At 48.2% G+C, this 57671-nt stretch carries 54 protein-coding genes, 2 tRNA genes and 1 riboswitch (1 of these 57 running past the window's edge); of the genes, 19 read left to right on the forward strand and 37 right to left on the reverse strand.

Annotation, left to right across the window (positions count from 1 at the left end; translation table 11 throughout):
- Positions 1-193 (forward strand): hypothetical protein (locus tag DXC51_RS29800; protein WP_207660862.1); only part of this gene is annotated, 193 nt, incomplete at its 5' end.
- Here DXC51_RS29800 and DXC51_RS15120 read toward each other — a convergent pair.
- The 13 genes from DXC51_RS15120 to DXC51_RS15180 form a co-directional block, all read right to left on the reverse strand.
- Positions 175-263: transfer RNA gene (locus tag DXC51_RS15120), tRNA-Ser, on the reverse strand. The two genes, DXC51_RS29800 and DXC51_RS15120, sit on opposite strands and share 19 nt — an antisense overlap.
- 87 nt (positions 264-350) lie before the next feature.
- Positions 351-436, reverse strand: a tRNA-Ser gene (locus tag DXC51_RS15125).
- A 258-nt stretch (positions 437-694) separates the two neighbouring features.
- Positions 695-1420: a 2-C-methyl-D-erythritol 4-phosphate cytidylyltransferase gene (gene ispD, locus DXC51_RS15130; protein WP_117531253.1), complete on the reverse strand. Its 726-nt coding sequence runs from the start codon at positions 1418-1420 to the stop codon at positions 695-697.
- A 14-nt stretch (positions 1421-1434) separates the two neighbouring features.
- Entirely contained in the window at positions 1435-2466 is a 1032-nt protein-coding gene (gene tsaD / locus DXC51_RS15135) for a tRNA (adenosine(37)-N6)-threonylcarbamoyltransferase complex transferase subunit TsaD (protein WP_044915693.1), read from the reverse strand.
- Positions 2467-2520: 54 nt separating this feature from the next.
- Positions 2521-3438, reverse strand: coding sequence for a ribonuclease Z (locus DXC51_RS15140; protein ID WP_025490369.1), 918 nt, complete (start codon positions 3436-3438; stop codon positions 2521-2523).
- Positions 3439-3460: 22 nt separating this feature from the next.
- Positions 3461-3709, reverse strand: a complete 249-nt coding sequence (locus DXC51_RS15145; RefSeq protein WP_025490368.1) for a hypothetical protein — start codon at positions 3707-3709, stop codon at positions 3461-3463.
- Between the two features lie 92 nt (positions 3710-3801).
- Positions 3802-4236 (reverse strand): ribosomal protein S18-alanine N-acetyltransferase, encoded by a 435-nt coding sequence (rimI, locus tag DXC51_RS15150; RefSeq protein ID WP_025490367.1) that lies wholly within the window; start codon positions 4234-4236, stop codon positions 3802-3804.
- Entirely contained in the window at positions 4236-5072 is an 837-nt protein-coding gene (gene tsaB, locus DXC51_RS15155) for a tRNA (adenosine(37)-N6)-threonylcarbamoyltransferase complex dimerization subunit type 1 TsaB (RefSeq protein ID WP_102289944.1), read from the reverse strand. The genes rimI and tsaB overlap by 1 nt, the downstream gene beginning before the upstream one ends.
- Complete coding sequence (gene tsaE, locus DXC51_RS15160) at positions 5069-5524, reverse strand: tRNA (adenosine(37)-N6)-threonylcarbamoyltransferase complex ATPase subunit type 1 TsaE (RefSeq protein ID WP_021638933.1); 456 nt, start codon at positions 5522-5524, stop codon at positions 5069-5071. The genes tsaB and tsaE overlap by 4 nt, the downstream gene beginning before the upstream one ends.
- Positions 5525-5575: 51 nt before the next feature.
- Positions 5576-6055, reverse strand: coding sequence for a YcxB family protein (locus DXC51_RS15165; RefSeq protein WP_021638934.1), 480 nt, complete (start codon positions 6053-6055; stop codon positions 5576-5578).
- A gap of 155 nt (positions 6056-6210) precedes the next feature.
- Positions 6211-7422 carry an ABC transporter permease gene (locus DXC51_RS15170; RefSeq protein WP_021638935.1) on the reverse strand — a complete coding sequence of 404 codons (1212 nt, stop codon included), beginning with the start codon at positions 7420-7422 and terminating at the stop codon, positions 6211-6213.
- Between the two features lie 42 nt (positions 7423-7464).
- Positions 7465-9282 (reverse strand): permuted SH3 domain-containing protein, encoded by a 1818-nt coding sequence (locus tag DXC51_RS15175; RefSeq protein ID WP_162162479.1) that lies wholly within the window; start codon positions 9280-9282, stop codon positions 7465-7467.
- 126 nt (positions 9283-9408) lie between these two features.
- Positions 9409-10113, reverse strand: coding sequence for an ABC transporter ATP-binding protein (locus DXC51_RS15180; RefSeq protein WP_025490364.1), 705 nt, complete (start codon positions 10111-10113; stop codon positions 9409-9411).
- Positions 10114-10485: 372 nt separating this feature from the next.
- Between DXC51_RS15180 and DXC51_RS15185 the strand changes: the two genes are divergently transcribed.
- Positions 10486-10695, forward strand: coding sequence for a hypothetical protein (locus DXC51_RS15185; protein ID WP_025490363.1), 210 nt, complete (start codon positions 10486-10488; stop codon positions 10693-10695).
- Positions 10696-10899: 204 nt separating this feature from the next.
- Here DXC51_RS15185 and DXC51_RS15190 read toward each other — a convergent pair whose 3' ends face one another.
- Positions 10900-11625, reverse strand: coding sequence for an ECF transporter S component (locus tag DXC51_RS15190; RefSeq protein ID WP_021638940.1), 726 nt, complete (start codon positions 11623-11625; stop codon positions 10900-10902).
- A 193-nt stretch (positions 11626-11818) separates the two neighbouring features.
- Positions 11819-11968, reverse strand: a riboswitch (FMN riboswitch).
- 273 nt (positions 11969-12241) lie between these two features.
- Here DXC51_RS15190 and DXC51_RS15195 point away from each other — a divergent pair.
- From DXC51_RS15195 to DXC51_RS15205, 3 genes are read left to right on the forward strand one after another with little or no spacing between them, the layout of a single operon-like run.
- Positions 12242-12862, forward strand: coding sequence for a TetR/AcrR family transcriptional regulator (locus DXC51_RS15195; protein WP_025490362.1), 621 nt, complete (start codon positions 12242-12244; stop codon positions 12860-12862).
- Positions 12859-13746: an ABC transporter ATP-binding protein gene (locus tag DXC51_RS15200; protein ID WP_025490361.1), complete on the forward strand. Its 888-nt coding sequence runs from the start codon at positions 12859-12861 to the stop codon at positions 13744-13746. The genes DXC51_RS15195 and DXC51_RS15200 overlap by 4 nt, the downstream gene beginning before the upstream one ends.
- Entirely contained in the window at positions 13743-14543 is an 801-nt protein-coding gene (locus DXC51_RS15205; RefSeq protein WP_117531252.1) for an ABC transporter permease subunit, read from the forward strand. Before DXC51_RS15200 ends, DXC51_RS15205 begins: the two co-directional genes overlap by 4 nt.
- 109 nt (positions 14544-14652) lie before the next feature.
- On the opposite strand, the gene DXC51_RS15210 is transcribed toward DXC51_RS15205, so the two are convergent.
- From DXC51_RS15210 to DXC51_RS15220, 3 genes are all read right to left on the reverse strand, one after another.
- Positions 14653-14853, reverse strand: coding sequence for a hypothetical protein (locus tag DXC51_RS15210; protein WP_025490359.1), 201 nt, complete (start codon positions 14851-14853; stop codon positions 14653-14655).
- 6 nt (positions 14854-14859) lie between these two features.
- Positions 14860-15762, reverse strand: coding sequence for a ribokinase (locus tag DXC51_RS15215; protein ID WP_025490358.1), 903 nt, complete (start codon positions 15760-15762; stop codon positions 14860-14862).
- Between the two features lie 62 nt (positions 15763-15824).
- On the reverse strand, positions 15825-16739 hold the full coding sequence (locus DXC51_RS15220; RefSeq protein WP_021635670.1) for a nucleoside hydrolase: 915 nt from the start codon (positions 16737-16739) through the stop codon (positions 15825-15827).
- 350 nt (positions 16740-17089) lie between these two features.
- Here DXC51_RS15220 and DXC51_RS15225 point away from each other — a divergent pair, with 350 nt between their 5' ends.
- Entirely contained in the window at positions 17090-17875 is a 786-nt protein-coding gene (locus DXC51_RS15225) for a M15 family metallopeptidase (protein ID WP_117531251.1), read from the forward strand.
- A 53-nt stretch (positions 17876-17928) separates the two neighbouring features.
- Positions 17929-18636: an alpha/beta fold hydrolase gene (locus DXC51_RS15230; RefSeq protein ID WP_025490356.1), complete on the forward strand. Its 708-nt coding sequence runs from the start codon at positions 17929-17931 to the stop codon at positions 18634-18636.
- Positions 18637-18715: 79 nt separating this feature from the next.
- Here DXC51_RS15230 and DXC51_RS15235 read toward each other — a convergent pair whose 3' ends face one another.
- The gene (locus DXC51_RS15235) at positions 18716-21136 is read right to left on the reverse strand and encodes a Tex family protein (protein ID WP_117531250.1); all 2421 of its coding nucleotides are present in this window, start codon (positions 21134-21136) and stop codon (positions 18716-18718) included.
- Positions 21137-21557: 421 nt separating this feature from the next.
- Between DXC51_RS15235 and DXC51_RS15240 the strand changes: the two genes are divergently transcribed.
- From DXC51_RS15240 to DXC51_RS15250, 4 genes are read left to right on the forward strand one after another with little or no spacing between them, the layout of a single operon-like run.
- On the forward strand, positions 21558-22001 hold the full coding sequence (locus tag DXC51_RS15240) for a hypothetical protein (RefSeq protein ID WP_025490355.1): 444 nt from the start codon (positions 21558-21560) through the stop codon (positions 21999-22001).
- A complete protein-coding gene (locus DXC51_RS29550; RefSeq protein ID WP_021633959.1) occupies positions 21985-22146 on the forward strand; it encodes a hypothetical protein in 162 nt (53 codons plus the stop codon). The genes DXC51_RS15240 and DXC51_RS29550 overlap by 17 nt, the downstream gene beginning before the upstream one ends.
- 27 nt (positions 22147-22173) lie before the next feature.
- Positions 22174-22908 carry a DUF975 family protein gene (locus tag DXC51_RS15245; protein ID WP_021633960.1) on the forward strand — a complete coding sequence of 245 codons (735 nt, stop codon included), beginning with the start codon at positions 22174-22176 and terminating at the stop codon, positions 22906-22908.
- Between the two features lie 42 nt (positions 22909-22950).
- Entirely contained in the window at positions 22951-23865 is a 915-nt protein-coding gene (locus DXC51_RS15250) for a helix-turn-helix domain-containing protein (protein ID WP_025490354.1), read from the forward strand.
- Here the strand turns inward: DXC51_RS15250 and DXC51_RS15255 are convergent.
- From DXC51_RS15255 to DXC51_RS15275, 5 genes are all read right to left on the reverse strand, one after another.
- Positions 23850-24842, reverse strand: a complete 993-nt coding sequence (locus DXC51_RS15255; RefSeq protein ID WP_025490353.1) for a uroporphyrinogen decarboxylase family protein — start codon at positions 24840-24842, stop codon at positions 23850-23852. The two genes, DXC51_RS15250 and DXC51_RS15255, sit on opposite strands and share 16 nt — an antisense overlap.
- Positions 24839-25711, reverse strand: coding sequence for a carbohydrate ABC transporter permease (locus DXC51_RS15260; RefSeq protein ID WP_025490352.1), 873 nt, complete (start codon positions 25709-25711; stop codon positions 24839-24841). Before DXC51_RS15260 ends, DXC51_RS15255 begins: the two co-directional genes overlap by 4 nt.
- 28 nt (positions 25712-25739) lie before the next feature.
- Entirely contained in the window at positions 25740-26684 is a 945-nt protein-coding gene (locus DXC51_RS15265; protein ID WP_021633965.1) for an ABC transporter permease, read from the reverse strand.
- Between the two features lie 196 nt (positions 26685-26880).
- Positions 26881-28587, reverse strand: a complete 1707-nt coding sequence (locus tag DXC51_RS15270; protein WP_021633966.1) for an extracellular solute-binding protein — start codon at positions 28585-28587, stop codon at positions 26881-26883.
- Between the two features lie 94 nt (positions 28588-28681).
- The gene (locus DXC51_RS15275) at positions 28682-30130 is read right to left on the reverse strand and encodes a Sapep family Mn(2+)-dependent dipeptidase (protein ID WP_181970117.1); all 1449 of its coding nucleotides are present in this window, start codon (positions 30128-30130) and stop codon (positions 28682-28684) included.
- Positions 30131-30371: 241 nt separating this feature from the next.
- On the opposite strand from DXC51_RS15275, the gene DXC51_RS15280 reads away from it, so the two are divergent.
- Positions 30372-31322, forward strand: coding sequence for an AraC family transcriptional regulator (locus DXC51_RS15280; RefSeq protein WP_025490350.1), 951 nt, complete (start codon positions 30372-30374; stop codon positions 31320-31322).
- Positions 31323-31930: 608 nt separating this feature from the next.
- Here the strand turns inward: DXC51_RS15280 and prfB are convergent.
- From prfB to DXC51_RS15315, 7 genes are all read right to left on the reverse strand, one after another.
- Positions 31931-33056, reverse strand: a protein-coding gene (gene prfB, locus DXC51_RS15285) for a peptide chain release factor 2 (RefSeq protein ID WP_390578887.1) whose coding sequence is annotated in 2 segments (ribosomal slippage) — positions 31931-32992 and positions 32994-33056 — 1125 coding nt in all. Because the reading frame shifts where the segments join, the coding sequence is not laid out codon by codon here.
- A gap of 292 nt (positions 33057-33348) precedes the next feature.
- Complete coding sequence (gene secA / locus DXC51_RS15290) at positions 33349-35916, reverse strand: preprotein translocase subunit SecA (protein WP_021633972.1); 2568 nt, start codon at positions 35914-35916, stop codon at positions 33349-33351.
- Between the two features lie 350 nt (positions 35917-36266).
- On the reverse strand, positions 36267-37757 hold the full coding sequence (locus DXC51_RS15295) for a sulfatase family protein (RefSeq protein WP_025490349.1): 1491 nt from the start codon (positions 37755-37757) through the stop codon (positions 36267-36269).
- Positions 37758-37812: 55 nt separating this feature from the next.
- Positions 37813-39273, reverse strand: a complete 1461-nt coding sequence (locus DXC51_RS15300; RefSeq protein WP_025490348.1) for a sulfatase family protein — start codon at positions 39271-39273, stop codon at positions 37813-37815.
- 33 nt (positions 39274-39306) lie between these two features.
- A complete protein-coding gene (locus DXC51_RS15305; RefSeq protein WP_102289959.1) occupies positions 39307-40959 on the reverse strand; it encodes an extracellular solute-binding protein in 1653 nt (550 codons plus the stop codon).
- 59 nt (positions 40960-41018) lie between these two features.
- The gene (locus DXC51_RS15310) at positions 41019-41927 is read right to left on the reverse strand and encodes a carbohydrate ABC transporter permease (RefSeq protein WP_021633978.1); all 909 of its coding nucleotides are present in this window, start codon (positions 41925-41927) and stop codon (positions 41019-41021) included.
- 10 nt (positions 41928-41937) lie between these two features.
- Positions 41938-42840 (reverse strand): ABC transporter permease, encoded by a 903-nt coding sequence (locus DXC51_RS15315; RefSeq protein ID WP_021633979.1) that lies wholly within the window; start codon positions 42838-42840, stop codon positions 41938-41940.
- 304 nt (positions 42841-43144) lie between these two features.
- On the opposite strand from DXC51_RS15315, the gene DXC51_RS15320 reads away from it, so the two are divergent.
- From DXC51_RS15320 to DXC51_RS15335, 4 genes are all read left to right on the forward strand, one after another.
- Positions 43145-45292 (forward strand): helix-turn-helix domain-containing protein, encoded by a 2148-nt coding sequence (locus DXC51_RS15320; RefSeq protein WP_117544848.1) that lies wholly within the window; start codon positions 43145-43147, stop codon positions 45290-45292.
- A gap of 169 nt (positions 45293-45461) precedes the next feature.
- The gene (locus DXC51_RS15325; RefSeq protein WP_102289961.1) at positions 45462-45974 is read left to right on the forward strand and encodes a GNAT family N-acetyltransferase; all 513 of its coding nucleotides are present in this window, start codon (positions 45462-45464) and stop codon (positions 45972-45974) included.
- Positions 45975-46062: 88 nt separating this feature from the next.
- Positions 46063-46539, forward strand: coding sequence for an RNA polymerase sigma factor (locus tag DXC51_RS15330; protein ID WP_021633983.1), 477 nt, complete (start codon positions 46063-46065; stop codon positions 46537-46539).
- Positions 46536-47510 (forward strand): zf-HC2 domain-containing protein, encoded by a 975-nt coding sequence (locus tag DXC51_RS15335; RefSeq protein WP_117544849.1) that lies wholly within the window; start codon positions 46536-46538, stop codon positions 47508-47510. Before DXC51_RS15330 ends, DXC51_RS15335 begins: the two co-directional genes overlap by 4 nt.
- A 72-nt stretch (positions 47511-47582) precedes the next feature.
- Here DXC51_RS15335 and DXC51_RS15340 read toward each other — a convergent pair whose 3' ends face one another.
- The 6 genes from DXC51_RS15340 to DXC51_RS15365 form a co-directional block, all read right to left on the reverse strand.
- Positions 47583-48464, reverse strand: coding sequence for an ABC transporter ATP-binding protein (locus DXC51_RS15340; protein WP_117544850.1), 882 nt, complete (start codon positions 48462-48464; stop codon positions 47583-47585).
- Between the two features lie 140 nt (positions 48465-48604).
- Positions 48605-49258, reverse strand: a complete 654-nt coding sequence (locus DXC51_RS15345; RefSeq protein ID WP_117544851.1) for an ABC transporter permease — start codon at positions 49256-49258, stop codon at positions 48605-48607.
- The gene (locus DXC51_RS15350; RefSeq protein ID WP_117544852.1) at positions 49255-50337 is read right to left on the reverse strand and encodes an ABC transporter permease; all 1083 of its coding nucleotides are present in this window, start codon (positions 50335-50337) and stop codon (positions 49255-49257) included. The genes DXC51_RS15345 and DXC51_RS15350 overlap by 4 nt, the downstream gene beginning before the upstream one ends.
- A 188-nt stretch (positions 50338-50525) precedes the next feature.
- A complete protein-coding gene (locus tag DXC51_RS15355) occupies positions 50526-51719 on the reverse strand; it encodes a HAMP domain-containing sensor histidine kinase (protein ID WP_117544853.1) in 1194 nt (397 codons plus the stop codon).
- Positions 51707-52381, reverse strand: a complete 675-nt coding sequence (locus tag DXC51_RS15360; RefSeq protein ID WP_025490339.1) for a response regulator transcription factor — start codon at positions 52379-52381, stop codon at positions 51707-51709. Before DXC51_RS15360 ends, DXC51_RS15355 begins: the two co-directional genes overlap by 13 nt.
- 157 nt (positions 52382-52538) lie before the next feature.
- Positions 52539-54191, reverse strand: coding sequence for a putative polysaccharide biosynthesis protein (locus DXC51_RS15365; RefSeq protein ID WP_117544854.1), 1653 nt, complete (start codon positions 54189-54191; stop codon positions 52539-52541).
- A gap of 525 nt (positions 54192-54716) precedes the next feature.
- On the opposite strand from DXC51_RS15365, the gene ptb reads away from it, so the two are divergent.
- The 3 genes from ptb to DXC51_RS15380 are packed head-to-tail and all read left to right on the forward strand — an operon-like array spanning position 54717 to position 57238.
- Positions 54717-55706 carry a phosphate butyryltransferase gene (ptb, locus tag DXC51_RS15370; RefSeq protein WP_081745473.1) on the forward strand — a complete coding sequence of 330 codons (990 nt, stop codon included), beginning with the start codon at positions 54717-54719 and terminating at the stop codon, positions 55704-55706.
- Positions 55707-55745: 39 nt separating this feature from the next.
- Entirely contained in the window at positions 55746-56813 is a 1068-nt protein-coding gene (buk, locus tag DXC51_RS15375; protein WP_021640445.1) for a butyrate kinase, read from the forward strand.
- A gap of 20 nt (positions 56814-56833) precedes the next feature.
- Complete coding sequence (locus DXC51_RS15380; protein WP_021640444.1) at positions 56834-57238, forward strand: C-GCAxxG-C-C family protein; 405 nt, start codon at positions 56834-56836, stop codon at positions 57236-57238.
- A 173-nt stretch (positions 57239-57411) separates the two neighbouring features.
- Here DXC51_RS15380 and DXC51_RS15385 read toward each other — a convergent pair whose 3' ends face one another.
- A protein-coding gene (locus tag DXC51_RS15385) for an acyltransferase family protein (protein WP_117544855.1) crosses the window boundary here: on the reverse strand, positions 57412-57671 show its 3' portion. The gene runs 859 nt beyond the window's last position; 260 of the gene's 1119 nt are visible here — the last part of the coding sequence; its start codon lies off the right edge, out of view — the gene reads right to left on this strand; the stop codon is at positions 57412-57414.

Here is a 57671-nt window from a genome sequence, read left to right on the forward strand (position 1 = left end):
ATTTTCTTTTTTAGAATTTTCAGGGTTGCATTACTGTTTATTTGTCAAGGTTCAGCGTTCTGCTTTCTCAGCCGCAACAGTTGATATCTTATCACATGTTGTTTTGACTGTCAAGCACTTTTTTCAAAAACTTTTCTTGCAGCTTTTCCGGTATATTTATCGGATTGCTGCGAACGGAGAAGGAGGGATTTGAACCCTCGCGCCGCTATTAACGACCTGCACCCTTTCCAGGGGTGTCCCTTCGGCCTCTTGGGTACTTCTCCAAGTAAGCTGATTCAATCAACTTGTATTTATTTGTATGGCATCCCGAAAATCATTCAGTCTGATTTCCGCAGCGAAACAATCGCTAACGGAGAGGGTGGGATTCGAACCCACGCGCCCTTGCGGACAAACGGTTTTCAAGACCGCCTCGTTATGACCACTTCGATACCTCTCCATGTTTTTGTTTAAAACGATGGGTCGTTCCGAATCTCTTCCTTCTTTATATAGAAGAAAGTACTAACGCTTTGCCTTCATGGAACCTTCCGTTTGTTCAGAAGTTTGTGTTCCTCAGCAGTGCAAAAGTTATTATAGCTAAAAAGCCCCTCAGTGTCAACACATTTTTTCAGAAATTTCAAATTATTTTTTCAAAAGTGTAATTTTCCTTGTATTTACTGCATATATGGGGTATGCATTGTCGTTTTTTTCTGCAAATTCAGACTCTTTTCTCTAAAATACCGTCTGCCAAAAGTAAATCCTCCGGGGTCGTCAGCTTAATATTCTCATAGGAAGCCCGGAACAGCTTTACCGGATGGGCAAGGAGTGTTTCCACCACCATGGCGTCATCCGTGATCTGAACCCCGCTTTCACGAAGCTCCTCTTCCTTTTCCAGAAGCATGCGGTATGCATTTTTAATCAAATCGGCACTAAATACCTGGGGGGTCTGCATCATCCAGACACGATCACGCCTTGGCGTGGATACGGCAAAGTCATTCTCATCCGCGATTTTTATGGTATCCTTCACCGGCATTGCCGCCACACAGGCATGGTGCACCCTTACGGTTTCAAGCGCAGTCTGAAGAATCTCCTCTGTGACAAAAGGCCTGGCCCCGTCATGGATAAATATATAGGCACAGTCCTCCGAAACGGCTTCCAGCCCATTCGCCACGCTGAAATACCGCTCCGCTCCGCCGGGCACTATCTTTCTTACTTTCGTAAAATGATAGCGCTCTACGATCTCTTCGCGGCAGTAAGCTTCTTCTCCCTGTTCGGTCACCAGTATGATTTCATCAATAAAGCTGTCTTCAAAGGCTTTCAGGGCATAATAAATAACCGGCTTTTCCCGGAGCATCATATACTGCTTCGGGATATCACTGTTCATACGTTTTCCTTTTCCGGCAGCCAGAACTACCGCCGCTGTTTTTTCCCGCGCGTTTTCCATAGCGTTATCCTGCCTTAACTGATTCTTTCTCCCAGCTTCAGGTTGGGAACCGCATTGAGATCCCAGCCATGTCTGGTGCCTTTTATGTATTCATAGTATCCCGCCACACCTATCATGGCCGCATTGTCCGTACAGTAAATGGGGGAGGGATGGTAAAATTCCAGCCCGTTTTTCCGGCAGGCTTCTTCAAAGGCCGCCCGCAGGGCAGAATTGGAAGCGACGCCGCCGGCTATGGCGAACTTTTTCAAATGATATTGGGATACGGCTTCCATGGAATGGCCTACCAGGACGTCGATCACCGCTTTCTGGAAGGATGCCGCCACATCAGCCTGGCAGATCTCAATCCCTTTCATCTCACAGGAATTGAGGTAGTTGAGCACTGCGGATTTCAGGCCGCTGAAGCTGAAATCATAGGTGCTTCCATCCACCTTGGCCCTGGGGAATACAACAGCGTCCGGATTTCCTTCCCTGGATACCCTGTCGATCTTGGGGCCACCGGGATATCCCAGGCCTATGGCCCTGGCTACCTTGTCAAATGCTTCTCCCGCCGCATCGTCCCTGGTTCTTCCGATGATTTCATATTCACCGTAGTCCTTCACCACAACCAGATGGGAATGGCCGCCCGATACCACAAGACAGATAAAGGGAGGCACCAGATCTTTGTTTTCTATATAATTAGCGCTGATATGGCCTTCGATATGATGGACTCCCACCAACGGTTTGCCGGCAGCGAAGGCGATGGCCTTTGCCGCAGAAACTCCCACCAGAAGAGCTCCCACCAGGCCCGGACCATAGGTGACCGCCACGGCTGTCACCTGCTGCAGGGTAATTCCTGCGTCGGAAAGAGCCTTTTCGATTACCTGGTTGATTTTTTCAATATGCTTTCTGGATGCTATTTCAGGGACCACGCCGCCGTAGAGGGTATGCAGGTCGATCTGGGAATATATCACATTGGAAAGTACTTCTCTGCCATTGCGGACAACGGAGGCTGCGGTTTCATCGCAGGAGCTTTCCACAGCAAGAATATAAATATCTTCTTTTTCCATAATGCTTTCACCTTTTATACTACTGATTATAACAGCCCGGACAGCTCCTGGCTGCTACTGCTGTTCCTCCTCAAAAAGGAGATCGATACTTTTTCCGTCTTTCCCAGCTATTGCCTGGGGGAATATTTTACGGACGCCATCCATGTAGTCCTCCGGCCTGATGAGGGAGGGGCTGTAATGAGTAAGCCACATCTGTTTTACCTGGGCGCGCTTAGCCATGTCAGCAGCTTCCAGGAAGGTCATGTGCTTATACTCCTTTGCCTTTTCCTTTTTCTCCGGCTCGCCGTACATTCCTTCGCAGATAAAAAGATCTGCCCCGGCGGCATTTTTTACAATTCCCTCGGTGGGCCTTGTATCCGTACAATAGGTAAGCTTGATTCCCTTCCGGGGAGGGCCGAGAACCATATCGGGAGTCAGGAGGCCTTCCGGCGTCTCAATTGTCTCCCCTTTCTGCAGGCGGTTCCAGTACTGTTTGGGTATCCCCAGGCTTTGCGCCTTCTCCAAAAGAAAACGGCCGCCGCGTTCTATTACAATATTATAGCCATAGCAGATCACGTTATGGTTGACGCGGAACGCCTCAATACGGAAGCCGTCAAAGGGGATGGACTGCTCGTTCTCCGTAAGCTCCATGCACTCAATGGCAAACGGAAGCTCCGGCGCGATGACGCGCAGGGCATTCACCACCCTGGTAAGGCCTTTGGGCCCAATGAGCAGAAGCGGTTCGGTGCGTTCCGCGTTCCCCATGGTGAGAAGCATGCCGGGAAGGCCGCTGATATGGTCGGCATGATAATGGGTGAAACATATAATATCCACCGGCTTCGGACTCCAGCCCTTCTCCTTCATCGCAATCTGCGTTCCCTCGCCGCAGTCAATCATGATACTTTTTCCATTATAACGGGCCATGAGGGATGTGAGCCACCGATACGGCAGCGGCATCATTCCTCCGGTTCCCAGTAAACATACATCCAGCATTCTGTCGTATTACTCCATTCCGCTACAGAAGCTCCCTGGCCTCCTTTACTTCGGCAGGCACGCGGAACTCTGCAAGCATTTTATCAAAACATTGTTCGCACAGGTCAAAATGGTATACCTGTCCGTCCTTGCTGCTGAAATACCCGAAGGCATGCTTTACTTCGAAGCATCCTTCCTTCAGTATTCCATTTTCCACCTTCATTTCTTTGCCGCATCGGTTGCATATCACCGATATAAGCTCCGTATTGTTATTATCAAGATAAATTCGCATGGCCACTCCTATCCGCGCTTTTACGCTTTCTGTTTTAATCATTATAACGTAAATTTTTGTCGAAAAACAGCGGTAATTATTCCATGCGCTGCCTATCTCTTCCACATAATAAGAGCGTTTTCAGCCGGATCCCGGTAAAAATTTTTCCGGATCCCTTCTACAGTAAAGCCCAGGGATTCATATAGCCGGACCGCAGGGAGATTGCTTTCCCTGACCTCCAGCGTAAAATTTTCCACGCCGCAAAGCTTCGCCCGGCGCATCAGTTCCAGCAGCAGTCTGCGGGCACAGCCTTTTCTTCTGCTGCCCTCCTCCACCGCCACATTGGTAATATCCCCGTCTTCAAAGGACTGCCAGATTCCACAGCAGGCGATCAGCCTGCCCTCCTCCATGCAGGACAGATAGAGTGCATTTTTATCGGAAAGCGCCTGCTCCAGGGCCTGCTCCGACCAGGCGTCCGAACCGAAGCAGGCGGCTTCCAGCGCGGCCGCCTGAGATAAATCCTCCGGAAGCATTGTACGGATTTCCATTACGTTTCACCGCTTTCACGATTCTTAAGCTTCTGCTGCCTGGAATAGGTCCCTTTTCTCATCATGGCATCCCCGGCCTTATCGCCTGCTGTTTTCTGCGCCTCGCTGCGTTCCCGTTCTGCCTGGGAGGGGCGCAGGTATTCCGGAACATGGGCGGCTGCGGATTCCATTTTGCCCAAACGGGCGTAGGTCTGTGCAAGGACGGCTACCGCCGAGGCACGCTGCCTGTTGCAGAGCGCAGGGGCAAAGGTATAGGGACGGTGCATGAGAGCCGCCAGTTTTTCCCGGAATACGGGAACGCCGTCTCCTAAAAATACCACGCAGTCTTCTCCGGGAAGCGCATTCAGCTTCTCCGCTATAGTTTCAATGGGAACCACGCACTGGGGTTCCAGAATATCCAGTTTAAAATTCACCTCTAATGAGGAGGTTTCCTGCGACGTCTCCTCCGGAAGGAAACGGTAAATACCGGTATAGACCTGGCTTCTTCTCGCATCCATGAGGGGGCATACGATATGATCCGTTCCGTATACATTCATGGCAAGCGCATCCACCGTAGGAACGCTGATAATCGGTTTATCCAATGCAAGCCCCAGCCCCTTGGCTGTGGCAGAGCCGATCCGTAGTCCCGTAAAGGAACCAGGTCCCGCGGATACTGCGATGGCATCAATACAGGACAGATCCAGCTCAATCATTTTTTTCACTTCATCCAGCATGGGGAGCAGGGTCTGAGAGTGTGTTTTCTTATAATTTGTTGTGTATTCGGCTATGAGGCTGTCATCCTCCGTCACCGCCACACTGGCTACCAGCCCTGAGCTGTCTATGGCTAATATTTTCATTCCTGCGCTTCTCCTATCCTTGTCAGGGTAATTTTGCGGTAATCAAAGCCCCTGCTTAAATCTTTTTCTATCCGCACCTGTGTATATGCAGGGGGAAGAATTTCCTCAATGAGGTTGGCCCATTCTATCAGGCACAGCCCTTCTCCGTAAATGCAGTCCTCAAAGCCCACCTCCTCCATTTCCTCCGGATCGCCAATCCGGTATACGTCAAAATGGTAAAAAGGCATACGGCCTTCCTCATAGATCTGCACGATGGTAAACGTAGGGCTGCTGACCGGCTCCGTTATGCCAAGCCCTGCTGCAACTCCCTGGGTAAAAACGGTTTTGCCCACGCCCAGATCTCCGATCAGGGTATAAACCTGGCCGGGCTTCGCTTCCTGTCCTATTTTTTCTCCCAACGCATACGTTTCCTCTGCGCTGAAGCTTTCAATCACTTCTGTTTGCTGATTCATATTCCAATTCTCCTGTTATCCCGGCACGGGCTGCTATACCACCGGCCGGCTTCACATCCGGATGTTTACCTTTTTCGGAGGCATGTGTGTGGAAATCATCTCCACTGCTTTGGAAAGATTATCCTTCAGATCTCTGCGGGGAAAAATGCTGGCATTGATTCTTGTAGTATAAAGTACGATACTGCGGGCTGTGGACACTGCTTTCACCATATCCTCCCATTTCTGGAATTCCGTTGCTTCTCCCTGGGATACCTCCACCCCTTCTTCCGTCATTTTGTAATGGAGGGGCTGCTTGAAGGCGGGATTGGTAAGAGCCTGCTGCTTGGCCTTAAGAAACAGGCTGCCCGGCTGGTACAGCAGTATCACCAGGCCGGCAATAAGATAGATTATATGGCCGGTCATGCCGAATGCCACCAGCATCAGTGCGCCCACCGTGGTTCCCACCACTCCGGCAAAGCTGGTGTAGGTATGGTGAAGCATGTAGTCATACAGTACTCCTGAATCTATTTTGACATCAAATTCCACTTCCATTTAAGTATATACTCCTGATATTTATTTTGTTGTATATCTCAGACCCGAAAAAGCACCTACATCGTAGGTGCTTTTGTCTACTTAACATTATATTATACTGATAATCCGCTATAACGCAAGTTATTTTCTACCGGGAGCTGTCCTGGCTTTCAGGATTATTCATGGCGCAGCGCTTCAATCGGGCTGAGCTTTGCAGCCTTTCTTGCAGGATAGATACCGAAGAAAATACCTACGCCTGCCGAGAACAGGGATGCAATCAGCACGGTGCCTACCTTAACTCTTGCAGCAAAGCCAATCACGCCGCCTATCAGTATGGCGCCTGTAATTCCCAGTATAATGCCGATAATCCCTCCCATAAGGGTAATAATGGCGGATTCGGACAAGAACTGCAGCAGGATGGATCCGGTCCTGGCTCCCAGGGATTTACGGATACCGATTTCCCTGGTACGTTCCGTTACGGAAACCAGCATGATATTCATTACGCCGATACCGCCGACCAGCAGGGAAATCGCTGCCACAATAACTACAAAGATAGAGATATTGCCCAGAACGGAGTTGATTTGGGAAATCTGATCCTGCATGTTCTGCACCTGGATCAACCCTTTTCCTCTCACATTATGCCTTCCTTCCATGAGGTTGATCGTGCTCTGCGCCACCTGCATGGATTCCGCCGGCGAGTCACAGATAACATAAAAGTCCGTAAAATCACCGAAATATAATCCATAGGAAGCGCTCAGTATGCTGAGCGGCAGCTCAATGTTAATCATGTCTCCGTACATACTGAACATGGCTGAAGCGCTGTCCTTACGTATGCCTACGATTCTCAGATCCTGTGTGGTTCCGTACAGGGTCACTTCAATAGTAAGGCCGATAACATCCGTAGTGCCGAACAGCTTCTTGGCCGCCTGCTCCGGCACCACGCATACCTTATTGCCGGAGTAGTAATCGTTGGCGGTAAAGTAACGGCCCGCAATTATCGGTTCACTCTGATAGAACTCCATGCTCTCTGTTCCGCCGGAGGCATATGCGGTAAACTCGCCTTTTTTACCGATTACGCTCCCGTAAAGGGTATACACCGGCGTAACGCCTTTGACGCCCGCCACCTTTTCCTGTATTGCTTCAAAATCATCTGCGGAGAAATAAACCTCATCTTCACTGTGTTCATTATTAACATAAATACCAATCAGCCCTCCGGCCATGGCATTCAGTTCGTCGTTAACCTGTCCCTTTACTCCGTCACCAATGGAAATAATCATGATAACAGATGTAATACCGATAATAATACCGAGCATCGTCAGAATGGACCGGCCTTTATTGCTTTTGATATTCATCAGGGCAATTTTTATATATTCCCATGCCTGTGCCACTATTGCATCCTCCTTATATAGACCGCTGTGAGCAGGCCCGGATTACTCGTTTCCGGAATCCGCCGCGCCGTCCGTCTGTGTCTGTGTTCCAGCGGTCTCCGTCTCCTGGCCTACCGCTTCGGAGGAGCCTTCTTCTGATGCGTTTTCAGTGGATGCTTCCGACGCTGTTTCCACGGCTGCGCCGGTCTCGGGAGCCGCTGCGTCAGTCATTGCCGCACCCGCCATGCCGCTTCCCATAGGAACCGCCATAACCTTCATGCCCTCTGTCACCATACCTGTCACATCATATAATATCTGATCGCCTTCCTTCAGGCCTTCCTTTACCTCAACCATGCTGTCAGAGGAAATTCCTGTGGTGATTCTTCTCATGGTTACCACGCCGTTTTCCACAACGTAGCAGAACTCACCCTGCTTATCCGCATTTACGATTTCAACAGGTACTGTAAGAACATTTTCCGCAGATGCGGTATGGATAACAAGCTTGGCCTCCACGCCCAGGAAAATATCCTCGTCCGGGTTCTTGATATGTACCTCTGCTCCAACTACAGGCGTTCCCTGGGAATTGGCAGCGGCCACTTTATTGATTTTGGAAACCTCGCCTTCATATTCTTTTCCTGCAATGGTAACATCCACCTTCTGGCCGATTTCGATTTTGGGCAGGTCATATTTGGTGACTTCGATGCCCACCTTTACCTGCTTGTTGCTTTCTATGGTAAAAAGCTCGGTTCCTTCAGCTACGGTAGCCCCTTCCAGAAGGCCGCCGCCCTTGGTTGCATCCTTGGATGTGGATACGGTGGCAATCTTGGTTACGATGCCGGGGAATTCCGCAACAACACCCGCCTGAGCCTTCTCCAGCTCTGCCGCCGCTTCACTTGCGGTAATCTGTGCGCTCTGTACGGTATCTGCCTGCTGCTGCTTGGAATAAGGATCGGCAATTCCCGCTTCGGAGGAGGATTCCTTTCCTTCCCGCTTGCTGATCTCTTCTTTCATATCCTCCAGCTTCTTCTGCTCCGCGTCAATAATACGCTGGGTCTCCCTCAGGTCCTCGGACATGCTCAGATCGCTGAGCTGGTTGCTTGTTTCCCGAATGCTGTTATTCAGGTTCTGGATGATTTCCTGAATTCCTTTTCTGGCATCTGAATCACTCTGCTCAGCCAGCTTATTATTCTGGGTCTCCAGCTCCTGGTTCAGCTTGCCCAGCCAGTCCTGAAGCTTTTCTCTTTCACGCTGGGTTTCATCCTCCAGCTGGTATTTCAGTCCCTGTACGTACTGCTCCTGCTGCTCGGCAAGGATCTTCAGTTCGTCCAGGCCGATGGTTGCTTCATTATACTCTGATTCATTCTTGTTGCTCTGATACTGGGAGCTTCTGTAGCTGTTCGCCGTTGCGGAAGCATCCAGCGCCGCTTTTGCTTTTCTGTTTTCCAGTTCGGTGGTGTCGAAGGATACCAGCTGCTGTCCTTCTGCCACCTCATCGCCCAGGGCGATCTTCATCTCAGAGATAGTGGCGCCTACCGGCGCATAGTATGTCTTGCTCTGCTCACTGCTCACCGTACCGCTGGTGGACATGGTCTCTTCAATGCTTCCCATCGTCACTTCAATGGTATTCACCTGCATGGGCGTATTCTTGGCAATTACGCTGGTCACTACGGAATAACCCACAATGACTACCACGAGAACCAGCGCAATAATCCAGCCTATTTTCTTCTTTTTCTTCTTCTGTGTGCCGCCGGCCATAATGGCCTCTCTCTTCTGCTGCGCTTTCTTTTCCTTAGCTTCGGCTTTTTCTCTTTTCTTCTTTTCCTTTGCCGTCTCCTGGACCTCCGTCAGGTTTTCGGCGCCCTTGTTTTCTAACTCACTCATCTTGTATCCTCCATTCAGTCCCATCGGGTAGTTGCCTTTATTCATAAAAACAGAGCCGGCCTGCGGCTTGTCCTGCGCCGCTTCCCACACTGCTTCTTATAACTGTCTGAAAGCCTGCTTTAGCAGTTATTCTTCATAAATTTCCGTCTCCTGGACATAATCCGCTTCAATCTGGCCGTCCTTAATCCTGATAATACGTTCTGCCTGAGCTGCAATGTCATTATCATGGGTAATAATGATTACCGTTCTGCCTTCCTTATGTAAATCCTTCAGAATCCCCATAATTTCCTTCGTAGATCCGGAATCCAGGTTACCGGTAGGCTCATCCGCAAGGATTACCGGAGGTGCCTGGGCAATCGCTCTTGCGATGGCAACTCTCTGCTGCTGCCCGCCGGACATCTCAGAGGGCTTATGGCTCATTCTTTTCTCAAGGCCCACTCTCGTGAGGGCATTCCTGGAAAGCTCTGTCCGCTCCCTTTTCCCCACGCCGCGGTAAATCAGGGGCAGCTCCACATTTTCCAGGGCCGTCAGATTCTGGATCAGGTTAAAGCCCTGAAAAATAAAGCCGATTTCCCTGTTCCTGATATCCGAAAGATCATCGTCGCTCATTCTTGAAACATCCTGGTCATGCAGAAGATATGTTCCGCTTGTAGGTACATCCAGGCACCCCAGCATGTTCATCAGCGTAGACTTTCCGGAACCGGAATGGCCGATAATTGCTACAAATTCATTCTCATTAATGGTTACATTGACATGATCAAGCGCCCGCACCTCATTTTCACCCGGGTTATATACCTTACACATGTCCTTTACTTCAACCAGCGCACTCATAGATTCTCTCCCTTTGTTTTCCATAAGCCCATGACCTGCAATGCAGGCGGCCTCACCTGGAAAACCGCATGATATATCACCTGTATTATGTAATTAATACAGTAATACTGATTCAGCTCTTTGTCAACTGGTATTTTTCTTCCAGCTGATGAAGCCAATTCCATTTTGGCCTTATCCGGCAGCCGGACCCGAGGTTCGGCATTCCTTATAAATAAGTCCTTCTTGGAATTACTCCGACTATCATACTATAGTTGCCTTCTAAAAATCTATGCAGTTCTTTTAAATATTTCTTAATTTTTTCTAAATAACGTAAGTTTCTGTATAATTTCTATGTATTATGACATAATAAAAGAAAAAACGAAGGAGAAAAACATGAGTCTTTTAAACGATGACGGGATACCTTTGGGGCTGGGAATGGCCCTGGCGCAGAATATGGATGCCATGCGGACTTTTTCTTCCATGAGCGAAAGTGCAAGACAGGATGTGATTGACCGTTCAAGGCATGTGCAGTCAAAACAGGAAATGGAAAATCTGGTGAATGGACTTTCCGGCGAATCGGGTTTTTCGGAAAAACTGAGCTGAGGATTCATTTTTTAGTTCCAAAAGCTTCACAGTTTCTTCAAAATTCCATCACGATTCCTACACACTTAAATGTTATCTTATACCTATACAAAGCCAATAAGAAAATTTTAGATAGATTTCTTTTTCATAACTTGCCGGCATCCGGAAAAGATGCCGGCCCTCCCTCAAAAAAACCCGGCAGGCCGCAATGGCCTGCCTTTTTTATTATTTTTTGCTGTGCAGGATGGGGCTGAGTTTTTTATAAATCAGCATGGTTACTATGGAAACAATGCCGCCTTTCATCAGGTTCATGGGCGCTACGGCAAATAATGCAAGCGTAGTCACGCTGTTGATGGAGGGATTGATGGCGTGGCCCAGGCCGACAATGGAATCTAACGGCATTCCGTACAGCTCTGCAAATTTGGGGAGCAGGTACACCGCGTTGAAGGCAGTTCCGAAAACTGTCATTACAAGTGTTCCCACAACACAACCGATTATGGCATTTTTCTTGTTCTTGCGGAACAGGTATATGATAGAGGCAGGAAGCAGGAAGCTGCAGCCGATGATAAAATTGGCCAGATCTCCTACAAATGCGGTGGAGGTTCCTTTAAACAGAAGCTTCAGGATAATTTTGCAGAACTCAATCATGACCGCCGCCACCGGGCCAAAGGCAAATGCGCCGATCAGGGCAGGAAGCTCGCTGAAATCCATTTTATAGAATTCCGGGGCAAAGGGGATGGGGAAATCCAGCATGTGCAGGATGACCGCTATCGCCGAAAATACGCCTATCATGGCTATTTTTCTGGTGGTGAGGGTACGTTCCCTGTTTCCGTTTTTCTTTCGTTCCCATTTTTCCACCACGTAGGCGATGATTACCATGGCTGCCACAAGCCCCAGAAACTCCAGGACAAAAATAAGGTTTTCCGCGAAGGACGCTGCTAAATCATTCATTATGTATACTCTCCTTTTCTTTCTCCGGCCAGCCGGAGTTATTGCGTAAGACAAGGAAAATTCTTCTGATGCTTCATGAAAGGAAGGTATCAAAAAAGCCCGGAGAAATGATTCTCCGGGCAGATATCCAATCCCTGGAAAACACCTGTCGCCTCCGTAAACCAAACGGCGAAAAAACAGGTATTCCATGCATGATTTTCTTCTTTCATCCAGACTTTACTGTCGGTTCCGGATTCGTACCGGATCAGCCGCATGACGCGGGTCGCGGACTTGTCTGCACCTGTCGTGGAACAACTGCAGCGTCACCGCCGGTAGGGAATTACACCCAACCCTGAAGAACTTTACCTTTATTAAATTGTTACTCTATTATCATAGCAGGATTTTATTAAATGTCAAGGCGCGGATTGTCCGTTTGTCCGCATACATTTCTCCGCATACGTTTCTCCACACGCTCATTTGCCCGCGCACCGGGGCGGACAGGAAGGCGCTGCAGCAGTACAGCGTTCTGAGCCATTATGTTTTTTTATTTTTAAGGGGTTGCAAATTCCAGTCAATCCGCTAGACTGAAATTATATTTAACCCGGCCGGTTAAACCAAAGCAGTCAGGAGGTGTTCCATGAACGAACAGTTTTTCCATTTGCCCGAAGAAAAACAGCAGGCAATAATCAATGCGTCCCTGGAGGTGTTTGCCACGCATGAATATAAGCGGGCATCCACGGATGATATCGCCGCAAAGGCAGGGATATCCAAAGGGCTGCTTTTCTACTATTTCCATAATAAAAAGAGTTTATATCTTTATATTTATGATTATACAAAACAAATTGTGACGGCTCAGGTCGTTGATGCCCATTTTAAGGAGATCACTGACTTTTTTGAGCTGCTGGCCTATTCTGCGCAGAAAAAGGCCGCCATCATGTCGCGCAATCCCTATCTGATGGATTTTGTAATGCGCTGCTTTTATCCGGAAAAGGAAGAGGTATCAAATGAGTTAAACAGCACAAACCAGGATTATATAGATAATTCTATCTTCCTGTATTTTAAAAATGTGGATTTCTCAAGATTTCGGCAGGATGCCGACCCGCAACAGATACTGCGGATGCTTTTGTGGATGGCGGACGGCTACATCAGCGAGAAACGAAGGCAGGGTAAACCGTTTGTGCTGGATGAAATTATGCATGATTTTAAGGAATGGAGCGATATGTTCCGTCGGCTTTCTTACAGGGAGGAGTATTTATGAATGCCATAGATATCAGTCATATCACTAAGGATTACGGCAGTCACAAGGGAATATTTGATGTTTCATTATCGGTAAAAAAAGGTGAGGTTTACGGCTTTCTCGGTCCTAACGGCGCGGGAAAAACCACAACAATACGGCATCTGCTTGGTTTTCTGCGTCCGGAAAAGGGCTCCTGCCGCATTCTGGGCATGGACTGTTTTCATGAGGCCGCCGTCATCCAGAAATCACTGGGCTACCTGGCCGGGGAGATCGCTTTTCCTGAGGATTGCACCGGCGACGGGCTTCTCAGGCTTCTGGCGGAAATGAAAGGGATTAAGGACAAAAGCCGAATGCGGGAATTGATGGAGCTGCTTGAGCTGGATCCTTCCGGCCGCGTGAGAAAAATGTCAAAGGGCATGAAGCAGAAGCTGGGCATCGTAAATGCTTTTATGGGGAATCCCGAAATCGTAATTCTGGATGAGCCCACCAGCGGCCTGGATCCATTAATGCAGAATCGCTTTATCGAACTGATTCTGGAAGAAAAAAAGAAGGGAACCACTGTTTTTATGTCCTCCCATCTGTTTGAAGAGGTGGAACGCACCTGTGAAAGGACGGCGATAATCAGGCAGGGGGAAATTGCCGCCATTGAGGATATGGAGGGGCTTAAGAAAAAACGGACAAGAGACTACATTATCACGCTGGACAGCAAAGAGGCGGCGGATGCTCTTGTCCTGCCCGGATTTTCAATCACGCGAAGGGAAGGCTGTCAGGTTACCGTTGCCGTGAAGGGGGATATCCCCAGGCTACTGTCTCTGTTGTCGGAATGTTCTGTCAGGGATCTGCAGATCCACACACAGACGCTGGAAGAAATTTTTCTTCATTATTATGGAGGTGAAAAGGCATGATTTCATTACCGCTTTTGAAAAGAAATCTGGCACAGACCTGGAAAATTCTGCTGATTATATTGGCTGCGATGACCATGTATACCACAGTTATTATTTATATGTACGACCCTGAGCTTGCCCACATGCTTAACGATTACCAGCAGGCGCTGCCGGGGATGATGACCGCAGTGGGAATGACAGGAATTGCGGGGAATCTGACTGAATTCGTACATATTTATCTGTATGGATTTATCATGCTGGTTTTTCCTGTTATTTTTCTGATTATTCTTGGGAATAAGCTTCTTGCACATTATGTGGACACCGGTTCTATGGCTGTACTTCTGTCCACTCCCAACTCACGGATACGGATTTTAGTGACGCAGCTGTTAACCCTGCTGCTGGAAACGGCGCTTTTGATTGCCCTGATCACGGCCATCGGAATTGTCAGCTGCGAAAGCCTGTTTCCCGGCGAACTGGATATCCCTGTCTATCTGAAGCTGAATGCAGCGCTTCTTCTGCTGCACCTGATGCTGGGAGGAATCGGTTTTCTGCCGGCATGTATTTTCAATGATTCAAAGTGGTATTTCTTCGTCGGCGCCGGGCTGCTGATTCTGTTTTTCCTGTTTCAGATGCTTGGTAATATGGGCGGGGATTTGGAGTTTTTCCGGTATCTTACACCATTTACGCTGTTCCCTGGAGAAAAAATTGTGTCAGGTCAGGACGGCGCCGCCGGGAGCTGTGTGATTATGGCGGTGATTGGGGCGGCGCTGTATGGGAGCGGGGTTGTGTGCTTTGGGCGGAAGGATCTGCCGTTGTAAATGTTTGATATGGAAAGGGAAAAGGTATGGAAAACGCGCCGCTTCAGCAGTAACAGCTGAATTTTGGCCTTGATTTCCATACCTTTTTTGCTATTTTTAATATGTAATACTAATGCATGAAACCATACTTTTGAAAGCTTAAGACTTTGTCAGTTTCCTCAAATCCATTGTACTGTAGCTCTTTGGCAAATATAGCCCAATCCGGCTCGTCTACAGTTTCATCCTCCTCATCATGGCGGACTGACCGGCTGTCCAGCATGCGGATGTTTCCGTAATCCTGCGGCGTTATCCGCCTTATTTTTAATTCCATATATAATTAATTTCCTTTATCAAGCTGTCGCACGCGTTCGTCAACCAGGGTTCTTTCAGGGATGGAAACGGCTGCGCCTTCCCGGGATACGGTAATGGAAGAAGCGCAGGCAGCAAGACGCAGCGCCTCCTGCATGGTCTTCCCTTCCACTATAGCCGCGATAAAATATCCGGTGAAGGTATCTCCTGCTGCTGTAGTATCCACAGCATTCACTGGAAAACAGGGCTGATATACACATTCCTCCGCGCTTTTGTAAACAGCGCCCTTCCGGCCCAATGTAAGGATTACCTTCATTTGAGGATATTTCTCCAGAAGAATCTCCGTGATACGGTCGGGATCGGAGGCACCTGTAATGTCATTTCCTTCCGTTTCATTCAGCATCAGCCAGGTGACGCCGGAAAGATCCGTCTTTTTCAGGCTCTCATTCATCGGCGAAGGGTTAAACAGAATCCGCATTCCCATAGCGGCGCCTTTTTCAAGAAGATAGGGAAGGTTGCTGATTTCGTTTTGCAAAACCAGAATATCTCCTTCACCGAAATCTTCCAGCACCTGGTTGATGAATTCTCTGCCGTTCTCATAATTGCTGCCGTTAAAAAGGATGATGCAGTTTTCCCCTTCTTCGGAAACCTGAATCAGCGCATGTCCTGTAATGCTTCCGTTCTCACGCAGATACCGGGTATCCACGCCGCTTTCCTTAAGCAGCTCCGCCAGGAAGCGGCCGTCCGGGCCTATGGTCCCGGCATGATAAATCGGAACCCCGGCACGTGCTGCCGCAATAGACTGGTTCAGCCCCTTGCCACCGGGAAAGCATTGATATTCTTTTGAAAAAATCGTCTCGCCCGGCCTTACAAAATGCTTCACTTTATATACCTTATCAATATTCAGTGAACCGAAATTTAAAATCTTCATGTTTTGCTCCCATCTGTCTTATATCCTGTCATGTGCCGTAAACGTCCACCAGGACTGTATATTTACTGTGCAAGCTTTCTGAATAAATCCTCAAACAGATTGTCCCTGTTAATATGGTAAACATATCTGATAAAATGCCTTCCGGGGTCAAAGCTGTAATGATGATCATACTGCGGAATCGGGCTGGGCACCAGCCTGTCACGCATGAAATCACCGTCCAGCAGCCAGGCCACCGCGGTGACATCCCAGATCACCCTTGTCCAGCAGCTGTTTTTGCTTCCGGCTGCGCCTTCCTTTTCCGTGTAGTCTGTCAGATAATCGCACAGCTTGTTTTTGCCGCGGAGAAAAGTCTCCAGTTCGCCGGGGCCGGTGGTGAAAGAGGATACCACGCCCATGCAGGGAAGCTGTACCAAAGCTGCGCCGCAGCCGAATACCACTCTCGCCGCGGCCACATCCTGGAAAAGATTGAATTCCTTATTATCCGGCCATTCATGGGCATTGCCGCCAAGCCAGATGAGAACTATGCGGTCTTTGATTTCCGGCTTCATGAGCAGGGCTGAGGCCACATTGGTAATGGCTCCGATGGCAATGACGTACAGGGGCTTTTCCGGCGTATAGCCAAGCGCCAGCGCGGCCAGATGCGCTGCGGCATCGGATGCAACGGGTGTCTCTTCGTCCGGAAGGTATTGGGCGGAGCCGCGGTATACGTGTTCCTTCAGTTCCTGCTTTTCCATCAAGTCCAGGATATGGTGGATTTCCTGATAGCTTTTTTCCATACCGTCTTCTGGTCCGCTGGATTTCTCATTATGGAAGGGCGCTGCATAAACAGCCTTCAGATGCAGCTTTTCCTCCGATTTGATGAGATAGGCCAGGGCATACTGGTCGTCGATTTCATTATAGGTGTCCGTGTCCAGAACCACATCGACCGGTCCTTCGGGCCGGTTCAGGCGCTGTAAGTAAGAAATATCCTGATTCATTTTCCCCTCCCTTGGCACAGACGCCGCCTGCGCTGATCAAATAATTACTGTGAACAGAAGCTTTACTGCATTTGGTGCGGCAGCATGGATAATCGGACTGTTACCGGCATCCGCAGTTTTCCGGTCCACTATACTTTTGTATCATGTTCTTTCATTATATCGGTTCCTCCGGGAGTTGTCATGATGGAGTGTTTTACAAAACTTTTTCTGAAAAGTATACAGAATGCCGGGACGAACAGCGCAATGCCGGGCGGCGGATTTTCGCTTTTTCAGATTCTTTTTGCCAGGAGCGGCTGCATAGATTATAATAATAGGCATAACAGGTTTCTATAGGGAGGGTTTGCTGATTTATGATAACCAAAAATAAGAACATTTTATCAGGCGGCGCTGTTGCTTTTCTTCTATGTCTTCTTTTTTGCATGGCGGTTCCGCTGCCCTTATGTGCGGCGGGGACGTTAGCGTCCGGAGGGGAAAACGGGAGTGGGAATCAAGGGGAAGATGCTGCAGCGCAGTCTGCTGTGCCTCAGGCCGACCGGGTGACTTATCAGGAGGGGTTCTTTTATGAATCCTTAAGTGATGCGGTGAAGGAAAAGATTACCGGAATTTCTTATGGGGAGGGGTGTATTGTTCCCTATGAGGAGCTTAAATATCTGCAGGTGCTGTATATGGACTTTGAGGGACAGCCGCAGGTGGGAGAAATCATATGTAACCAGGCGATTGCCCAGGATTTGGTTGAAATTTTCTATGAGCTTTATCAGGCGTCATATCCGATAGAACGGATACGGCTGATCGATGAATACGGCGGTGACGATACGCTTTCCATGGAGGCAAATAATACCTCCTGCTTTAATTACCGGGTGGTGGACGGCACCTCCAGCCTTTCCAGGCATGCCTACGGGCTGGCCGTTGATATAAATCCGCTGTATAATCCCTATGTAACCTATCCCAACGGCAAAAGAAGGGTCTCTCCGGCCGCCAGTGAAATATATGCGGACAGGAGCCTGGATTTTCCGGCCAAAATAGATAAAAATGATCTGTGTTACCAGCTGTTTACGGAGCATGGCTTCACCTGGGGCGGAAACTGGAAAACCATGAAGGATTACCAGCATTTCCAGAAGGCCCTGCCGCAGAAGTAGGGGAAGCGGGAAACGGTTCAGCTATTTTAATTGTTATATAAGTGGAGGTGTTTATGGACATCAGGCTGCATTATCTGGAAAAGGGGAAGGGGACGCCGCTTCTGCTCCTTCATGGAAACGGTGAAAACGCAGATTATTTTGAGCATCAGATTTCTTTCTTTTCTGAAAAATATCATGTTTATGCCCTGGACACCAGGGGGCATGGGAAGTCGCCCAGGGGAGAAGCGCCTTTCACGCTGGAACAGTTTGCCCTGGATTTGGAAGCCTTTATGGATGAAAAAGGACTGGAGCAGGCTGATATCCTGGGCTTCTCCGATGGGGCCAACATCGCCCTGCTCTTCGCGCTGCGGCATCCCCGGCGGGTTGGCAGGCTGATTTTGAACGGGGCCAATTTGTTTCCCAAAGGCGTGAAAAATTCCGTTCAGCTTCCCATTGTTATGGGGTATCTGATGGTTTCCCTGATTGCGTTGTTTTCTAAAAAGGCGGTGCCCAATAAGGAAATGCTGGGGTTGATGGTGACGCAGCCGCATATTGATCCGGAGGAGCTTCTCTCTTTACAGATGCCGGTTCTCGTGATTGCCGGAACAAGGGATATGATCCGGCTGAGCCATACACAGCTGATAGCAAGATCCATACCCGGAAGCAAGCTGGTCATCCTGGAGGGGGATCATTTTATTGCCTCCAGGAAGTGGGAGGCCTTCAATAAAAGCGTGGATGCTTTTTTGCTGGAAACGGAAAACAGAATCCAGCCGCAGAATTAAAACTGTCCGTATTATGTCCGTAGCATGAAAAAAATGCTGCAGTCCCGGTATCCTTGGCTGCAGCATTTTTTATATGCCTTTATTTGTTTTTATTATTTTTCTGAGTTTCCTGATCAAGACGCATGGTGAGGGAAATCCTTTTCTTGGCAAGATCCACGTCAAGAACCTTCACATCCACAATATCGCCTACGCTCACTGCTTCCAGAGGATGCTTGATAAAGCGGTCGGTAATCTGGGAGATATGCACAAGGCCGTCCTGGTGGACGCCGATATCCACAAAAACACCGAAGTCAATCACATTTCGCACGGTTCCCTTGAGAATCATGCCGGGCTTCAGATCCTTCATGTCCAGCACGTCGCTGCGCAGGATGGGGGCGGGCATGTCTTCTCTGGGGTCTCTGGCCGGTTTTTCCAGTTCCTTAAGGATGTCGGTAAGGGTGATTTCACCGATTCCCAGCTCTTCCGCCATTTTCTTCTTGTCACGGACACGGCGTTCCAGGCTTGCGGAGGCTGTTCCCGCAGAGGCGGCGGCTCCAGTATCGGTTCTGCCTGCGGGAGCGGAAGCTGCTTTTTTGCCGGCCGGCTCTTCCTGAAGCACCGCGCCGCCCATGGCCGCAGCCAGGGCTTTTCCCATGGCGGTATTGGTGTTGCGGATGACGATATTTTTCTGGTTCTGCGGCTTCGGCTTCTGGCCGCGGCCCTGAGGGGCGGCGGGCTGCTGGCGGAGAGCGGCTTTCGCGGATTTTGCCTCCGCCTGCAGCTTTTTCACATCCTCCATGGTCAGATCCAGCCTGTCTAAAAGCTTCATGGTCGCTTCATAGGATTCCGGATGGACGCTGGTGGCATCCAGCGGGTTATCACCGTCCTGAATGCGCATGAAACCGGCGCACTGTTCAAACGCCTTAGGACCCAGCTTGGCTACCTTAAGCAGCTGCTTTCTGTTGGTAAAGCGGCCGTTTGTCTCACGGTATTCCACAATATTTTTGGCTATTGTCTTGGAGATGCCGGAAATGTATTCCAGCAGGGAGGCGGAGGCGGTGTTCAGATCCACGCCCACACGGTTTACGCAGTCTTCCACTACGCCGCTGAGGGCTTCTCCCAGCTTTTTCTGGTTCATATCATGCTGGTACTGTCCGACGCCGATGGATTTGGGGTCGATTTTTACCAGCTCCGCAAGGGGATCCTGGAGGCGTCTTGCAATGGAAGCGGCGCTTCTTTGTCCCACATCAAAGTTGGGGAATTCCTCGGTGGCCAGCTTGCTTGCGGAATAAACGGACGCGCCGGCTTCGTTGACTATAATGTACTGGACCGGGGTGTCCAGCTCTTTGATCAGGTCTACGATTACCTGCTCGGACTCACGGGAGGCCGTTCCATTCCCTACGGAAATCAGGGATACATTGTATTTTTTAATCAGTCTTTTCAGCTCCGCCTTGGCTTCCGTCACCTTGTTCTGAGGGGCGGTGGGGTAAATCACCTTCGTGTCAAGCACCTTTCCGGTAGCGTCCACCACCGCCAGCTTGCAGCCGGTACGGAAGGCGGGGTCCCAGCCCAGCACCACCTTGCCGGCGATGGGAGGCTGCATGAGGAGCTGTTCCAGGTTCTTTCCGAAAACGGAAATGGCGCCGTCCTCTGCTTTTTCCGTAAGGTCGCTGCGGATTTCCCTTTCGATGGCAGGAGCGATCAAGCGGTTATAGCTGTCTGCAATCACTTCCCGGAGAACAGGGCTGGTGACAGGGTTCTCTTTCGTAATTACCTTTTTTTCCAGATAGCGGAGAATCCGCTCTTCCGGGGCTTCGATTTTTACGGTGAGGAATTTTTCTTTCTCTCCGCGGTTGAGGGCGAGGATGCGGTGGCCTGCGGCCTTTTTCAGCGGTTCCTCGTAAGCGTAATACATTTCATAAACGCTGGCGGCTTTTTCATCCTTGGCCGTGCTGGTGATTTTTCCCTCCTCAAAGGTGATGCTGCGGATATAGATTCGGTAGTCGGCTTCGTCGGAAACTGCCTCCGCGATAATGTCTTTTGCACCCTGCAGAGCGTCCGCGGCGCTTTCCACACCCTTTTCCTCACTGATGTATCTGGCTGCTTCTTCCTCCAGGGGGCGGTCGGTTTCCTGGGCGAGAATGAACTGTGCCAGGCCGTCCAGGCCCTTTTCCTTGGCCACGCTGGCCCTTGTCTTGCGTTTGGGGCGGTAAGGGCGATAAAGATCCTCCACCACTACCAGAGTTTCGGCCGCCAGGATCCTGGCCTTAAGCTCTTCGTCCAGCTTGCCCTGTTCTTCAATGCTGGCAAGAACCTGTTCCTTCTTTTCCTCCAGATTGCGCAGGTAATTCAGCCGTTCGTAGAGATCACGGAGCTGTTCGTCGTTGAGGGAGCCTGTAACCTCCTTGCGGTAACGGGAAATGAAGGGGATGGTGTTGCCTTCGTCAATAAGCTTGACTGCGGCTTCCACCTGCCAGCGCTCTACCTTGAGTTCTTCTGTCAGTTTGCCTGTAATATCCATGGTTATTTTTCTGTTTTCCCCTGGCGCCTGTGGGAGGCCGGGGGTTTTCCTTTCTTTGAACTACCGTAACTGAATAGCTTTTTCACGCCCTTACAGTTACAAACTACTTTTACTGCGTTGCAGTACCTGTTTTTTATTATAGTGGAAATGTCCCCCCGATTTCAAGGGGGAATGGAAACTTCCCCTCCATGTCCTGCTTTGCCGCGTCCTGGCTGTGTTCCTGCAGACTGCGTCATCGGGGCGGCGGGCAGGGGGTTTGAGGGTATGGGGCAGAATGAGGAAATGGGGATTATGTGTGGGGATTTCATAGTTTTTTCATTTGTGCTGGTGGGGGAAACGTGCTACAATAGCATCCGTAGGGTTTGTAGGTTAAATAGAAACAGCTTATGTTATATGGTATGAGTTGATAAAGGAGAATTTTATGGATAGCTATAATAATGGGCCGGTGCCGCCTTATCAGAATAATGGGTCGGGGTATCCTCCGTATTATACGCCGCCTACGCGGCATCCGGGGAGCAGCTTTGCTACAGCTTCCATGGTGCTGGGGATTATTGCCGTTATCAGCGCTTTTTTTGCAACGGTGTATCCACCGATTATCTGCGGGGGGCTTTCGATTATTTTGAGCCTGCTTTCCAAGGGGAATGATAAGGCTATGCTCCCGAATGCCAAAGTCGGGCTGCTGACGGGGATTCTGGGGATGGTTGTGAATGTGGTTGTGGTTGGAAGTTTTTTCGTGATGCTGTTTACGAATCCTTCTTATAAGCAGGAGTTTCACGATCAGCTGAATCAGTATTCGGAGTATTTTTATGGCGAGAGCTTTGATGATATGTGGGAGCAGATTCAGGAGGATGCAGGGTATCATTAGAGCGGTTGCAGGCGCTGCTTTATCCAGGCGGATTTTTTACGGGGATGAAGGGTACGTGGGCCGGCGGTGTTTTGCAGTAACTGTGCGGGAACGGGATTGTTATCAGTTATGGTTCAGGCAGCTGGGCTATTATGGGTATTTTTGATTTTTGAATGCAGAAGGAGATTTACATATGGACAGACATGCATCTTCAGCGGAGCTGAAGGCTAAGGCAAAGGGGCAGATGCTGGGGAAATACGGGACCTTGGTTCCGGCGTTTCTTGTGGTGGAAGTGATTATGACGATGATTAATTTCATGGCGACGTTTTCACTGAATACGAGGACTATGACGGGGCTGACGGTGCAGTTCGTGATTGAGTGTCTGCTGCAGCTGCTGATGGGTATTTTCCTTGCGGGGCAGACTTACATGTATCTGAATGTGTGCTGCGGGGGGAATATCAAGATCAGCGATGTTTTTTATGGATTTGGGAACCATCCGGATAAGGCGATTCTAATCCAGCTTTTTCAGCTGCTGCTTTGTCTGGTTTTCTTTGTACCGCTTTTTATCTGTATGGCTATTTTCAGTTTTGTTGATGTTTCGGTGTCCGTAATGATACTGGTGTTTTCTATTACATTTGTGATCGGGCTGGTGGGTGGAACTATTATCAGCCTGCAGTATTCTCAGAGTTTTTATGTTTGCCTGGATTTTCCGGAGTTTTCGGCAATTGAGTGCCTGCGGTACAGCCGGAAGATTATGAAGGGAAGCAAGGGGCGGCGTTTTTATCTGGCTGTAAGCTTTATCCCGCTTTATCTGCTGGGGCTGCTTACCTGCGGGATCGGTCTGCTGTTTGTGATTCCATATGCGAATACTGCATCCGCTAATTTTTATCTGGAGCTGATGAGCTATCGGAACAGGCATAATCAGTAAAACACGCTTTTGGGGGCGTAATTGTTTTAAGGGGGATTTCCTATGACTTCCTGCAGCAGGAACCTTCCTGTCACTTACAGAGAGTACAAATTCGCCGCGGATTTTCCGATTCTTTTGATGGAGGTTAAATCCACGACGCCGCAGATAGATTTTATTCATTTTCATAACTGCATTGAAATCGCATTCTGTCAGAGCGGAACCATGACCTGGAATCTGGAGAATCAGGTATCTTCCCTTTCACCGGGGAATATCTGTTTTCTTCCTCCCTTCTTTACGCATGGTTCTTTTTTTCCGTCGCAGGAGGGTGAGGTTTCGTGCAGTTATCTTTTTTTTAATCCGGAACAGCTTCTGGCTCCTTTTTATCCCAACGGGCTTCCCAGTGAATTTACCTGGTATCAGTATACGGATTTTTCCAAGCTTCTGTCAGGGGAGCGGTTTTGTGAGGAGGTGGAGCTTATCCGGATGATAATCGGGGAATTGACAGACAGAGTGGGACATTACAGGACGGCTGTCCGGGGAATGGTGGAGACGCTTCTGGTCTTGCTGTACCGCAAACATCAGGGCTGTTCCGTTTTTGGCGGGGGCGGTTCGTCTCTGCCGCAGCTGTTTCCCGCCATATCCTATCTGGATTCGGAATATGCGGCCGAGCTGGATACGGCGCATCTGGCCTATCTGTGCGGGCTGTCTTCGCGGCAGTTTATGCAGCGTTTCCAGGAGAGCTTTCAGCAGACGCCGCTGCAGTATCTGAGAACCGTACGGATTCAGAAGGCGTGCAGGATGCTGACAAGCAGCGAAACGGGCATTCTGGATATCGCTCTGCAGACGGGCTTTCACTCGCTGTCCAGCTTTAACCGGTATTTTCATAAAATTGTAGGGAGCTCTCCCCAGGCCTTTCGGAATGACAGACGCGCCATTGTGAAAAAGGATCCCAGGTATGCTCCCTATCGTGCCACGTAGGCTGTGCGGCGTTCCCAGTTTCTGAGCTCGTCAGTTACCCAGCAGAAGCGCTGCGTTTCAAAATCAGGCAGGAAGGAACAATCCGCGCCCAGCATCAGGCCGTCCATGCTTCCAAAGGCCTTCCGGTAGGTTTCCAGGATATTTACGGTTTCCTGCCGGATTTCTTTTTCTGTGCCGGCATAGAGCAGCTTTCCCCGGCGGTTGTCAAAGCCGCCCATGCAGTTGCGCATGCCGAACATTTTCCTGCCCTCCGTCAGAGGGAGGTTTTCCACGTAAATAGCCCAGTTAACCGTGTTGGCAGGGTAATCCTTCCATAGCTCCAGCTGGTTTTTGATCTGATTCCAGCCGCAGAAATGGAGGATATTATAAGGAGAGCTTTCCTCCATGGCCGTAATCACCAGCTGTTCGGAGGGGGCTATGAAGTCTGAGAATTCTTCCGGGGTGAACAGGCCGCTCTCTGCTCCCTGCAACGCCAGAAAAATGCCCATACAGCCGGCGTCTTCGATCAGTTTCCTGCTCAGGTATGCCAGATCCTCCCCCAGAAAAAGGAGTACGTCACGGATCGCCTGGGGATCCTCCCTGAAAAATGTAAAAAATCTTTCCTCTCCTATCCTGCGCAGAAGGGTAAAGGGGGAAAAGACATTGCACCAGGTGTCTGTATCCCCTGCCAGCCGATCGTTGATCCGTGCGGCGCGATCCAGGTATTTTCTGATGTAAGGATTGTTCTGAAATCCCGGGCGGTAAGCCTTCAGCTCGGAAAGCTCCGTCAGATTAAGATCGACAGGGGCTGTGAGGCCATCGTGCATGATTTTCAGGAAATCCGGTTCCGTGCGGCGGCAAAAGCGTATATGTGCTTCCACGCAGGCCTCACCCGACAGCTCCCAGGGGTTAAGGTGCTGGAAAAAGCTGACCGGGACATGGGCGTGGGGCTTTCCTTCCAGCATCTGCCGGAGGTTTTCTTTTTTTTGGTACGTCATCCTTTTACCGCTCCTATCATTACGCCTTTTTCAAAATATTTCTGCAGGAACGGGTAAATAATGAGAATCGGGATGGTGGAGACAATGATGGTGCAGTATTTCACAAGCTCGCTGCTGAAGGTGTCTTCCACGGCGGCAATCAGGGAATCCGCATTCTGCGCCTGGTTCTCTATAAGGATTTCACGCAGTATCATCTGGAGGGGATAGATTTTCCTGTCCCTTGTGAACATGGCTGCCGGAAACCATGAGTTCCACTGGCCTACGCCATAGTAGAGAATCATAACCGCCACCACCGGCTTGGAAAGGGGCATGATGATTCTGGAAAATACGGTAAAATCGTTGGCGCCATCAATGATAGCGGCCTCCTCCAGGCTTTCCGGGATGGATTCGAAGAAGGTTTTCATGATGATCATGTTATAGGCGCTGACCGCATAGGGTATGCTGGATACCCAGATGGTGTTGTAAAGCCCTGTATTCCTGATAACGAAAAACAAGGGGATCAGTCCGCCGCTGAAGAACATGGTAAAAATCATGAGCTTCATCACTCCCCTGCGGATCAGGAAGCATTTCCGGGATACCACATAAGCTGCAAAGCTGGTCAGCACAACCTGGAGCAGGGTTCCGATGATCAGGTAAAACAACGTGATTTTAAAGCCGTTGAAAAGACTCTTGTTTGCCAGGGTTTTCTGGTAGCCTGCCAGCGTGGCTTCGCCGAGGGGCTTCCACAGCAATCCCGTATGGGATTTGAGGAGAATGGGATCACTGATGGAGGCCACCACCACATAGTACATGGGATACAGGGTGATTCCTATTAAAAACAGCATAATCAGGACATTTATGACCTGGAAGGGTTTTACTTTTTTCTTCATACCGCACCTCTCTTTGTCAACATGACGCTTACCACAGACTGGTTTCATTCACCTTCCGGCTCACCGTGTTGGCCAGAATCAGCAGAACGAAATTAATGATGGAGTTAAAAAATCCCACGGCCGCGGCGAAGCTGTATTCAAAATTCATCAGACCTATCCGGTAAACGTAGGTGGAAATAACATCCGCCTTCTCATAGACCATGGGGTTGTACAGAAGCAGGATTTTATCCCAGCCCAGGGTCATCATATTGCCGATACGCATGATCAGCAGTATCACTATCGTAGGGGAAATGCCCGGCAGGGTTACGTGAATAATTTTTTTAAAACGGTTGGCGCCGTCTATTTCAGCGGCTTCGTACAGGCTCTGGTCAATGCCAGTCAGCGCGGCAAAATAAATGATGGAATCCCAGCCGAATTCCTGCCAGATGCACATCAGTACATACAGCGGCTGGAAATAGGCGGAATGGCTGAACATGTTAGAGGCCTCCTGGCCTGTAACCGCGCAGAAAACGCTGGTGATCACGCCGTTTGTTTTACAGAAATCCAGCATGAGACCGCAGATTACCACTGCGGAGATAAAATGCGGCATGTAGGTGATGGTCTGGGTTATTTTCCTGAGTCTGGTCCCTGTCAGCTCATTCAGCAGAATGGCAAATATGATCGGGAACGGGAAACCGAAAAGCAGCAGAAGGAGGTTGATGGAAACCGTATTTCTCATGGTACGGAAAAAGTAAGGATCTCCCAGGAAGGCCTTGAAATGCTTCAGTCCCACAAAATCACTTCCGAAAATCCCTTTGGTGGGAACGTAATCGAACAGGGATATAATCATCCCGTACATGGGATAGTAATGATACACAAGGAAATATGCGAGAACCGGTAAAATCATGATGTACAGAAGCGGATGTGACCTCATGTTTCTCCACAGTATCTTAAAAAAAGGCTCTTTTTTCGCGCTGACCGCACCTCTTTTCATCTTAGCTCCTCTCTGCGTGCGCCGGCACGCATATCAATCTGTTATTATGGAATAAAGCGGCAGCTGCCCGGCTGACAAAGCAGCTGCAAAAGGCCGGCTCTACTTCCGCCAGCCTTTTTCTGCATTTCTCCGTTCTTTTTACTGATTATTTATGGAAATAACCGTCCGGTACCTTTACAGTCGCACTGTATGACGATTACTCACGGGCTTCATATCTTGCATAAGCAGCCGCATTGATTTCTTCGGCGCGTTCGCTGCCCAGTTCCTTCAGCTGTGCCACAAAGCCGTCCCAGCCGCTTTCCAGATCCTCTTCCCCGAAGATGAAACGGTAAACCATTTCGTCGGAATAGTTGGCAAGCTTTGTTTTAATCTGTGTCAGCTCCTTGGATTCCTCCGTGGTCAGTGTCAGGTAGCCGGGAAGCGTATGCTTGTCGTCATTTTTTGTGCCCCAGGCATCCCATGACTGGTGGCATTCCTCCAGTGCATACTGGGCTGCCTCCATGGTTTCATCGTATTTAATCTGGAAGGGGGAGCACATGTAAAGGGATCTTACCGTGTCATAGTCAAGTCCGTCCGGGTTTTCCGTAACAAATTCGGTAAATTCCCTGGTTCCGTCGGCACCTTCCGTATAAGTTTTTTCATCGCCTTCATTAGTTCCCCAGGCTGTGAGAAGCATAACCTCGGGGCTCATCAGGTAGTCCACGAATTTAACCGCTTCCTCCGGGTGCTTGCTGGTGGCCGCAACCTGCCAGGAATAGGAGTTGATGGAGCCTGTGATTTTGGACATATGGGTGGTGTCATCCGCATTTACTCTGGGCAGCACACAGGAGGTCAGTTTGAACTCCGGATCTACTGCTGCGCCTGCGGTTACGGACTGTTTTACATTATAGGTATGGGCAAAGCACATGCCGGCTGTGCCGTTCTGGAACAGCTTGAGGGAATCATCAATGGTACGGGATACGAAGTCCGTATCAATCAGGCCTTCCTCAGCCCACTGTTTCAGGACCTTCAGAAATTCCTTATAGCCGTCCTGTGTTCTGCTGTAATGTACATTTCCGTCATCGTCCAGGTCAAACTCCTTGATGGAAACATCAAATGCAGAGGCAATGGGGTTGTTGGCAGAAAACTGTGCCTGGTTAAATTCACAGAGGGCAAGGGGAATCTGCACGCCGTTCTCCTTGAAGGTACGCAGCACGTTGGTGTAGTCATCCAGTGTGACAGGCGCTTCCAGGTTGTATTTATCCAGCCAGTCCTGCCTTACGATCAGGCCGTTGAAAATCTTATTGTTGTCGGTGGGAGGAAGCCAGGTGGTTCCGAATTTAACAATGTTTCCTTCGTCACCTCTGATTTTCTTCTGTACATCCGGGTCTCCGCTTTCCTCGCAGAGGTTCTTGAAATTCACCGCATACTGCTCCACCAGATCCGTTACGTTATAAAGGACTCCGTCTGAAATCGCGCCCTCCACACCGCCGGGGTAGGTTGTCTGGAACAGGTTGGTGTACATGAGGTCCGGCAAATCTCCTGATGCCAGCAGCTGCTGGAAATAGGAGCCGTCATCCCCTACGGGCGCATGGATGAATTCAAATTTCAGTCCGGTATCCTCAGAAATTTTCTGGACAACAGGATTTTCTCCCAAATCCGAATAGTAGGCTCTGGCTGCTGTCTGGAAATCACAGAAAATTGTCAGGGTAACATCTCCGTCCGCGATTTTGGTGCTTCCGGTTCCCGCTGCCTCCGTTCCTGCCTCTGTACCGTCCTCAGTCCCCTGGGAGACGGATGCTTCCTGTGCCGTCGTTCCGCTTTGCGCCGTTTCTGATGCCGCATTGCCGCAGCCTCCCAGCATAGATGCCGCGGCAAGGACTGCCGCCATCAACGCTGCGCTTGTTTTTTTCCACTTTCTCATAACTCTCTCTTCCTTTCTTGTACTATGTCACAACACGTGGCCGTCTCGCAGCCGCTCCATATTATTGCGTCTGAATCCACGTGATACTGCCTGTTTAAGGTCTGATATCCAGTCCGTCTATCCGCAGAATGCCACAGATGTATATCTCCAGCGCTTTTTGTATTCTTGCAAGCGCTATGCTTTCATCGGGCTGGTGGTAATCGCCGTGTCCGGGAGCAAACAGTCCTTCAGGGGCCGGCGGGAGTTTCATGCCCGTGCCAAAGGCAAAGGCATTGGGCAGCTTTCTTGCATAGGTTCCTCCGCTCATGACAAACGGTCCGTCTTCATTCTCCAGAAGCTCCTGACAGATTCCGGTTAGCGCCTTTGCCACCGCATGCTCCGGGTCAAAGTAATTGGCTTTTGAAAGGCGGGTGACCTTTAAATCAAAGCCGCGCAGTGACGCAGCCTCCTTCGCACGCTCTTCAAAGGGGAAGCCGGTGCAGGTAACGGGATATTGGGAGGAAAAACCGATCACCAGATGTCCATCCTGTATGCGCAGCTGCGTCGCTACCATATTAATGGGGCCGGAAAGCCCGTCCTCGCAGAAAACATCAAGCGCATTGCCCGTATGGTCCTTGTTTATATCCAAAATCAAAGAAAAAAGTTTCCTGTTTTCTTCGCTTATCAATTCCTGTCCGCACAATACATCCGCTAAAATAGTCAGGGCATTTTTACCGGCCCCGGGATTGGATGAATGAGAAGAAACACCCCGGGCAGTTATATGAATACCGTCCCCTTCCCTCCGCACTGTCAGGGCAGCACCCAGGTTACCGCATTTTTTCCAAAGTGCGTCGCTGTATTTCAGGGTAATCCCGGCCTTATCCGGTATCATGTACAGCTTGTTATCGCAGACGGCAGCCAGCAGCTCCTCTCCGCATTCCTGCCGTGAAATCAACTCTCCGTTGAAGGAGCCACGTTCTCCGCAGCATACCGGAAATCCGCTGTCAGGCACAAGGGACAGGGTAGGGCAGTCGTAATGCTTCACATAATAGTCCAGATCGTACATGCCCTGCTCCTCACAGGTTCCAAGGTACAGCTCCAGATCGTGAGAAAGCCTGATATTATGTTCTTTCATATATTTCAGCACATAAAGTCCCATAATAGCTGAGCTTTTGTTATCCTGGCAGCCCCGGGCAATAAAATAGCCGTCTTTTACTGCGGGCACATAGGGCTCGTAGTTCCAGTCCCTGCCTTCCTCAACTACATCCAAATGCGCCCAGATACCTATACTGTCTTTATTTTCCCGGCTGTTATAGCAAATCTTACCTACATAGTTGTCATAGTTATGAACCGCAAAACCATTTTCTTCTCCGATGTGAAGCATTTCCTCCAGAACCTCACGGCAGCCTTTGCCATAAGGCGGATTCTCTGCCGCATCCACCTCGGCCACACTCCTGATACAGCAGATGCGTGTCAGATCCTTTACGATATCCGGCATGTGGTTTTCAATCCACCTGCGTATCTCCTGTGTATCCATTTCTTTTCCATTCAGAATACCGTCCATTTTTTTCATCTCCTGTCTTTGCAAAAACAGTTCATCCGTCAATCATTTCCGTTCGACATATCCGATTGCATCCCTTTACTTTTTCTGCTTTTTTCGATATAATTTTTCGTAAAGTGTATGTATGAATCCTCGAATATTTTATATTATTTATGCACTTTATTGCTTTTTTCTTCATTTATTGATTTACTGTTATTATAATTATACAAAGCCGCCGCTTCCTATCATTAAGGAGTTAAAAACTATGCAGAAACAATCATTCCAACGATTTCCCATTAGATACAGGCCCTATGATTTCCCCTCCCGGTTCCCGGTGCTTGCTTTTCTCGGGGATAACTGGACCATTTCCGTGAATTCACCGGAGTATCTTCATTTTCATAATGGGCTGGAAATCGGACACTGCATCAGCGGAAACGGACAGCTGTTTCTGGCCGGCCAGGCTCCTGTACCCTATGAAGCGGAAGCCTTCAGCATCCTTTTTCCGCAGGTACCCCATTTGGCGGTACGCGGCTTGCAGGAAAGCCGCTGGGAATATATTTATATTGATCCAAAGCATTTTCTGGAATCCGCATCGGACTGTGGTTCGGATACCTGGCAGATTTTTTATATGCTTCAGGAGGTTCCCGTGATTGTGACGGCAGCCTCCTTTCCTTTGCTTTACCACTATCTATCCCGTATTTTCCGGGAATTCCAGGAAAAAGAACCGCTTTATCAGCAGGCTGTCCATGGGCTGTTGTTTTCCCTTTTTTCAGAAATCAACCGCATTACCATGTCGGCTGCAGACTCGGTCATGTCGGAATCCGGGGACAGCTATTCTTATATCCGCAGCGCGCTCAGTTATCTGTATGCACATTATAATGAGCCATTTTCCGTCAGCGGCCTTGCGGAGCACTGCTGCATCAGCGAAAGCCATCTGCGCAGGCTGTTTAAAAATATGGTGGGGATCAGTCCTTTGGAGTATCTGCAGCATTACCGCATCCAGCAGGCCTGCCACCTGATTCATTTAAACCAGATGCCTGTCAGCGTCATTGCGCAGCAGGTGGGGTACAGCAGCCTTTCCAGCTTTAACCGGCAGTTCCAGCAGTATATGCATATGTCGCCTTCAGAGTGGAAAAAGGAGCATCTGGCTGATGCGACGCCCCATGAGGTGCGCTCTTATGATGACCACCGTACCCGCCACATTTTCCAGATATAGATACAAGCCCGGAAGGCACGGCATCTGCTTACGTATGCGGCAGGGGCGGGCTGGAGGGAGGGGGAAGGGGGTTTTGTGCAAGTCCTGGTTAGACCGGGCATTACGCTGAGCCTTGGGCGAAAAATTATGTCAGGAGAGCCTTCCATAATTTTTAAGTCTCAGCTTCATGGTCTAAAAAGGATTGTACAAAACCCCCTTCCCCCTCCCTCCAGCCCGCCCCTGCCGCATCGTAAGCAAATGCCGTGCCTTCCGGGCTTTGAGGTTATGTAGGGCGGAACGGTCAAAAGATATAGTAATTGTATATAGGAGGGGTGTGGTATGATGAGGTATGGTATTTGGGGTGAAATTGTGATATTTGTATTTGGTGCCTTTATTAGGGGAATTTGAAGGGTGTATTCAGTAGAGCAGCGTATTTGCCACGTTTTATGTATGAAAGTGATTTAAGAGGATTTAAATTCAATCGTGAAAGTGATCGGGGATGGAATTTCGCAGTAACTGTGAAGGTATTGAATTTGTATTAATAAACATCAAAGAGCGTCTGCTTCAAATTGAGGCAGGCGCTCTTTATAGGTTTAAAAATTATAAAATTGTTCAATGGTGTTTCCAGGTTATTCTTCGCCATCGGCTTTGCCGGTGCTTATCCATTTAAGATAAGCGTTGATGAAGGAGTCTAATGCTCCGTCCATAACGGCGTCTACGTTTCCGGTTTCGTGGTTGGTTCTGTGGTCTTTGACCATGGTGTAGGGCTGGAAAACGTAGGAGCGGATTTGATTGCCCCAGCCGATTTCTTTGACTTCACCGCGGATTCCGGAAAGCTTCTGGGCGTTTTCTTCCTGTCTGAGCATATACAGCTTGGCTTTCAGCATCTGCATGGCCTTATCTTTGTTCTGGAACTGGGAGCGCTCGTTCTGGCACTGTACCACAATTCCGGTAGGAAGATGGGTGATACGGATGGCTGAGGAGGTCTTGTTAATATGCTGGCCGCCTGCGCCGCTGCTTCGGTAGGTATCGATTCTGAGGTCTTCCTCATTGATTTCGATATCCAGGTCTTCTTCAATATCGGGCATGACATCCAGGGATACAAAGGAAGTCTGGCGTTTGCCCTGTGCGTTGAATGGGGAGATCCGCACCAGGCGGTGCACTCCTTTTTCTGATTTCAGATAGCCGTATGCGTTTTCTCCGTTTACCTGGAAGGTAACGGATTTAATGCCGGCTTCGTCGCCGTCCAGGAAATCCAGGACTTCCACAGTAAAGCCTTTTCGTTCCGCCCATCTGGTATACATTCTGTAAAGCATGCTGCACCAGTCGCAGCTTTCGGTACCGCCTGCGCCTGCATTAAGCTTCAGTATGGCGCCGTTCTTATCATACTCGCCGGTAAGAAGCGTGCTGATGCGCAGCGTTTCCAGTTCTTCCGTGAAGGAATCCAGCTCAGAACGGATTTCCTCCGCCATAGACTCATCGTTTTCCTCATTTCCCATTTCAATGAGCGTCTCGATATCGTCATACTGGGTGAACAGATTCTCAATCTGCTCCACGGTATCCTTCAGGTTCTTAAGTTCTTTCATTTTCTTATTGGAATATTCAGGATTATCCCAAAATCCCGGAGCCTCCATCTCGCGCTCCAATTCTTCGATTCGCTTAGACTTTTCAGCTAAGTTAAAGTGAATCCCTCACTTCCGCTAATGGAGTTTTATAAGCCTGTAATTCCTGTTTCATCTGATCCAACAAAACCACTAACGATCACCACCTTTACGATCTTCTACGAGCCGGGCGCCGGAGAGGAAACAGAAAGCTTCCGGGAAACAGACGCCCGGGCCGCCCTATGCCCGGACGCCTGCTTCCCGAAAGCTTTCTGTTTCCTCTCCGGCATGCGGCGACAGCCGCAAAGCGAAAGGGCCGAAGGCCCTTGAGCCTCCCCGGCGGATTACCGGGTTACCATTCCTTAAACCGCGGAGGTCAAGTCACCCTTCCGGGTCCTCCATCCCTCCACTAATTCCTTATCCCCAATCCATCTCTTACTTATTCTTTACTTATTCTTCCCACAGCAGTTCTTATACTTCTTCCCGCTGCCGCAAGGACAGGGATCATTCGGATATACCTTCTTTTCGCTCCGTTTCATCGGAGCCTTCGGGCCGGAATCATCCTTATTGGTGCCGGTCACCTTGGCAACCTGCTCCCTTTCCACCTTCTGCTCCACTCTCACGTGGAAGAGCAGCCGGATGGTATCCTCCCTGATACTGTCGGTCATGCTGTCAAACATCTCATAACCGCTCATCTTATACTCAACCAGAGGATCCCTCTGGGCATAAGCCTGCAAACCAATTCCCTGACGCAGCTGATCCATATCATCGATATGAGCCATCCACTTATTATCAATCACCTTCAGCAGAATCACCCGCTCCAGCTCACGGATAGCTTCCGGCTCCGGGAATTCCGCCTCCTTGCTCTCATACAGCTTCACAGCCTCTTCCTTCAGCTGCTGCTTCAGACTGTTTCTCTTTGGCTTGTTCACCCGCTCCTTTGTAACAGGAACCAGCGGTATAATCGGCAGAAGCAGGGAATTGAGCTCCTTGAAATTCCAATCCTCCACATCCGCGTCTTCACCGATTACCATGTCCACGGTATTATCCACAATATCCGTAATCATTTTGTAAATAACATCGCGCATGCTTTCCCCGTCCAGGACACGGCGTCTTTCAGCGTAAATAATCTCACGCTGCTCGTTCATAACCTGATCGTACTCCAGCAGGTTCTTTCTGATACCGAAGTTGTTGCTCTCTATTTTCTTCTGCGCCGTTTCAATGGCGTTGCTGAGCATCTTGTGCTCGATTTCCTGATTTTCCGGAACACCCATGGTGTTGAACATATTGATCAGACGCTCGGATCCGAACAGCCTCATCAAATCATCTTCCAGCGAAATGTAGAACTTGGATTCACCTGGATCTCCCTGTCGTCCGGAACGTCCGCGCAGCTGATTGTCGATACGCCTGGACTCATGCCGCTCCGTACCGATAATCTTTAATCCGCCCGCTGCCTTGGCATTATCATCCAGCTTAATATCCGTACCACGGCCGGCCATATTGGTGGCAATGGTAACGGCGCCGTGGATACCGGCATCCGCAACGATTTCCGCTTCCAGCTCATGGAACTTGGCATTCAGCACCTTATGCGGGATTCCCTTTCTCTTCAGAAGGCCGCTCAGCTCTTCGGAAGCCTCAATGGTAATCGTACCAACCAGGACAGGCTGCCCCTTGGCATGGGACTCCTCCACTGCCTCCACAATCGCATGCAGCTTTTCTTTTCTGGTCTTGTAAACCGCATCCTGATGGTCAATTCTCTGAATCGGCCTGTTGGTGGGAATCTCGATAACGTCCATGCCGTAAATATCGCGGAATTCCTTTTCCTCAGTAAGTGCGGTACCTGTCATACCTGCTTTTTTCTCAAATTTATTAAAGAAGTTCTGGAAGGTAATGGTCGCCAGCGTCTTGCTTTCTCTCTTGACCTGTACGTGCTCCTTCGCTTCAATCGCCTGATGGAGTCCGTCGGAATAACGGCGGCCCGGCATGATACGTCCGGTAAATTCATCGACGATCAGAACCTGGTCGTCCTTTACCACATAGTCCTTATCGCGGAACATGAGGTTATTTGCACGCAGGGCCAGGATGATATTATGCTGGATTTCCAGATTCTCCGGATCCGCGAGGTTCTCAATCTGGAAAAATCTTTCCACTTTAGCAACACCCTGCTCCGTCAGGTTGACCACTTTATCCTTTTCATTGACAACGAAGTCTCCCGATTCCTCCTGTTCCACGCCCATGATGGCGTCCAGCTTGGACAGATCCTCCATGTCCGCGCCGCGCTCCATCTGTTTTGCCAGGATATCGCAGGCCTCGTACAGCTTGGTGGATTTCCCGCTCTGGCCGGAAATGATCAGAGGGGTTCTGGCCTCATCGATCAAAATGGAGTCAACCTCATCGATGATGGCATAATGCAGGTCACGCAGCACCAGCTGTTCCTTATAAATGACCATGTTGTCTCTCAGGTAGTCAAAGCCCAATTCATTATTGGTCACATAGGTAATATCCTTGGCATAAGCGGCGCGTCTTTCCTCCGGCTTCATGCTGTTTAATACCACGCCTACCTCCAGGCCCAGGAATTCATGAACCGCGCCCATCCAGGCGGAGTCCCTGGCAGCCAGGTAATCGTTGACCGTAACCACATGGACACCCTTTCCTTCCAGGGCATTCAGATACGCCGGAAGCGTGGAAACCATGGTCTTACCTTCACCGGTTTTCATTTCAGCGATACGTCCCTGATGCAGGATGATACCGCCCATCAGCTGTACGCGGAAGGGTTCCATGTTCAGGACTCTTCTGGCAGCCTCACGCACCGTGGCATAAGCCTCCGGAAGCAGGTCATCCAGTGTTTCCCCTTCGGAGAGACGCTTCCTGAATTCCTTCGTCTTATCCTTCAGCTGTTCATCGGAAAGCTCCATCATCGCGGGCCTTAAAGACTCAATCTTGTCCACAATGGGGATAACGCGCTTCAATTCCCTGTCGCTGTGCGTGCCGAAAACTTTTTGAATTACATTCATTTTGTATTTGCTCCAATCGTTTTGTCCGCTAAAATAACCCGTCTCGGCCCATTTCTCTGCCCTTTACGGCAAAAGCCGGACATGCACTACCCCTTATAATAGCAGAAAAGCGGCATTTGTTCAACTTTTATCTGCTTTCGGGGAAAACCTTAGCCGTATATTTATAGGTCAGCGTAAAAGTTCCGGTTTTCCGGCCTTTTCCAGACGCCGGAATTACATCATTTATGTTATATGACTTTTTTCAAAAAAAATCCATAGATAAACTATGAAAAGTCTGTAAATTTTCGCAGTCAACCGTTCAAAAGGACTGATACCCCTTATCAGAATATCAGTCCCTGGTATTACATCATTTATTCAGTTTTACCGGATATTGAACTTAATAATACTGTGTCTCCTGTATTTTGTGCCCATTGTTTCAGCAGATGCCGCATTTTCTGCAAAATATCACTCATAGCTTTATCTTTATACAAATTATTCATTTCATATGGATCCAGACATAAATCGTATAATTCTTCGATCTGTGAGTCGTTATATATATACTTATAACGCTGCGTGATTACCGCCCGTCCCAAATGCTTTTCCAAATGTCCATGTGTTTCGCATACAAAATAATCCCTGAAGTTAACATCATTGCCTTCCCTTATTTTCAACAGAGAATTCCCATCCACATCCTTTTTAAAAGCGCTGCCGGCAGCGTCCAGCATTGTAGGCGCTACATCCAGATTGCTCACAAGCGCATTGCTTACAAGCCCCTCCGGCATTTTCCCAGGGAAACGAACCGCCATGGGAACACGCAGCATTTCTTCTGGCATATAAGAACGTTTATCAAAATGCCCCCCATGACAGGCCAATGCATCACCATGATCCGTTGTCCAAATTACAATTGTATTTTCTTCAAAGCCATGCTCTTTTATAGCGTCAAGAATCTTTCCCGCTGCGGCATCCATCATTGTAATTTGTGCATAAGCTCTGGCAATCACCTCCTGCCAGACACTCCATGGAAGAGGGTTAGGAAAAATTATCTTATCATCACTGGAAATACCTCTGTTATTTTCTGACTGATAAACTTCAGGTTTATTATTGTGATACACATCTTCCCGGAAACTGGGATACTCAGGGATATCAGATGGAGAATACATATCCGCATATTCCTTACAAGGAAAATATGGCTGATGCGGGCCCCAAAAATCAATTCTGAGATGAAATGGTTTACCATTCTCCTTTTCCTTTAATTCTCTCAGTTTTTCACATGCCATATCCGCCAGAAAAAAAGCCTCATGCGTCTCTGGAGGCGTCAGCATAATTCCTGAGGCATGTTCGTTGCACCAGCTGCGATCCTGCTGGTATTCTTTTCCCTCCTCCAGTTCTTCATATGGAACAAAGCTTGAGAAATTATGTTCAATCAAAATTCTGGGTTCCGGAAGTTTTTTCCTTCGGAGATACTCTTTATATTCTGGTTTGTTATATGGATTATTATAGCTTGGATAATTAAAGCCCTCACAATGATGTTCCAATGCAGTTCCCGGCCCGGCATGCCACTTTCCAAAGTAGTAATTATCATAACCTTCCTCATATAATGTATCCAGATAAACCTCCGTATCAAAGGGATGATCTGCATCATTAATAAGTTCTCCATGATTATGGGGATATAATCCTGTAAGCATACTCCTTCTTGCCGGACCGCATAAAGGGCATACTGAATAAGCCCGTTCAAACCGCACTCCCTCAGAAGCAAATTTATCAAAAACAGGGCGTTTTATTCTGACTCCCTGACTGCCATGCCCATAATTTACCTGATGATCATTTAGTATATATATTATATTGGGCTTTTTGTTTTTCACTATATTTTCCTCCTATCCCGCTGTTTAATCCTTATTCGGACAATTAAGTGTTCCTTTACCAAAAGGCCTTCCTCACCGGAAGCGGATCACATGTCTGAGCCATTCTGTCACATAACTTTTCCAGCATAAGTATTTTTACATCTTCTGCATCTTTTTCATAATAGAGATTATGATGTTCTCCCGGATCTGCGGCCAAATCATATAATTCCCCCGTTATCTGCTGTTTTTCTTCGGGATCGTGCACTCTGCAGAGTTTATATCTGCCGTCATAAACCATTGTTACAAAGGCCAGCGGTGAACGGTGATTAATATTGCTGTTATAATATTCGCTGTAAACATTGTTCCGATGTTTATTCAGCATTCTTTCTCCTGTAAGCAATGGCCAAAGACTCATTCCCTGCATACCTGCTGCCTTTTGAATACCGGCAGCTTCACAGACAGTCTCCGAAATGTCAGTCAACTCAACCAGCGCATTACTGGTTCTCCCTCCCTTTATTTTACCAGGACAGGTAAAAATCAAAGGAACATGTACACTGCTTTCATAGAAATACGGTCCTTTAAGATACATGCCATGATCGCCCAGGCTTTCTCCATGATCTGACGTAAATATTATCAGGGTATCATTCAGCTGTTCATTTATTTCCAGCCAGTCAAGCAGTCTTCCCACTTGATGATCAATCAAATCTATCATTGCAAAATATGCTGCACGTATATAGCGATGGTCTGCCGGACTCATTTCTTCAAAAGGGAAAAGACCTTCCGTATCATATGCGCCAAAATGATCCGTTTTCTGAAATACCGGTTTTGTTTCCCATTCTTTTTCCACATAATCCGGAAGTTCCAATTCTTCCAGCCTGCTAAGATATCTCTCCAGGTATTCCTTCGGTGGATCAAAGGGATGGTGAGGATCAAAATAATTTAATGAAAAGAACCAGGGAAGATGATATCTTTTAGCACTCTCCATAAATTGTATCGCCTGATTGGTGCACCAGGTTGTCTGATGCAGATCTTCAGGCATCCCTGTCTGAATATATTTACATTCTGTTCTGTCAGGTGTTATATAATCCGTCCCCTTTTCAGCCAACCACATACTATACTCATTCATCGGCCAGTTCGTTCCGGAAAAGGCCGCCGGATGGTGTGACCATCTGAAAAAATCATAGCCGTCATCGATTCTTGGTTCCATGATTTTACATGCAGAATCATGACAGGCGGAAATATGAAGTTTTCCGGCCAAGCCACAGTAATATCCATTCATATGTAAAAGTTTTGGCAAAAGTATCTCATCCTTTTGCATATCCTGTCCGTTCTGACGCACACCACAGGTCCTTGGATACCGCCCTGTCAGAAAACTAGCTCTGCTTGGACCGCAGACCGGGCATTGTGCATATGCCCGGTCAAATTTCACGCCCATTTGAGCCAACCTGTCTATATTAGGTGTTTTTACCCAGGGATTCCCATAACATCCCAATGTATCAAATCTTTGCTGATCTGTACAAATCCATAATACATTCATAATTTCCTTTCCCTAATTGGCGTGACTGCAGCCTTACGATTCCATCATTATATTGTAGTATTTCTGATAAAGCTCTGCCCAGCGATCCGCTTGCAGATCCTTCATTTTTTTAATATAAGCATCCCAGCTTTCGTCCGTCACTCCATTCGTAATAAACTGTGCGAGCTGGCTGTCAACATATTTAAACAAATCTGTCTTAATATTCAGTGCCTCTCTGTTTTCATCCTCTTCATATACCAATTCCGGAAGGCCTGGTGCCGCAACCTTCATATAGCTTTCATTCAAAGCACCCTGCCGTTCCAATGCGGTTTCCGCTGTAATTTCTTTCTCAGCCCAAAAATCCCCAAAGCACCAATAAGGAATTCCATATCCCCATGTTGCATATAAAGTGGAATTTTCCATTGTCCTGGGTTCCCCGGAAGGAATATTGGCAAGTTCGGTCCACTTCCCGTTCTCCAGATAATCCCAGGAGTAACCCTTAGGCCCGAAACGGTTTGTTAAAGCATTTTCTGAATTGTCCATCCACCAGTCAATAAAAGCAAGTGTTTCCGCAGGATGCTCATTAGCTGAAGTGATAAAAAACTGGTTGCCCACATAACCGGGTATCAGCCCGTTTCTTCTCCACACCTGATTTCCGTCCGGACCTTCCGGAAGATTCATGACACGATATTCATTCATGCTCTCATCTCCGTCATTCAAGTCCAGATACCAGAATACTACAGACGCCGCCACACCTTCTGTTTTGGCTTTGGCCTTCAACTGAGTGCTGCTTTGGGTAAAGTTTTCAGGATCAAGCAGCCCTTCTTCATACCATTCATGGAAATATTCCAGAGCTTTCCTGGTTTCCTCCATAGCCGGCGCAAATTGCAGCTGTGTTGTTCCTTCCTCTGAATGCATATAACTCCTCGTATCCCAGGAAACCCCAAACAGACCAAACAAATACGTATAAATACTGGGAGCATTTTGTAATGCCTCAAAGCTCAGGCCATATTCGTTCTTACCGTCACCATTCAGATCCCTGCTCGTTGCCTGTCGAAGGTATTCACCAAATTCATCCAGGGTAGCCGGCATATCCATGCCAAGCTTATCAAGATAACTTTGATTGATATATAAAATCTTGTCCACACGGATATTCTGGTTTTCATCGATTGCAGGCAGTGCATATATATGTCCGTCGGGATAAGTAGACAACGCCCTGAATTCATCGTAATCATTCATCCATTTTTTAATATTTATTGTTGCGTTTTCAATATAATCATCTAATGGTACAATCAGACCTTCTTTTGCATACTTGTAAATAACAGATGGATCATAGGTAAATGACGGTCCGAACGCATCAGGAAGATCTCCTGAGGCCAGCGTAAGCTTGTATTTTTCTGTATACGCCTCGGATGACACCTCTTCCCATTCAATATGCACATTTGTTTTTTCTTCATATTCTTTGATCATGTCTAAATCGCCAAGCGATTTTGCATGGGAAGCTGTAATAGGAATCATAATTTTAATTGTAACCGGTTCTTTTGATATAGGAAACTCACCTGGTACAAAACCGATTTCTCCTGCTTCCTGAGCTTCTTCACTTTGTTGCTGTACTGCATTTTCTTCCGCACTGTTTCCGCCGCAACCCGCCAGCATTGCAACAATCATAGCTCCTGCTAAAACACAGCTTAATAATCTTTTTTTCATGTTCTTCCTCCTGTAAAATAATGTTTTCTTACTTTGTTTTCATATACAGCCTTATATACTCATTCCTTTACCGCCCCCAGCATAACCCCCTTTGTAAAATATTTTTGAATAAACGGATAAATACAGAGCACTGGTATGGATGCCACTACAATAACCCCATATTTTATCAACTCCGCATATCTTTCTCTTCGCAGCAGTTCCAGCATCATAGATTCATCAAAAACCTGCATGGTGGAGGAATTTTGAATCAGTATTTCTCTTAGTACCATCTGAAGCGGCCTAAGAGCTTCTTTTGAAATATAAATTAATGCATTAAAATACTGATTCCAGTGCGCTACCCCGTAATATACAACAAGAACCCCTATTAAAGCTTTTGATAACGGCAGAACAATCGAAATAAAAAATCTGAATTTACCGCAGCCGTCAATTTCTGCCGCGTCCATTAAATCTTTTGAAATTGTTCCTTCAAAAAATGAACGGGCAATTATCATATTATATATATTCAGTGCTCCCAAAAGTACGAGTACAAAGGGCGTATCATATAATCCCAAACCTTTTATTAATAAAAAAGTGGGAATTAAACCACCATTAAAAAACATGGTAAAAAGGAAAAATCCTGTAAAGATTTTTCTTCCCGGCAGTTTTTTGAAAGAAAGCGGATAGGCTGTAATAAGTGTAAGACATAAATCCAGCGTTGTTCCTGCTGCCGTATATAGAATCGTGTTCCTGTATCCTGTAAAGATACGTGAGTCTTCAAATAATTTTTGGTATCCTTCCAGCGTTACGCCTATTGGGTACAGCATAACCTTGCCGGCATTTACCGCTTCTGGAGAACTGATGGAAGCAATCAGAACAAAATAAAGCGGATAAACTGCAATCAAAGATACAATTCCCAGTATTAAATAACTTATAATGTCGAAAGCCAAATCACTGCCGGAGCGTTTGACATGTACTTTTTTCCTTCCCATATAAACCTCCTTAAAATAATGAGCTTTTCGTTATTTTCTTTGCCGCTTTATTTACCAACAGCAGTATAATGAGGTTTATCACATTATTAAACAGCCCCACTGCTGCCGAATACCCATAATCAATATCCAGAAGTCCTTTCTTATATACATAGGTAGATAAAATTTCGGATACTCCGATATTCAAATCATTTTGCATCAGATACGCTTTTTCAAAGCCCATACTCATTACCGCCCCTGCATTCAGAGTAAGTATAATTGCAATAGTAGGAATGATATGCGGCATATCTATATGAATAATCCGCTGTAATTTATTTGCTCCGTCCATCCTTGCCGCCTCATAAAGCTCAGGACTGACTCCGGAAAGTGTGGCCAGGTAAATAATTGAATTCCATCCTGTAGTCTGCCAGACGGCAGAAAGAACGAATATATGCCTGAAATACTTTTCATCTCCCATAAAAAGCTGACGTTCTCCACCCGCCAGTTCAAGAATATTATTAAAAACTCCTCTGGGTGCAAACATAATCATCATCATGCCTACGAGTACTACTACAGATACCAGATACGGCGCATATGTAACATTCTGAACAAACTTACCAAATTTCTTACTTTGACACGAGTTTATCAGCAACGCCAGAAAGATAGGAATCGGAAATGTCAATACAAGCTGATAAATACTCAGTATTAAAGTGTTCCATAATATAGGCAGGAAATCCGGTGAACGGAAAACTCTTTTAAAATGTTCCAAGCCTACCCACGGACTCCCCAAAATCCCCTTAGAAGCATAAAAATCTTTAAATGCTATTGTCACTCCATACATAGGAATGTAATTGAAAATAAAAATGTAGATTATTCCTGGAATGAGCATAAGGTACAGTACCCTCCATCTCTTCCACAGCAGTTTGTTTTTTGTCACTCCCACCACTCCTTATCTTTAATTATTTCTTTTGTCCGGGACTTGATTCTTTGAAAAGTTCCCTCACCGGCTAATCCAACTTTAATTCTTTTATCGCTCGCAGTAAATATTGCATAATTCATTCATTGTTCGCGCTTCATTTTTGCGCATTGTTTTTATTTCACTTATGCTTCTTTTTTCATTTTTGTGAATTTATTCTAATTTTTTCCATATAATTCCATATATTTTGTTGACTTTGACAATTACATTTAATATACTATACAATAATAGATTATCAATATCAAATGCGGGGTGATTCCGAGAAATGAATATTCCAAAGACTGCTGTCCGTAATTTCATTACATATTTTATTGTTTTTTCCATTCCTGTAATAAGCCTGGTTTTTTTTACACATACTCAGCTTATAAAAAAATTCCAGACAACAACATATAATCTGGAACTTTCCTACCAAAACAATAAACTAAACGATTTCGAACAGAATATTAATAAATTGATAGATATTGCTTCACAAATCAAAATTTCAGAAACGGAACTGAACGAAAATATTATGTCCCGTATTGATCTGATTGATCAGCTTCGTTATTGTAAGGCTCTGAATAATACTCTTGAAGAAATTATTTTATATTTTCCTGACAGCAGTCTTGTCTATGCTGCGCAGAGTACATATACCCAGAATACTTTTAAGGCTTTATTTGGTCCGTCTCTCTCCTCCGCACTTTCAGGTATATCCGAAGACGAATGGAATGCCAAGGGACTGATTCCGCTGTTCTCAGACGGAAAACTTTGCTTTATAGCCCCTTATCCTATATATTCTCTGTACCCCTATGGATATCTGGTTTTCATTGTCCAGCAGGGACGGTTTATGCCCTTTTCCCAGCAGGAATATGCTCTTTACTACGATGAAACCTGTCTGATTAACAAAACCGGCCGCCCCCAATATGACCTGGATTATGCAAGATCTAATGGAACATCTGTAACAACGGCTAATCCTTACAGTTATCTGTCTTCATCTATGTCCGGCGGTGATTATAGTCTTGTTACAGTATTAAATGATGAGGAAACATTTTATGATTTTTATCATGCCAGACAACTTTTTATTCTTACAAGCATTATTGTCTGCACTTTATCCATGATTCTCCTCAGTTATTTCAGTTATCAAAGCTATAAACCTTACCGGGATCTTAAGCATGCATTACAGCGTACAGGACTGATTCATGAGCGTTCAACCAATGCAAAACCAGAAATATACCAGGCGATACAAACCATGGATCTTTTGACCAAGCACAACCGGCTTCTTGACGAACAGTTAATCCAGGAACAGTATGTGTCAAGAAGCCTTCTTCTGAACAGACTCCTGAACAATCAGTATGATAATATTGAGACAATCAATAAGAGTCTGGAAAACTACCGTGTAATTTTAAACAGTACTTATTTCACTGTATGTATTTTCAGGCTTAACAAGAAACCATCTCCACAATTTTTTCTTGACAATATGCTGTATTATGCTGCACATCCAGGTTTTTCTGTCTATTGTACACTGGAATCTGACCTGCGCATTTATGCTGTCATAGGATCCATCAGTAATCAAAATACACAGCTTGACTCACTGTTTCGGAAAATGCTGCAAATTCTGAATGGAGAGGGAATTTCAGCAGAGTTATATGTTGGTTCTCCTGTCATGGAAAAAGACCAAATCCATATATCCTATATTGAAGCCTTATCCAAATATAATTATGATGATCTTCCTGATAACAAAATCCACTATTATCATTCTCCGGCCTCTATTAACCCAGTATTATTCTATCCCCAGATGGAGTTAAACAGTCTGCGCAGTGCGGTAGCCAGTGAAAACAAAGATAGTGCGATAGAAATTCTGGAATGTATCAGTTCACAGCTTCTTTCTGAAACACTCAGTTACTCAATGGCAAAAACAGTTTGTTATGAAGTCTTCCATATCGTCTGTCAGGGATTGAGCACGGAACAACCAGAAAGTTTCCAGACTATCAATCGTTACCTTTCAAAGCTTTCAAAAATAAAAACTTGCGAGGATGCTGCTGCTTTTCTTACTTTGATGAAGAAATCCCTTTCTGATACCGTCTCTGTATGCAAAAGCTCAGAAGAATGTTCTAATTTAAAAATGGAACGCATTCAATCCTATATTATGGAACATTTTACAGAGCCCGACTTTTATCTTGGAGCCGTTGCAGAACATTTCAGTTTATCACTTAATAATCTCAGTCAGCAGTTTAAACGGCATTTGGGCATTAGCCCTGCCAAATATATTACGGTATTGAAAATCGATCAGGCAAAGGAGCTTCTTACAAAAACCAATATGACTATTAAGGATATCGCCGCTCACATAGGTTATTCTGACTCCTCCATATTTGTAAAAAATTTTAAGACAATAACCTCTTTAACCCCAAATCAATATAGAAACAGCATGCGGCAATAGAGTTTTATAATCCGGTCTTATTTACTTGACTTTTTCTGTATTTCTATGCTATTACAAATGAACGCCACTACATACACACTGGAAACCATCAATTATTTATTGCTTTCAAAATCTGTTGTTATGTTAATTTCTTTAATCCCCGCCCCTAAAAGGGCAGACAGGAGCCGCCATGAAAATACGTCAGGAAACACCCGCCGACTACGCGGAGGTTTATGAGCTTGTAAAAATATCCTTTGCCACCTCGACCAATGAAGGGGAATGGGATTATCTGAACGAAGTCCGCAAAAAGGCTGCCTTTATTCCCGAGCTTTCCCTGGTTGCGGAAAATGACGACGGCCGGCTGGTGGGGCAAATCGTTTTGTATAAAACGGACATTACCACACCGGAGGGCGCCGTGACGCAGCTGCTGCTTTCTCCTATCAGCGTGCATCCGGATTATTTCCGCAGGGGCATCGCCACTGCTATGATGAAGGAAGCCTTTCAAATCGCGCAGGAGCTTGGCTACACGGCCGTGTTTCTCTGCGGGGATCCGCAATTTTACCATCGCTTTGGATTCAGGGGATCTTATGAATTCGGGATTTACCATGTGGCGGACAAGTCCCGCTGCGGGGAATGGTGCATGGCACTGGAGCTGAAGGAAGGCGCGCTGTCCGGGATTACTGGGACGATTGATATTGAATAATAATATTTTTTTCAAAAACCTTGTAACGAAACCGTAACTCCTCCGTCTAACCAGCAAAATCAATAAGAAGGGAGGCGAAGTCGTGGAAATGGATTTCGAGCAGTTATACAACACCTATTACATGCAGGTATATTCCTTTGTCCTGGCGCTGTCCAGGAACCGGGACATTTCAGAGGAAATCACGCAGAAAACATTTTTCAGGGCAATCACCGCCGGGAAGAAATATGCCGGGAATTCCTCCGAGCTCACCTGGCTGTGCGCCATTGCCAAGAACCTGTTCACCGACGAGCTGCGGCTGCAGAAGAAAACCTGCGTTGCCGAAACAGAGGAAAAGGCGTCCGGCATCAGTGTGGAAAGCGCCGTCATGAACGAGGATTCCGCATTTCAGATACATCAGGTGCTGCATAATCTGGAAGAACCATATAAGGAAGTATTTCAGCTAAGAGTGTTCGGTGAGCTGTCTTTCCAGAAAATCGGAAAGCTGTTCGGCAAAACGGAAAACTGGGCAAGAGTTACTTACCACCGCGCACGTCTTAAAATTCAGGAAAGGATGGAGGAGCTATGAAATATTCATGTGATGTTATTAAAGACCTGCTGCCGCTTTATTATGATAAGGCCTGCAGCGAACAGAGTAAGAAAATTGTGGAGGAACACCTGGAGGAATGCGCTTCCTGCCGGAGTTTAATGAAAAAACTGCAGGACAACACCTATGAAAATTGTCTGCATGATGAAAAAGAAGATATTATAAAAAATTATACCAGGAGCATTAAGAAGAAAGCCCTGTTTGCAGGATTTATCGTTGTTGCCGTCACGCTTCTTACCTGCTTTATCGCCAACCTTGCCACCGGAAATACGCTGGACTGGTTTTTTATCGTGCTGACTTCCCTGCTGGTTTTGGCCGCCATCACTGCCGTACCCATGATGGCGGAGAAAAAGAAGGGGCTGTGGACCTTGGGAAGCTTTGCCGCCAGTTTGTTCCTGCTGCTTTTGACCTGCTGTCTATATAGCGGGGGAAACTGGCTGCTTGTGGCCACAACGGCCGTATTGTTCGGGCTTTCCGTGGTCTTTCTGCCCTTCGTCATCGGCCAGGCGCCGTTAAAGGGCTTTGCAAAACGGAATAAAGGGCTGCTTGTCATGGCTGTGGATACGATTCTTTTTTACCTGCTCATTGTCTCCTGTGGTTTTTACAGCAAAGCTGCCGGTTACTGGCGGCCGGCGCTTCTTATCTCCACTGTGGGCGCGCTGATCGCCTGGGCGCTGTTTGCAGCCATCCGTTACCTGAAAGCCAACGGCTTCATCCGGGCTGGTATCTGCGTCATTGCCGTGGGCGCGGTCACTGCTTTCGCCAATGATATTATCAGCCTGATTTTAGACGGCACCTATCATCTGAGTGTGTTCCAGGCCAATCTTACCCTTTGGTCGACAAATGCTTTAATTAATGCGAACGTCTGCCTGATTGTTCTGCTTTCCAGCTTTGTCATTGGCGGGCTTCTGCTGCTTGCGGGCTTCCTCCGCAATGGGAAATCCGCCAGATAAGCCTCCGGGGACGGGGACAGCGGAGAAGTGTCCATGTATTTTAAAACACTTCTCCGCCGTCCCCGCCCCTTTTTAGTTTTTTGCCTCCCGGTTCATAAGATACATATAGGCGTCCTCCAGCGTAATCTCCGGCTGCACACATCCTGGTCCCGGTTTTTCCCCGCTGATGATTTTCACCCGCAGGCCGCTTTCCGTATACTGCTTCGAAGTAATATGGCAGGTCTGTTCCCACATCCGGGCCTCTTCCTCATTCCTAACCGTGCCCACCCAGATATGTCCCTTTGCCATCTGCAGCAGCTCGCTCATCTCTCCTGTATACAGGAATTCCCCCTTTTTCATAACAGCCAGCCGGCTGCAGGCAGCGGCCAGATCCTCCACCACATGGGTGGAAAAAAGCACCGTCCTGTTTTTGGAGAAATCCACCAGCAGGTTCCGGATACGTATCCGTTCCTCCGGATCAAGACCCGTGGTAGGTTCATCCACGATCAGGAAATCCGGCTCATTCAAAAGCGCCTGAATCAGGCCCACCCGGCGTTTCATTCCGCCGGACAGCTGCCTCATCTTTTTCTTCTGATGCTCCGCCAGGCTTGTTTTTTCCAGATACTCGTCAATTCTCTCCCTGCATTCCTTCCGGGGCACGCCGGACAGCTCACCCAGGTATTCCAGGCATTCCCGGACGGTCAGGTTCGGGTACAGGTTCAGCTCCTGGGGCAGATATCCGATTTTTCGCCGGATTTTCTCATAATTGCCTTCACTGTAAGCCAAATCGTCCATCAGCACCGTTCCGGAGGAGGGCTTCAATACAGTAGTCAGCACCCGCATCAGCGTGGTTTTTCCCGCCCCGTTTTCCCCCAGCAGCCCGAAAATCCCCTGGGGGATTTCCAGATTCACATGATTTACGGCTGTTACGCCGTTCTTAAAGCTCACCGTTACATCCTTCATTTTTATATTCATTCCTGCTCCTATCTGCGCGAAAAAAATACGCGGCTAATGTTATACTCAAATCAGGCGGCGGGAAACGCTTCCTTCCGTCCGGGGGCAGTGTTTACCCTCCGCCTTCTTCAAAAGCGCTCCCCAGGCGCATGTTAACTCCTTCATCCTCTTTTCTTTAAAATATGGGGCAGCCACACCAGCAAAAACACCGCAATCAGAATCCCCGCCGCCTTTCCCCAAAGCCAGGAAAAGTCCTCCGGGCCATCCAGTTCCCGGAAGGCATAGGCGAAAATATTGAACCTTCCCAAAACCTTGTCACCGGACGTGGAGTACAGCGTCAGCCACAGCAGGAAGGAGCCTCCAATCCCGGCCCACTGGTTTTGAAACAGATTGGACAAGGTCATCGACAATACGCCAAAGAAAATCACTGTGGCCGTGATTGCCGGAATATAGCTTCCGTAAAGGCCCGCCGCCGTTTTTCCCAACGGAACGGCGGGCTTCTGCCAATAGTAAAAGAAATATCCCACGTAGGAAAGCGCGCATAAATAACAGAGCTGCACCGCCAGCCTGCGAAGCACCGTCTTCGTCCTGTTTTTTACCGGATACAGCGTAAATATCTCCCAGCGCCTTCCGCTGCGTTCCATCACCCAGGTTTCAGCGCAGAAAACCAGGGACAGCAGAGCCATATTGGAATCCAGCGCGCCGCCGATTTCATCGGCTCTGGCCACGCCTCTGATCAGGCAGAGAACCACCGGAAAGAACAGCGAATAAAAAATTTTATATGCCGGAAGGACAATTTTGATTTCCTGTTTCAATAAATCCGCCTCCTTTTCCAGATGCTGATGGAAAGTATCAGCAGAAGCACCGACGCGCAGATTAAAAACGTCTGGTTGAGCAACACCAGCGGAGGCTGCTCGGTTTCAAAAAACTTTCCCGGGAAACGCACCATAATCGCCAGCGGCCTGCCGAAATAGCCATAGTTCCCGTCCGGCCCCCTGCTGCCCATATTAGAATAGATCATATATAAAAACAAAACTGGAACCGCGGGCAGCGGATTCTTAAATACCAGGGCAGCTGCCGTATAAACGCAGGCAATCATAAGCAGGTTGGGAAGGATATACACGGCCGCCGCAGCGAAAAATACCGGAAAGCTGACCGGGAATCCGTTTTGTATCCCCGCATATTCACACATTCCTCCAAACAGAAGGGTCAGGAAGCCCCATAACAGAACCATTGCCAGGAAACCGCCCATGGCCTTCCCGCAGATATAAGCGGATGCGCTCACCGGCTTTGTGTGCAGCAGCTCCCAGGTATCCCTTTTCGTATCCCGGATGAAAAGGAACGCCAGCAGAAGCATCGCCGTAAATCCCAGAAAAAGGCCGCAGAAATCCGTGAATTTTCTGCCCAGGTAGTAGGAATAGCTATGCTCTGAAAGGCTCCTGTCCAGATAGTCATTAATTTCCCCCGCACTTCCCTTATGAAACTCCGATATGTCATAGTAATAACGGATGCCGTATTTTGTATAGAAATTATAGTCCTCAGCCAGTCTTATTTCCATTTCCTCCAGGCTCATATCCTCCCTGCGCATCTTTGCCAGAATTTCACCGGCCTCTTCCTCTGTCATGTTAAGCTCCTGCGCCATATCCCTTTTTACCAATTCGCAGGCAAGCTCCATACGCTTCCCTTCGTCCGTGGGCACATACCCGTCCGTGATGTCCGCATCCCCGATATTCTCCTCTGCCAGCTCCTCAGCCGCCTCTCCCTGCTGATAATAGTGAATATGCAGATAGGGACTGAGTATCTGATACATTTGAAAAACAATAAAGAAAAGACCGATCCAGAAAAAAGGGTTTTTCAGGTAGTTTTTCAGTTCTCTTCGGATAATGGCTTTCATAATATCCCGCCTTTCTTTTTATGCCTGCGGCACTGCCCCATGGGTAAGCAGCCATGCCGCAGTTTTTCTATAAAAATATCCTAGCATCCGATTATCAACAAAAAAACAACAGAAAAAAAGAACAGCCGTAACTGTATAGTTACGAACCGTTCTCTATCGATCCCTTCCCTGTTTACCTGTGTTCCTGTTTACCTATGTTCCTGAAATCCGTCCCCAGCTGCGTAAAATACAGCCTTTACCACTGCGCCTCCTGTTTCGGCATTTCCCACGGCCAGCCTGCCTCCGTGCTTTTCGCAGTATACCCTGCTGATATACATTCCCAGCCCGGAATGCTCCAGATCATCCTGGGGATTGGAATGGAAATAAGCCTTCATGGCCTGCTGCGTGCTCACCGTAAAGCCGCTTCCGTCATCCATGACCGTCAGTTCCAGCTCCTTTCCCGCCATGCGGATATCAACCGCCACCTCTGTCCTTGCATACCTCAGGGCGTTGGATACGAGGTTTTCCGCCACCTCCAGGACTAGCTCCGCATCCAGGCATATTTTTTCCTCCGTATTTTTGCAGCTGACCATATACCGCTTCCCCGCCGTCTCCGCCATGAAGCTCACGCTTCGCTCCACCAGTTTTTGCAACTCCGAAAACTCAGTTTCCCTGGAGCAAACCTTTCTTTGTTCAACGCCGGACAAGGTGCGCATGCTTTCCACAAAATGCTTCAGCCGCTCAATCTGCGTCATTCCCTCCTGAAGCATGTTCATCATTTTGTCCTTGTCCAGGGCATCCTCCGGAACATATTCAAGCAGCATCTCCTGATATCCCTGCAATATGGCGAGGGGCGTCCTGATATCGTGGGCCACGGCGGAACGCAGCGCCTTTTCCTCCTCTATCATGTGCCACATTTTCCGCTCATTTCTTTCCAGCTCCGCCCGCATCCTCTCAAATTCCCCGCATAGCCTGCCCAGCTCATCCCCGGAGGTATAAACAATCCTGAAATCCAGTTCGTTTTTTGCAATCCGCCCTGATGCCTCCGACAGCTCCTGAAGGGGCGTCTTCAGCTTATTGCGGTAAAATAAAAACACGGCAGCTATTGTTCCCGCCACGGAAATGACCAGGCTGCTGTAGGTCTCCAGAAAATCACAGGCCTCCGAAATAAAATGATCCGCGTCCGTCATTTCCCAGGCACCGGGCCTTGGGATGCTGTCCTGGAAGGTAAAATCAGCCTGTTGTGCATAAGCCGACGCATCCATATATTTTATCCAGACCCGTTTCTGTATCCTGACCGCCGCCAGCATGACAGCCGCCGAGGCCAGGAAGCTCAAAATGAGGCTGGCCGCCATATAGAGTATGATAGATTTTCTGATTGAAAGATCTTTTATTTTTCCCACCGGTATCCCATCCCCCAGACCGTCTCAATGAATTCCGCCGTTGTGTACTCCGCCAGTTTTTTCCTGATTCTCCTGATCAGCTCTGTAATGACCCGGCTGTCTCCCTGGGCATCGTAGCCGCATACCTTTTCATAGATCCTTTCCCTGTCGAATACCTGGCCGGGATTCATGGAAAGGAATTCTATGATTTCATATTCCGTTCTGGTGAAATCCGCTTTTTTGCCGTCAATCCGCACTTCCTTCGCCGTGTAGTCGATCATCAGCCCTTCCCGGAACCGGTACTCCGATTTCGTCCTGTGCCGCTCCTCCCGTTTCAAATGGGAAATGATTCTGGCTTCCAGCTCTTTTAAGCTGAAGGGCTTTAAAATGTAGTCATCGCCGCCCGAAAGCAGTCCGTTCACCCGGTCCTGCTCCTCCGCCTTCGCTGTGAGGAACAGGATCGGGCAGGAAATCTTATCCCGTATCTGCCTGCAAAGCTCCAGCCCGTCCATGCCGGGCATATTGATGTCAAGCAGTATCAGATCCGGCGCGGCCTTTATGCTTTCCATGGCCTCCATCCCGCCGGATGCGGTATTCACTTCATAGCCCTTTAATTCCAGGAAATTGGAAAGCATTTTTAACAGCGCCCTGTCGTCGTCTACCAGCAAAATTTTATATTTCATAATCACCATCCTGTCATTCAACGCCGGCCCCGGCATCCCACATGTCCCGGCAGTTTTTTACGGTTCCGCCCTGTCCACGCGCATGGCCCGCAGTCCCAGCAGGACAGACAGCGCTCCTATCACGAAGAACAAAAGATAGAGCCAGCCGGAATTCTTCCTATCCGGCAGATGCTTTCCTGAAAAACACCAGGCTGAGGCTTCTTCCCAGCGGCATTTCCTCCAGTTCCTCCCTGGTTACCGCTTTGAGCTTAAGGATTCCCGCGCCGTAAACTATGATTCCGGCGCAGACTGCCGCAATAACCCCCACAGTATTCCCCGCCCACAGGCGTGTCAGACTGTAAACCGCAGCCGTTGAAGCGCCCATCGCCGTCGCGGCGCACAACGGCAGAAGAAAAGTCCTTCTGACCTCCTGCCGGTAGCCCAGCTCCCTACCGATTGCCCGCCAGTTCAGGATGCAGACCACCAGGGCAAACGTCACATTGCCGATGACCAGGCCATAGACGCCCCAGTCCAGCCATTTCAGCATAACATAAACGAAAATCACATGGATCAGCAGCGAAACAGCGGAATGTGTCACGGATTTCCTCATCAGATCGATTCCCTGCAGCACCGCATTCGTCACCGTGGAAAGCGAGAAAAACACCACCGCACAGCTCCCCAGACGCAGCAGATCCGACGAGATTTTCCGTGAATCGCCGAAAAGCAGCTGCATAACCGGAGAAGCAAGCACCCCCATCCCCACTGCGCAGGGTATGGCCAGAAGCATGTTGAATTTTATGGTGATGCCGATTTTATGCCTTACCTCCTCCGTATCCTTTCCCAGCCTGGACATGACGATGCTGGGAATCATGGACGCTCCCAGAGACGTCGCTATGGCTACCGGAACGTTGGTAAGCAGACGGTATTTTCCGCTGTAAATTCCAAGCATTGACTGTCTTTGCGCTTCATCTAAACCCTTTGCCGACATGAGATTGCCGAACAGGGCATTGTCCACAGTACCGCTTAGCTGGTACACCGTCTGGCTTAGGATAATAGGAAGGACCGTCAGGAAAAGAAGCATAAAAATGTGTTTTAGCGAAGCGGTTTCTTCACTTTTTTCCCCGGCAGCTTTGGCGGAATGCATCCGCTTCTGCTTCGTCACATGCTTCGCCGTCAGCACCGCCAGCAGCACAAAAGCCGCCGCGGCCCCCGCAAACGTTCCCAGGGTGCCTCCTGCCGCGCCATAGGAAGCGGGATTTTCTTTTCCCGCAAACCGCCTCAAAAAGTCAAAGGAAGCCCATATGCTCACAGCGGCATGAACCAACTGCTCCACGATCTGGGAAACCGACGTGGGAACCATATTTCCATGCCCCTGGAAATACCCCCGCAGCACTCCCATCAGTGAAAACACCAGAATGGTCGGCGCCATGACCCGCAGCGGCAAGGCGCTTCCCGGACTCTTGAAAATTACCTCCGCTATTTTCTCCGCGCCCGCAAGCAGAACCGCAGTCATCAGCCCGCCGGCAACGGCCCCCAGAACGCCGCCGCATACCAGAACCCTGCGGGAGTTCTCCCGCTCTCCCTTATATTCATAGCCCGCCAGCAGCTTTGATATCGCCAGCGGCAGGCTGTAGGAAGAAAGGATAAGGCCGATATTATAAATCTCATAAGCAGTATTATAGTAGCCAATGCCTTCGTCACCCAGGATGCGTGTCATGGGGATTTTATAAATCAGGCCAATAAAACGCACTATAATACCGGCGGCGGCCAAAATGGCCCCCTGCAGGAGAAAATCGTCCCCTTTTCTCTTTTTTTCCTCAGTATCATTCATCCTTCGTAATTCTCCGTTTTCCAATAACAGATTACTTTCTCTGCTTAATAACAGTCCGTTTCCGTCATAACTATCCATATTATACCATTTTCTTAGATATACCGCATTTAAGATTTCGTTAACTATTTCTTAAAGTATTGCCGCTTCGCAGCTGTTTAGTACCCTCACAGTTACTTGCAACCACTTTGGCAGAAGAAACGCACCAGCGCAGACTGGAACGGCGGAAAGGATGGCGCCTGCGCTGATGCGTTTCTCCGTAACAGTTCGGGCAGGTTTGCGCATTCACTGCGCAAACCGTGAGAAAACGTGGTGGCAGCAGGCATCCGCCCCTCGCCGAAGGTGACTTATAATGGGCGGATGCAGTAACAGTTCGGCCGAAGGCTGAACTGTTACGTTTCTCCTTGCGGGTGTGGTGATCTGCCTTGACCTTTAGAAATAGAAGTGTTATAATTTTAACAATGGGCATTTTTTATACAGTTTCCGGGGTTCCTGCCGTTTCCGGCGTATGGAAGGTAATGGTTCTCCATCTGCCCGCAGCAACACAGATTCCACAATACCATAAAACAATTTCAAATGAGGTGCGAACAAATGAGTACAAGTTTTGACGGACTGATTTCCAAAGTAAAAGAATGCGGCCAGAAGACCGTATCCGTTGCCGTTGCGCAGGACAGCGCAGTTCTGGAAGCGGTAAGGGCGGCCAAGGACCGCGGCATTGCCAACGCCATCCTGGTAGGCGATGAGGAAAAAATCAAAGCAACCGCAGCAGCGGGCGGCATTGACATTTCCGATTTCGAAATTATCAACGAACCCGATGAATGGACTGCTGCCCTGACCGCAGTAAAGCTTGCCCATGACGGCAAGGTGGATATGTACATGAAGGGCCTTCTGGAAACCAAAACCTTCTTAAAGAGTATTCTTGACAAAGAGGTTGGCCTGAGAACCGGAAATCCGCTTTCCCATGTATGCGTATTCGATATCCCCGGCATCGACCAGCTGCTGTTCTTCACCGACGTGGCATTCATGACCTACCCTACGCTGGAGGACAAGGTACATATTATTGAAAATACCGTAGAAGTGGCTCATGCCTGCGGCGTTCCCAACCCCAAGGTAGCCCCTCTGGCCGCTGTTGAGGTGGTTAACCCGAAAATGCCCGTAACCGTAGAGGCCGCCGAGCTGACAAAGATGTGCGAGGAAGGAAAAATCACCGGCTGTGTTGTTGACGGACCGCTTTCCCTCGACCTGGCCATTGATCCGGAGGCTGCAAAACACAAAGGGGCAACCGACCGCAAAATCCAGGGTGATGCGGACATTCTGCTGTTCCCCGACATCCATGCAGGAAACCTGGTTTACAAAGCAATTGTGCACATGGTTAATGGCGTAAAGAACGGATGCATCCTTACAGGAACCCAGGTTCCCGCCATCCTTACCAGCCGTTCCGATACCTTTGAAACAAAGGTAAACTCCATCGCCCTGGCTGCCGTAGTTGCGGAAGAGCTGAATAAAAAAAGAGGCTGAGCGGACTAACCGCTTCATAAAAGAAAAGGAGAAAACCCTATGTCTTATAAGAGCTTAATTATCAATCCCGGTTCCACCTCAACCAAAATCGGTGTTTTTGAGGACGAAACCCTTCTTTTTGAAGAAACCTTAAGACACCCCACTGAAGAAATCTCAAAGTACGCCACCATCATCGACCAGAAGGATTTCCGTAAGGAAATTATCACGGACCTCCTGAAGGAGAAGAACTTCGACATCCATTCCCTGGATTTCATCGTAGGGCGCGGCGGACTGCTTAAGCCCATCCCGGGCGGCACCTACAAGGTGAGCGACGATCTGCTTAATGATCTGAAAATCGGCTATCAGGGACAGCACGCTTCCAACCTGGGCGGTATCCTGGCAAGGGAAATCGGCGATTCCATCGGCGTTCCTTCCTTTATCGTTGACCCGGTTGTTGTAGATGAGCTGGAGCCTGTTGCCAGATATTCTGGATGCCCCGAGCTTCCCAGAAGAAGTATCTTCCATGCCCTGAACCAGAAGGCTGTTGCCAGAAGATACGCCAAGGAATCCGGCATCCCCTACGAACAGCTGAACCTGATCGTGGTGCATATGGGCGGCGGCTGCTCCGTAGGCGCACACAGAGGCGGCAAAATTGTTGACGTAAACAACATCCTCGACGGCGAAGGCGCATTCTCTCCTGAACGCGCAGGCACCGTACCCGCCGGTGATCTGGTGAAATTATGCTTCTCCGGCAAATATACGGAAAAAGAAATTTACAAGAAGCTGGTTGGCGGCGGCGGCTTCAACGGCTATGTGGGAACCAATGACGCCCGCATCGTGGAAGACAAAGCGCTGGAAGGCGTACCGGAATACGCAGCTGTACTGGATGCATTCCATTATCAGATGGCAAAGGATATCGGCGCCATGGCCACCGTCCTTAACGGCAAGGTTGACAAGATCATCCTTACAGGCGGCATCGCTTATTCCAAGGTAACCTGTGAAGATCTGAAAAAGCGCGTAGGCTGGATTGCCGACTTTGTAATCTATCCCGGCGAGGATGAGCTTCTTGCCCTGGCGCAGGGCGGACTTCGTGTGATGAAGGGTGAAGAGGAAGCAAAGGCTTATTAATTACGGAAACTGGAGCTGACATGACGAAAAAAGAACTGGCGATTGCCAATCATGATAAGAAATACAATTGCTGTCAGGCTGTTGCCTGTTCCTTCTGTAAGGAAATCGGCGTGGACGAGGAAACCCTCTTCCGTGCCGGTGAAGCCTTCGGGCTGGGCATGGGCTGCATGGACGGCACCTGCGGCGCCGTTTCAGGAGCCGTAATGCTGGCAGGCTTTAAGAACAGCGATGGCTGCCTGGCAAATCCCGGGACCAAAGCAGACACCTATAAGCTTTCCCGCGAAATCCTGAAACGCTTTGAAGAGAAGAATGGCACTATCATATGCCGTGAACTGAAGGGCATTGACACAGGAAAGGTTATCCGCACCTGCCCCGGCTGCATTGAAGATGCAGTGGAAATCGCGCAGGAGGTTCTGGAACTGTAGACTTTCAGGAACCAAGATAATACTGATTTCTTCCTGCAATCGCAGGGAAATACAGAAAAATAGAAGTCGGAAGGGTATATCATCTTCCGGCTTCTCTTTTTATTTTGCCATATAAGGAAAACTGATGAAAAGCAGCAGTTCTTCCGTAATTTCATCACAGCATAGTTTTTATTTCATCCCGGCATGGTATTTTTCTTCAGCCGCTTTCGGCCGCTGCGCCTGAAATCCTCCCGGTTCCACCGAAACAATGGCGACAGGAAGTTAACCAGCGGCTTCCAGGACAGAAACGCCACAAGCACAACGCTTAAAATCAGCGCCGCAGCTTCATCATGCTCCACAAATTTAAAAAACTTAATCTTGCTCAGGAATTTAATCACAAAGCCGTGGAGCAGATACACCGGCATAGTGTTCGCCCCGATATAGGAAAGAAACG

The sequence above is a fragment of the Eisenbergiella massiliensis genome (assembly GCF_003435485.1).

Bases quoted from the DNA above. Each gene is read 5' to 3' on its own strand.
- DXC51_RS15140 (WP_025490369.1), bottom strand. From the start codon at position 3,438: ATGCTGGATGTATGTTTACTGGGAACCGGAGGAATGATGCCGCTGCCG.
- DXC51_RS15280 (WP_025490350.1), top strand. From the start codon at position 30,372: ATGCAGAAACAATCATTCCAACGATTTCCCATTAGATACAGGCCCTAT.
- tsaE (WP_021638933.1), bottom strand. From the start codon at position 5,524: ATGAATCAGCAAACAGAAGTGATTGAAAGCTTCAGCGCAGAGGAAACG.
- DXC51_RS15300 (WP_025490348.1), bottom strand. From the start codon at position 39,273: ATGAATGTATTATGGATTTGTACAGATCAGCAAAGATTTGATACATTG.
- DXC51_RS15195 (WP_025490362.1), top strand. From the start codon at position 12,242: ATGAACGAACAGTTTTTCCATTTGCCCGAAGAAAAACAGCAGGCAATA.
- DXC51_RS15180 (WP_025490364.1), bottom strand. From the start codon at position 10,113: ATGAGTGCGCTGGTTGAAGTAAAGGACATGTGTAAGGTATATAACCCG.
- DXC51_RS15340 (WP_117544850.1), bottom strand. From the start codon at position 48,464: ATGAATATAAAAATGAAGGATGTAACGGTGAGCTTTAAGAACGGCGTA.
- DXC51_RS15200 (WP_025490361.1), top strand. From the start codon at position 12,859: ATGAATGCCATAGATATCAGTCATATCACTAAGGATTACGGCAGTCAC.
- DXC51_RS15235 (WP_117531250.1), bottom strand. From the start codon at position 21,136: ATGGATATTACAGGCAAACTGACAGAAGAACTCAAGGTAGAGCGCTGG.
- buk (WP_021640445.1), top strand. From the start codon at position 55,746: ATGTCTTATAAGAGCTTAATTATCAATCCCGGTTCCACCTCAACCAAA.
- DXC51_RS15240 (WP_025490355.1), top strand. From the start codon at position 21,558: ATGGATAGCTATAATAATGGGCCGGTGCCGCCTTATCAGAATAATGGG.
- DXC51_RS15365 (WP_117544854.1), bottom strand. From the start codon at position 54,191: ATGAATGATACTGAGGAAAAAAAGAGAAAAGGGGACGATTTTCTCCTG.
- DXC51_RS15145 (WP_025490368.1), bottom strand. From the start codon at position 3,709: ATGCGAATTTATCTTGATAATAACAATACGGAGCTTATATCGGTGATA.
- DXC51_RS15360 (WP_025490339.1), bottom strand. From the start codon at position 52,381: ATGAAATATAAAATTTTGCTGGTAGACGACGACAGGGCGCTGTTAAAA.
- DXC51_RS15305 (WP_102289959.1), bottom strand. From the start codon at position 40,959: ATGAAAAAAAGATTATTAAGCTGTGTTTTAGCAGGAGCTATGATTGTT.
- DXC51_RS15335 (WP_117544849.1), top strand. From the start codon at position 46,536: ATGAAATATTCATGTGATGTTATTAAAGACCTGCTGCCGCTTTATTAT.
- DXC51_RS15165 (WP_021638934.1), bottom strand. From the start codon at position 6,055: ATGGAAGTGGAATTTGATGTCAAAATAGATTCAGGAGTACTGTATGAC.
- DXC51_RS15245 (WP_021633960.1), top strand. From the start codon at position 22,174: ATGGACAGACATGCATCTTCAGCGGAGCTGAAGGCTAAGGCAAAGGGG.
- DXC51_RS15265 (WP_021633965.1), bottom strand. From the start codon at position 26,684: ATGAAAAGAGGTGCGGTCAGCGCGAAAAAAGAGCCTTTTTTTAAGATA.
- DXC51_RS15255 (WP_025490353.1), bottom strand. From the start codon at position 24,842: ATGACGTACCAAAAAAAAGAAAACCTCCGGCAGATGCTGGAAGGAAAG.
- DXC51_RS15350 (WP_117544852.1), bottom strand. From the start codon at position 50,337: ATGAAAGCCATTATCCGAAGAGAACTGAAAAACTACCTGAAAAACCCT.
- DXC51_RS15175 (WP_162162479.1), bottom strand. From the start codon at position 9,282: ATGAGTGAGTTAGAAAACAAGGGCGCCGAAAACCTGACGGAGGTCCAG.
- DXC51_RS15325 (WP_102289961.1), top strand. From the start codon at position 45,462: ATGAAAATACGTCAGGAAACACCCGCCGACTACGCGGAGGTTTATGAG.
- rimI (WP_025490367.1), bottom strand. From the start codon at position 4,236: ATGGAAATCCGTACAATGCTTCCGGAGGATTTATCTCAGGCGGCCGCG.
- DXC51_RS15210 (WP_025490359.1), bottom strand. From the start codon at position 14,853: ATGGAATTAAAAATAAGGCGGATAACGCCGCAGGATTACGGAAACATC.
- DXC51_RS29550 (WP_021633959.1), top strand. From the start codon at position 21,985: ATGCAGGGTATCATTAGAGCGGTTGCAGGCGCTGCTTTATCCAGGCGG.
- DXC51_RS15330 (WP_021633983.1), top strand. From the start codon at position 46,063: ATGGATTTCGAGCAGTTATACAACACCTATTACATGCAGGTATATTCC.
- DXC51_RS15225 (WP_117531251.1), top strand. From the start codon at position 17,090: ATGATAACCAAAAATAAGAACATTTTATCAGGCGGCGCTGTTGCTTTT.
- DXC51_RS15250 (WP_025490354.1), top strand. From the start codon at position 22,951: ATGACTTCCTGCAGCAGGAACCTTCCTGTCACTTACAGAGAGTACAAA.
- DXC51_RS15215 (WP_025490358.1), bottom strand. From the start codon at position 15,762: ATGAAGATTTTAAATTTCGGTTCACTGAATATTGATAAGGTATATAAA.
- DXC51_RS15275 (WP_181970117.1), bottom strand. From the start codon at position 30,130: ATGGACGGTATTCTGAATGGAAAAGAAATGGATACACAGGAGATACGC.
- DXC51_RS15380 (WP_021640444.1), top strand. From the start codon at position 56,834: ATGACGAAAAAAGAACTGGCGATTGCCAATCATGATAAGAAATACAAT.
- DXC51_RS15185 (WP_025490363.1), top strand. From the start codon at position 10,486: ATGAGTCTTTTAAACGATGACGGGATACCTTTGGGGCTGGGAATGGCC.
- DXC51_RS15270 (WP_021633966.1), bottom strand. From the start codon at position 28,587: ATGAGAAAGTGGAAAAAAACAAGCGCAGCGTTGATGGCGGCAGTCCTT.
- DXC51_RS15260 (WP_025490352.1), bottom strand. From the start codon at position 25,711: ATGAAGAAAAAAGTAAAACCCTTCCAGGTCATAAATGTCCTGATTATG.
- DXC51_RS15205 (WP_117531252.1), top strand. From the start codon at position 13,743: ATGATTTCATTACCGCTTTTGAAAAGAAATCTGGCACAGACCTGGAAA.
- ispD (WP_117531253.1), bottom strand. From the start codon at position 1,420: ATGGAAAACGCGCGGGAAAAAACAGCGGCGGTAGTTCTGGCTGCCGGA.
- DXC51_RS15220 (WP_021635670.1), bottom strand. From the start codon at position 16,739: ATGAATCAGGATATTTCTTACTTACAGCGCCTGAACCGGCCCGAAGGA.
- DXC51_RS15190 (WP_021638940.1), bottom strand. From the start codon at position 11,625: ATGAATGATTTAGCAGCGTCCTTCGCGGAAAACCTTATTTTTGTCCTG.
- DXC51_RS15310 (WP_021633978.1), bottom strand. From the start codon at position 41,927: ATGGGAAGGAAAAAAGTACATGTCAAACGCTCCGGCAGTGATTTGGCT.
- secA (WP_021633972.1), bottom strand. From the start codon at position 35,916: ATGAATGTAATTCAAAAAGTTTTCGGCACGCACAGCGACAGGGAATTG.
- tsaD (WP_044915693.1), bottom strand. From the start codon at position 2,466: ATGGAAAAAGAAGATATTTATATTCTTGCTGTGGAAAGCTCCTGCGAT.
- DXC51_RS15320 (WP_117544848.1), top strand. From the start codon at position 43,145: ATGAATATTCCAAAGACTGCTGTCCGTAATTTCATTACATATTTTATT.
- DXC51_RS15230 (WP_025490356.1), top strand. From the start codon at position 17,929: ATGGACATCAGGCTGCATTATCTGGAAAAGGGGAAGGGGACGCCGCTT.
- tsaB (WP_102289944.1), bottom strand. From the start codon at position 5,072: ATGAAAATATTAGCCATAGACAGCTCAGGGCTGGTAGCCAGTGTGGCG.